This window comes from Gluconobacter sp. DsW_056 (assembly GCF_002153595.1).
Taxonomy (GTDB): Bacteria; Pseudomonadota; Alphaproteobacteria; order Acetobacterales; family Acetobacteraceae; genus Gluconobacter; species Gluconobacter albidus.
Map to the genome: position 1 here is coordinate 173,015 of NZ_JOPF01000010.1, position 56,174 is coordinate 229,188.

Annotated in this window: 57 protein-coding genes and 1 tRNA gene (2 of these 58 running past the window's edge); 25 read left to right on the top strand and 33 right to left on the bottom strand. The window is 62.6% G+C overall.

What is annotated here, in order from left to right:
- Both rapZ and HK22_RS10505 read right to left on the bottom strand, forming a co-directional pair.
- On the bottom strand, positions 1-627 hold the 5' portion of the coding sequence (rapZ, locus tag HK22_RS10500) for an RNase adapter RapZ (protein WP_062031228.1). 354 nt of this gene lie to the left of the window's left edge; 627 of the gene's 981 nt are visible here — the first part of the coding sequence; it begins with the start codon at positions 625-627; its stop codon lies beyond the left edge, outside the window.
- 47 nt (positions 628-674) lie between these two features.
- Positions 675-1,136: an HPr kinase/phosphorylase gene (locus HK22_RS10505; RefSeq protein ID WP_082780094.1), complete on the bottom strand. Its 462-nt coding sequence runs from the start codon at positions 1,134-1,136 to the stop codon at positions 675-677.
- Between the two features lie 92 nt (positions 1,137-1,228).
- On the opposite strand from HK22_RS10505, the gene HK22_RS10510 reads away from it, so the two are divergent.
- Positions 1,229-1,579 (top strand): hypothetical protein, encoded by a 351-nt coding sequence (locus HK22_RS10510; RefSeq protein WP_062031224.1) that lies wholly within the window; start codon positions 1,229-1,231, stop codon positions 1,577-1,579.
- Between the two features lie 169 nt (positions 1,580-1,748).
- On the top strand, positions 1,749-2,120 hold the full coding sequence (locus tag HK22_RS10515; RefSeq protein WP_086649211.1) for a UrcA family protein: 372 nt from the start codon (positions 1,749-1,751) through the stop codon (positions 2,118-2,120).
- Positions 2,121-2,254: 134 nt separating this feature from the next.
- Here HK22_RS10515 and HK22_RS10520 read toward each other — a convergent pair whose 3' ends face one another.
- Both HK22_RS10520 and HK22_RS10525 read right to left on the bottom strand, forming a co-directional pair.
- A complete protein-coding gene (locus tag HK22_RS10520) occupies positions 2,255-3,958 on the bottom strand; it encodes a stimulus-sensing domain-containing protein (protein WP_369827262.1) in 1,704 nt (567 codons plus the stop codon).
- Positions 3,959-4,111: 153 nt separating this feature from the next.
- On the bottom strand, positions 4,112-4,882 hold the full coding sequence (locus tag HK22_RS10525; protein ID WP_062031216.1) for a response regulator transcription factor: 771 nt from the start codon (positions 4,880-4,882) through the stop codon (positions 4,112-4,114).
- Between the two features lie 162 nt (positions 4,883-5,044).
- Here HK22_RS10525 and HK22_RS10530 point away from each other — a divergent pair, with 162 nt between their 5' ends.
- From HK22_RS10530 to infC, 5 genes are all read left to right on the top strand, one after another.
- Entirely contained in the window at positions 5,045-5,710 is a 666-nt protein-coding gene (locus tag HK22_RS10530) for a nucleotide exchange factor GrpE (RefSeq protein WP_198945533.1), read from the top strand.
- 80 nt (positions 5,711-5,790) lie between these two features.
- Positions 5,791-6,711 (top strand): glycosyltransferase family 9 protein, encoded by a 921-nt coding sequence (locus HK22_RS10535; RefSeq protein WP_086649212.1) that lies wholly within the window; start codon positions 5,791-5,793, stop codon positions 6,709-6,711.
- Entirely contained in the window at positions 6,708-7,763 is a 1,056-nt protein-coding gene (locus tag HK22_RS10540) for a glycosyltransferase family 2 protein (protein ID WP_086649213.1), read from the top strand. The genes HK22_RS10535 and HK22_RS10540 overlap by 4 nt, the downstream gene beginning before the upstream one ends.
- 113 nt (positions 7,764-7,876) lie before the next feature.
- A complete protein-coding gene (gene thrS, locus HK22_RS10545; RefSeq protein WP_086649214.1) occupies positions 7,877-9,814 on the top strand; it encodes a threonine--tRNA ligase in 1,938 nt (645 codons plus the stop codon).
- Between the two features lie 153 nt (positions 9,815-9,967).
- On the top strand, positions 9,968-10,489 hold the full coding sequence (gene infC, locus HK22_RS10550) for a translation initiation factor IF-3 (protein ID WP_011252394.1): 522 nt from the start codon (positions 9,968-9,970) through the stop codon (positions 10,487-10,489).
- Positions 10,490-10,567: 78 nt separating this feature from the next.
- On the opposite strand, the gene HK22_RS10555 is transcribed toward infC, so the two are convergent.
- From HK22_RS10555 to HK22_RS10615, 13 genes are all read right to left on the bottom strand, one after another.
- Positions 10,568-12,082, bottom strand: coding sequence for a tetratricopeptide repeat protein (locus HK22_RS10555; protein ID WP_086649215.1), 1,515 nt, complete (start codon positions 12,080-12,082; stop codon positions 10,568-10,570).
- A gap of 99 nt (positions 12,083-12,181) precedes the next feature.
- Positions 12,182-12,919, bottom strand: coding sequence for an SIMPL domain-containing protein (locus HK22_RS10560; RefSeq protein WP_086649216.1), 738 nt, complete (start codon positions 12,917-12,919; stop codon positions 12,182-12,184).
- A gap of 58 nt (positions 12,920-12,977) precedes the next feature.
- Positions 12,978-13,322: a hypothetical protein gene (locus HK22_RS10565; RefSeq protein WP_062031196.1), complete on the bottom strand. Its 345-nt coding sequence runs from the start codon at positions 13,320-13,322 to the stop codon at positions 12,978-12,980.
- A 58-nt stretch (positions 13,323-13,380) separates the two neighbouring features.
- Complete coding sequence (locus HK22_RS10570; RefSeq protein WP_062031192.1) at positions 13,381-14,799, bottom strand: ATP-binding protein; 1,419 nt, start codon at positions 14,797-14,799, stop codon at positions 13,381-13,383.
- Positions 14,800-14,805: 6 nt separating this feature from the next.
- A complete protein-coding gene (locus HK22_RS10575) occupies positions 14,806-15,486 on the bottom strand; it encodes a response regulator transcription factor (RefSeq protein ID WP_011252400.1) in 681 nt (226 codons plus the stop codon).
- Between the two features lie 101 nt (positions 15,487-15,587).
- Positions 15,588-15,797, bottom strand: coding sequence for a hypothetical protein (locus tag HK22_RS10580; protein WP_062031189.1), 210 nt, complete (start codon positions 15,795-15,797; stop codon positions 15,588-15,590).
- Positions 15,790-17,046: a S1C family serine protease gene (locus tag HK22_RS10585; protein WP_086649217.1), complete on the bottom strand. Its 1,257-nt coding sequence runs from the start codon at positions 17,044-17,046 to the stop codon at positions 15,790-15,792. The genes HK22_RS10580 and HK22_RS10585 overlap by 8 nt, the downstream gene beginning before the upstream one ends.
- A gap of 75 nt (positions 17,047-17,121) precedes the next feature.
- The gene (hrpB, locus tag HK22_RS10590; protein ID WP_198945545.1) at positions 17,122-19,620 is read right to left on the bottom strand and encodes an ATP-dependent helicase HrpB; all 2,499 of its coding nucleotides are present in this window, start codon (positions 19,618-19,620) and stop codon (positions 17,122-17,124) included.
- Positions 19,621-19,749: 129 nt separating this feature from the next.
- Positions 19,750-20,580 carry an NADPH-dependent oxidoreductase gene (locus HK22_RS10595; RefSeq protein ID WP_086649219.1) on the bottom strand — a complete coding sequence of 277 codons (831 nt, stop codon included), beginning with the start codon at positions 20,578-20,580 and terminating at the stop codon, positions 19,750-19,752.
- A gap of 23 nt (positions 20,581-20,603) precedes the next feature.
- Positions 20,604-21,143, bottom strand: coding sequence for an adenine phosphoribosyltransferase (locus HK22_RS10600; protein WP_086649220.1), 540 nt, complete (start codon positions 21,141-21,143; stop codon positions 20,604-20,606).
- Between the two features lie 89 nt (positions 21,144-21,232).
- Positions 21,233-21,583 carry a response regulator gene (locus tag HK22_RS10605; protein WP_062031175.1) on the bottom strand — a complete coding sequence of 117 codons (351 nt, stop codon included), beginning with the start codon at positions 21,581-21,583 and terminating at the stop codon, positions 21,233-21,235.
- Positions 21,584-21,596: 13 nt separating this feature from the next.
- The gene (locus tag HK22_RS10610; protein ID WP_062107549.1) at positions 21,597-22,865 is read right to left on the bottom strand and encodes a multidrug effflux MFS transporter; all 1,269 of its coding nucleotides are present in this window, start codon (positions 22,863-22,865) and stop codon (positions 21,597-21,599) included.
- A 51-nt stretch (positions 22,866-22,916) separates the two neighbouring features.
- On the bottom strand, positions 22,917-23,732 hold the full coding sequence (locus tag HK22_RS10615; RefSeq protein ID WP_231878048.1) for a TVP38/TMEM64 family protein: 816 nt from the start codon (positions 23,730-23,732) through the stop codon (positions 22,917-22,919).
- A gap of 85 nt (positions 23,733-23,817) precedes the next feature.
- Here HK22_RS10615 and HK22_RS10620 point away from each other — a divergent pair, with 85 nt between their 5' ends.
- The 3 genes from HK22_RS10620 (at position 23,818) to HK22_RS10630 (ending at position 25,430) form a co-directional block, all read left to right on the top strand.
- Complete coding sequence (locus tag HK22_RS10620) at positions 23,818-24,627, top strand: PadR family transcriptional regulator (RefSeq protein ID WP_198945534.1); 810 nt, start codon at positions 23,818-23,820, stop codon at positions 24,625-24,627.
- 51 nt (positions 24,628-24,678) lie between these two features.
- On the top strand, positions 24,679-25,056 hold the full coding sequence (locus HK22_RS10625; protein WP_086649221.1) for a hypothetical protein: 378 nt from the start codon (positions 24,679-24,681) through the stop codon (positions 25,054-25,056).
- Between the two features lie 80 nt (positions 25,057-25,136).
- Positions 25,137-25,430 (top strand): putative quinol monooxygenase, encoded by a 294-nt coding sequence (locus tag HK22_RS10630; protein WP_062031158.1) that lies wholly within the window; start codon positions 25,137-25,139, stop codon positions 25,428-25,430.
- Positions 25,431-25,433: 3 nt separating this feature from the next.
- Here HK22_RS10630 and HK22_RS10635 read toward each other — a convergent pair whose 3' ends face one another.
- Together HK22_RS10635 and HK22_RS10640 are read right to left on the bottom strand one after the other, a co-directional pair.
- Positions 25,434-25,946, bottom strand: coding sequence for a hypothetical protein (locus HK22_RS10635; protein ID WP_086649222.1), 513 nt, complete (start codon positions 25,944-25,946; stop codon positions 25,434-25,436).
- A gap of 78 nt (positions 25,947-26,024) precedes the next feature.
- Positions 26,025-26,615: an NUDIX hydrolase gene (locus HK22_RS10640; RefSeq protein ID WP_062031151.1), complete on the bottom strand. Its 591-nt coding sequence runs from the start codon at positions 26,613-26,615 to the stop codon at positions 26,025-26,027.
- A 50-nt stretch (positions 26,616-26,665) separates the two neighbouring features.
- Between HK22_RS10640 and dinB the strand changes: the two genes are divergently transcribed.
- From dinB to HK22_RS10655, 3 genes are all read left to right on the top strand, one after another.
- Positions 26,666-27,757, top strand: a complete 1,092-nt coding sequence (gene dinB, locus HK22_RS10645; protein WP_086649223.1) for a DNA polymerase IV — start codon at positions 26,666-26,668, stop codon at positions 27,755-27,757.
- Between the two features lie 116 nt (positions 27,758-27,873).
- Positions 27,874-29,067, top strand: a complete 1,194-nt coding sequence (locus tag HK22_RS10650) for an MFS transporter (RefSeq protein WP_086649224.1) — start codon at positions 27,874-27,876, stop codon at positions 29,065-29,067.
- 32 nt (positions 29,068-29,099) lie between these two features.
- On the top strand, positions 29,100-29,654 hold the full coding sequence (locus HK22_RS10655) for a TIGR00730 family Rossman fold protein (RefSeq protein ID WP_086649225.1): 555 nt from the start codon (positions 29,100-29,102) through the stop codon (positions 29,652-29,654).
- 25 nt (positions 29,655-29,679) lie between these two features.
- Here the strand turns inward: HK22_RS10655 and HK22_RS10660 are convergent, their stop codons facing one another.
- Positions 29,680-30,156 (bottom strand): GAF domain-containing protein, encoded by a 477-nt coding sequence (locus HK22_RS10660; protein ID WP_086649344.1) that lies wholly within the window; start codon positions 30,154-30,156, stop codon positions 29,680-29,682.
- A gap of 220 nt (positions 30,157-30,376) precedes the next feature.
- On the opposite strand from HK22_RS10660, the gene HK22_RS10665 reads away from it, so the two are divergent.
- Positions 30,377-31,852, top strand: coding sequence for a mannitol dehydrogenase family protein (locus HK22_RS10665; protein ID WP_086649226.1), 1,476 nt, complete (start codon positions 30,377-30,379; stop codon positions 31,850-31,852).
- Positions 31,853-31,937: 85 nt separating this feature from the next.
- Here the strand turns inward: HK22_RS10665 and murA are convergent, their stop codons facing one another.
- The 8 genes from murA to HK22_RS10705 form a co-directional block, all read right to left on the bottom strand.
- Positions 31,938-33,194 (bottom strand): UDP-N-acetylglucosamine 1-carboxyvinyltransferase, encoded by a 1,257-nt coding sequence (gene murA, locus HK22_RS10670; protein WP_086649227.1) that lies wholly within the window; start codon positions 33,192-33,194, stop codon positions 31,938-31,940.
- Between the two features lie 50 nt (positions 33,195-33,244).
- Entirely contained in the window at positions 33,245-33,796 is a 552-nt protein-coding gene (gene dcd, locus HK22_RS10675; RefSeq protein ID WP_086649228.1) for a dCTP deaminase, read from the bottom strand.
- 94 nt (positions 33,797-33,890) lie between these two features.
- Complete coding sequence (locus tag HK22_RS10680) at positions 33,891-34,799, bottom strand: DMT family transporter (protein WP_062031131.1); 909 nt, start codon at positions 34,797-34,799, stop codon at positions 33,891-33,893.
- 24 nt (positions 34,800-34,823) lie between these two features.
- On the bottom strand, positions 34,824-35,003 hold the full coding sequence (locus HK22_RS10685; RefSeq protein ID WP_062031128.1) for a hypothetical protein: 180 nt from the start codon (positions 35,001-35,003) through the stop codon (positions 34,824-34,826).
- Positions 34,993-36,177 carry a glycosyltransferase family 4 protein gene (locus tag HK22_RS10690; protein WP_086649229.1) on the bottom strand — a complete coding sequence of 395 codons (1,185 nt, stop codon included), beginning with the start codon at positions 36,175-36,177 and terminating at the stop codon, positions 34,993-34,995. The genes HK22_RS10685 and HK22_RS10690 overlap by 11 nt, the downstream gene beginning before the upstream one ends.
- 192 nt (positions 36,178-36,369) lie before the next feature.
- Positions 36,370-38,589, bottom strand: a complete 2,220-nt coding sequence (locus HK22_RS10695) for a pyrroloquinoline quinone-dependent dehydrogenase (protein WP_086649230.1) — start codon at positions 38,587-38,589, stop codon at positions 36,370-36,372.
- Complete coding sequence (locus HK22_RS10700) at positions 38,589-38,969, bottom strand: glycerol dehydrogenase (protein WP_086649231.1); 381 nt, start codon at positions 38,967-38,969, stop codon at positions 38,589-38,591. Before HK22_RS10700 ends, HK22_RS10695 begins: the two co-directional genes overlap by 1 nt.
- Before the next feature lie 151 nt (positions 38,970-39,120).
- Positions 39,121-40,275, bottom strand: coding sequence for a hypothetical protein (locus tag HK22_RS10705; protein WP_197460351.1), 1,155 nt, complete (start codon positions 40,273-40,275; stop codon positions 39,121-39,123).
- A gap of 270 nt (positions 40,276-40,545) precedes the next feature.
- On the opposite strand from HK22_RS10705, the gene dnaK reads away from it, so the two are divergent.
- Both dnaK and dnaJ read left to right on the top strand, forming a co-directional pair.
- On the top strand, positions 40,546-42,450 hold the full coding sequence (gene dnaK, locus HK22_RS10710; protein ID WP_062106664.1) for a molecular chaperone DnaK: 1,905 nt from the start codon (positions 40,546-40,548) through the stop codon (positions 42,448-42,450).
- A gap of 145 nt (positions 42,451-42,595) precedes the next feature.
- Positions 42,596-43,738, top strand: coding sequence for a molecular chaperone DnaJ (dnaJ, locus tag HK22_RS10715; RefSeq protein ID WP_062031118.1), 1,143 nt, complete (start codon positions 42,596-42,598; stop codon positions 43,736-43,738).
- A gap of 60 nt (positions 43,739-43,798) precedes the next feature.
- On the opposite strand, the gene aroE is transcribed toward dnaJ, so the two are convergent.
- Both aroE and HK22_RS10725 read right to left on the bottom strand, forming a co-directional pair.
- Positions 43,799-44,653, bottom strand: coding sequence for a shikimate dehydrogenase (gene aroE, locus HK22_RS10720; protein ID WP_086649232.1), 855 nt, complete (start codon positions 44,651-44,653; stop codon positions 43,799-43,801).
- 191 nt (positions 44,654-44,844) lie between these two features.
- On the bottom strand, positions 44,845-45,450 hold the full coding sequence (locus HK22_RS10725; protein ID WP_062031114.1) for an FMN-dependent NADH-azoreductase: 606 nt from the start codon (positions 45,448-45,450) through the stop codon (positions 44,845-44,847).
- A 91-nt stretch (positions 45,451-45,541) separates the two neighbouring features.
- On the opposite strand from HK22_RS10725, the gene HK22_RS10730 reads away from it, so the two are divergent.
- A complete protein-coding gene (locus HK22_RS10730; protein ID WP_233142573.1) occupies positions 45,542-45,979 on the top strand; it encodes a helix-turn-helix domain-containing protein in 438 nt (145 codons plus the stop codon).
- 24 nt (positions 45,980-46,003) lie between these two features.
- Positions 46,004-46,750 carry a 4-hydroxy-tetrahydrodipicolinate reductase gene (gene dapB, locus HK22_RS10735; protein ID WP_086649233.1) on the top strand — a complete coding sequence of 249 codons (747 nt, stop codon included), beginning with the start codon at positions 46,004-46,006 and terminating at the stop codon, positions 46,748-46,750.
- A gap of 77 nt (positions 46,751-46,827) precedes the next feature.
- Here dapB and HK22_RS10740 read toward each other — a convergent pair whose 3' ends face one another.
- Positions 46,828-47,616, bottom strand: coding sequence for an SDR family NAD(P)-dependent oxidoreductase (locus HK22_RS10740; protein ID WP_062031111.1), 789 nt, complete (start codon positions 47,614-47,616; stop codon positions 46,828-46,830).
- Between the two features lie 324 nt (positions 47,617-47,940).
- Here HK22_RS10740 and metK point away from each other — a divergent pair, with 324 nt between their 5' ends.
- The 7 genes from metK to HK22_RS10775 all read left to right on the top strand — a co-directional run bounded on the left by metK (position 47,941) and on the right by HK22_RS10775 (position 54,292).
- Positions 47,941-49,125, top strand: a complete 1,185-nt coding sequence (metK, locus tag HK22_RS10745; RefSeq protein WP_086649234.1) for a methionine adenosyltransferase — start codon at positions 47,941-47,943, stop codon at positions 49,123-49,125.
- Positions 49,126-49,140: 15 nt separating this feature from the next.
- Positions 49,141-49,836 carry a tRNA (guanosine(46)-N(7))-methyltransferase TrmB gene (locus HK22_RS10750; RefSeq protein ID WP_077803481.1) on the top strand — a complete coding sequence of 232 codons (696 nt, stop codon included), beginning with the start codon at positions 49,141-49,143 and terminating at the stop codon, positions 49,834-49,836.
- A 49-nt stretch (positions 49,837-49,885) separates the two neighbouring features.
- Positions 49,886-51,526 carry an electron transfer flavoprotein-ubiquinone oxidoreductase gene (locus tag HK22_RS10755; protein WP_086649235.1) on the top strand — a complete coding sequence of 547 codons (1,641 nt, stop codon included), beginning with the start codon at positions 49,886-49,888 and terminating at the stop codon, positions 51,524-51,526.
- A gap of 118 nt (positions 51,527-51,644) precedes the next feature.
- Positions 51,645-52,394: an electron transfer flavoprotein subunit beta/FixA family protein gene (locus HK22_RS10760; protein WP_062031103.1), complete on the top strand. Its 750-nt coding sequence runs from the start codon at positions 51,645-51,647 to the stop codon at positions 52,392-52,394.
- Entirely contained in the window at positions 52,394-53,299 is a 906-nt protein-coding gene (locus HK22_RS10765) for an FAD-binding protein (protein WP_086649236.1), read from the top strand. Before HK22_RS10760 ends, HK22_RS10765 begins: the two co-directional genes overlap by 1 nt.
- Positions 53,300-53,435: 136 nt before the next feature.
- A complete protein-coding gene (lepB, locus tag HK22_RS10770) occupies positions 53,436-54,155 on the top strand; it encodes a signal peptidase I (protein ID WP_086649237.1) in 720 nt (239 codons plus the stop codon).
- A 60-nt stretch (positions 54,156-54,215) separates the two neighbouring features.
- Positions 54,216-54,292 (top strand) — tRNA-Pro (locus HK22_RS10775).
- A gap of 127 nt (positions 54,293-54,419) precedes the next feature.
- On the opposite strand, the gene HK22_RS10780 is transcribed toward HK22_RS10775, so the two are convergent.
- Together HK22_RS10780 and hemH are read right to left on the bottom strand one after the other, a co-directional pair.
- Positions 54,420-55,730, bottom strand: a complete 1,311-nt coding sequence (locus HK22_RS10780) for a glycoside hydrolase family 68 protein (protein ID WP_062106689.1) — start codon at positions 55,728-55,730, stop codon at positions 54,420-54,422.
- A gap of 391 nt (positions 55,731-56,121) precedes the next feature.
- Positions 56,122-56,174, bottom strand: partial view of a ferrochelatase gene (gene hemH, locus HK22_RS10785; RefSeq protein ID WP_086649346.1) — the final stretch only. 979 nt of this gene lie beyond the right edge of the window; 53 of the gene's 1,032 nt are visible here — the last part of the coding sequence; its start codon lies beyond the right edge, outside the window; the stop codon is at positions 56,122-56,124.

The following is a 56,174-nucleotide window of genomic DNA, read 5'->3' on the forward strand; positions in this document are numbered from 1 at the left end:
ATCATAATGCGGATTACGCAGGAAACGTGCATCGAAAACCATGTCCGCCTCGCGCGGCAGACCCGACGGATAGGCAAAGGACATCAGTGCAACCGTAAGCCCGTCTCCGTGCGCGCTGCCAAAGCGCGTCTCGATCAGCTGGCGCAGTTCCGGCGAAGGCAGGTCGGACGTGTCGATGACCAGATCCGCATTGGCGCGCAGGGGGGCCAGAAGGGCGGTTTCCTGTTCGATTCCGGGAAGGATAGTGCCGCTGGTGACCAGCGGATGGCGGCGACGCGTGGCGGTAAAGCGGCGCAGGAGGATTTCAGGCTCGGCGGTGGCGTAGAGAAGCTGCACCACACAGTCGGGCAGGAGGCGAAGGCGCTCCAGTTCTTCGAGAACGCGGGAGGCTTCGAACCCGCGGCTGCGGACATCGATCCCGATGGCCAGATTCTGTCCGGCGCGTGAGGCGAGCGCCTGGATCAGGTTCAGGGGTGGGTTATCCACGACCTCGTGACCCAGATCTTCCAGAACCCGCAATATGGATGATTTTCCCGCCCCGGACAGACCCGTCACGATCAGGATCCGACGGGACCCGTGACCATAGCCGGATAAGGAGCCAGACTCGGGATGGTTCGCCGATGCCATGCCACACTCTAGCCTTTTTTCTTTCGGTACGGAACTATTTCACATCTTCACATTTCTTCAACATTTTCTCCCGCCCCTGCGACCCACTCGTAAGAGCCGCAACAGGCCTTGAGAGCCGCCCTGATCCGCGCCACCGTTCCCGGAAAACCGGGCTTTAGAGACAGCATCACCGCCCCCGTCCAGGGATCCCGACACGCCTCGGGAAGACGCGGCTGCCCCTGCCCCAGACACACCCGCAAACTCACCGGCGCCTTCGTGACAAAAGGTGTCCGGAGAATTCCCACGCCCCGGACTTCGATCAGTCCCGCAAGCCGTGCGGGGGCCGAGGCGACCGCGCCATCGAGCAGCACGCGATCATCCGCCACGAGGTCAAAACCCGCGTCCATCAGCCGCAGGGCCAGTTCCGATTTCCCCGAGCCAGATGGCCCTGAAATCAGGACACCCGCCCCGTTCCACGCCACACAACTTGCATGGACCGAACCTTCAGACAGGGATGGTGGGACGGACATGACGGATTGCGACCTCCTCGGGAGCAGACTAAGACCTTGAGCCGGACAGGGGCATGACGGACCTCTGACATGGATCAGGAGTCCGAACCACTATGGGCGCATCCTCCCCTTCCCCGACCGTCACCGTACATGGAGACGAGGTCACCTGCACCGATTTCAGCGGCTTCAGCCCGGAAGGGGATCGCCCCGGACGGCTGGCGGATGAATGTCAGGCGGCACTCTCGGCCATTTCTCTGGCGCTGGCCGATCATGGCCTCACGCTGAACCACACCCGGCATGTCGCGGCGATGATCCGCGAGGGGCAAACCTTCAGCCAGTGCCAGGCAGCCCTGAATGAGGCTCTGGGTGCGGCAAAACCCGCACTGACTCTGCGGATCGTACAGCGTTTTCCCCTTCCCGAACAACGCATCGCCCTCAGCCTGACTGCTACACCACACGAATAATGGGATAATACGCCACTCTATGGCGTATTTTGTAATTTTATCGAAATAATTCGTTTTCAATCCTTATGAAATCGAATTTTTCTAAGCGAAAATAAAAACTGGCACGCTTCCTGCATTGAAGATTTCCAGACGCAATCAGCGTCGGAACTGACTTCAGGAACGTCGTGCCATGATCCGTTTTTCCACTCTGCTGCTCTGCGCGCTCTCCACAGCCAGCCTTGCCCTGCCGTTTCAGGCCGCTGATGCCGCTCCCACCGGGATCGGTACGACCAGCACGGAAATCGACCTCTCGTCGCTGGACCTCACGGCCACGCGGGACTGGACAATCGCCAACCAGAAGATTGCCCGGGCCTCCCATGCCGTCTGCCAGAAGCTCATTCAGGACAACTGGCTGGTGGACAGCGATGGCGCCGACTGCGAGCAGGACGCGTTCTCCCGCGCCCACGAGGATCTCTATGCCCTCCGGGACCAGCAGCGCACCCTTCATCAAAGCGGCCATCAGAACGGCCATGTGCTCCTCGCCCTTTCCGCCGGGAAGTGAGACCCGTGTCCCGACCCGCCTTTGCGGCCCTGATTCTGGCGCTGCCTTTTGCGGCGGCCCTTGTTCCGGGCGCGATTGCGGGCCTGTCCCCGGAGCCAGCGATCAGCGTCCCGAGCGCTGCCCGGCTGGCAGCATCAGGACGCGCGGGGGAGCCGCACCACGAAACAGGCACCCCGGATCGCACCGGACGCATCCATCCGGTTCTCGGCGAACAGATTGCCGCGCAGGGCGTGAATGATCTGCCGGCTGATCGCGAGCCCGAGGCCGGAATGCTGGCCGAAGTTCTCGGTCTGGGGCCGCTCTGAATAGAAACGGTCGAAAATGCTGTCGAGCTTTCCGGGCGGAATGCCAGGGCCCTGATCGGTGATGGTGATTTCCACCACGCTGCCGGTCCCCGGCCCACTGCCTGCGATATCGCGCGCACTGGCATGCAAGGCGATGATGCCCTTCGGCGGTGAGAACGAGACCGCATTGCCAATCAGGTTCCGCAACACCTGAACCAGACGGTCCTCCACGGCCAGCGCCTTGAGCGGCGGGTCCTGATCGCGGACGTCCAGCCGAAGCACGGGGTCGTTTTCCCGGCGGGTGGTCTGGTGCATTTCCGCGAGGATGGACAGGAGCGCCACGACCGAAACGGGCTCGGGGCGCACGCGGGACAGCTCTGCATCAATCCGGCTGGCGTCGGAAATGTCGGTAATCAGGCGGTCAAGCCGTTTGACGTCACTGTTTATGATTCCCATCAGCCGTTCGCGACGCTCGGCGATCTGGATACGCGGCAACGTCTCGATAGCGGAGCGGATGGAGGACAGCGGGTTCTTGATTTCGTGACTCACATCAGCGGCGAAGCGTTCGATGTCGTCCATCCGCGCCCAGAGCGCCAGCGCACTGCCCCGGAGCGAGCGGGCCAGAACGCCAATCTCGTCCCGACGGATCAACAGCCGCTCGGGCACCAGGTCCTTGCGGCCATCCGTCTCGCGCATGTCGTTGGACGCCCGCGCCAGCGTCAGGAGCGGGCGGGCGATCGTGAGCGACAGATACCACGACAGCAGCACCGTCACGACAAGCGCCGCGAGAACCAGCGACAGGATCGAGGACCGGACAGCGAACAGCGTGCGGTCCACTTCTGGCGCATGGCGCGTCAGCTGGATTTCCCCGACCGTCACGCCATCACGCACGACCGGCTCCACCACCGTCACGACAAGCTGATGGTCTTTTGTCCGTCGGATAAAGGGCGGCAGCTCGGCCTGTGACTGGAGCGGCCGGGCATCATGCGGGCCGTCCATGGCGGTATCGTTGGTGTCGAGCGTGACTTCCTCGCTGGAAGTCAGCGGCAGGAGCGACAGCAGCCAGTCGTAGAAACTTTCCAGAATATTGTTGCGCGGCGGCTGCCACGGCGTGCCATCGACGGGGTCGGGGAGCGCATGGTCCTGTTTGCGGCGAGAGGCTGTACGGCTGTCCACGACAAGCTTGCCATCCGGATCGAACAGCAGGGCGTGAGCATTCGGACTTGGCTCGGTCAGGCTGGCCAGAAGCGGCCGGGCCTGCGCGACATCTAGCTCCAGATTACCCCCGGGCGCGGGATGGCCCGGCCCGTGCGCGTTCACCCGCACAGCGGACTGGCCAAGGGCACCTGCATAAATATGCGCCTGTTCACGCAGGGCGTTGACGTCGGTTTCCAGCAGACCGTTCTGGAACTGGTCCAGAAACAGCAGCGTGACGGCCAGAAGAGCGAGCGGCAGGGCGTTCAGCAGCAGGATCCGCACCAGAAGCGGGGACGCCAGACGCCGCCGCGACAGCGAGATTTCCGAAGCCCGCCGCGGACGCAGGCGCTTCAGGATCTTTGCGCCGACCTTCCGCAGGGACTCGCCCAGCCCCGCCCGCAGAGCAGCCCGGGCCGATTCGGCACGCCGCCGGTCCCGGCCCTGTTCCAGCCGGTCGGCATCGAGAATATGGCCTGTCGGAAAAGCCCCCGAATCATCATCCACGCGCGCTTACTCGTCCCGGTAGCGGTAACCGATGCCGTACAGCGTCTCGATCTGGTTGAACTCGTCGTCCACCTGACGGAACTTCTTGCGGACGCGCTTGATGTGGCTGTCGATCGTGCGGTCATCGACATAGATATTGTCGCCATACGCGGCATCAATGAGCTGATCGCGCGACTTCACCATCCCCGGCCGCAGGGCCAGAGCCTTGACCAGCAGGAACTCCGTGACCGTAAGCGCAATATCCTGCCCGTCCCACAGGCACTGATGGCGCGTCTCGTCCAGCGAGAGCTTGCCCCGCACGATGGCGGAGCCAACGGCTGCCACACCCGTGGCCTCGGCCCGGCTGGCATCCTGACGGCGCAGCAGGGCGCGGATGCGCTCGATCAGCAGACGCTGGGAGAAGGGCTTGGTGATGTAGTCGTCAGCCCCCAGACGCAGGCCCATGAGCTGATCCAGCTCCTCGTCCTTGGACGTCAGGAAAATGACCGGCAGGTTCGAGCGCGACCGCAGGCGCTGGAGCAGTTCCATGCCATCCATGCGCGGCATCTTCACATCCAGAACCGCAAGGCTGACGGGGCGCGAGGTGATGCCCTGCAACGCGCTTTCGCCGTCGGTATAGGTGTGGACGGTAAATCCTTCGGCTTCGAGCGTCATCTGGACGGACGCGAGAATGTTCCGGTCATCGTCCACCAGCGCGATGATTGGCGCGGCAGAAGCTCCGGGCGGCGTCTGCGAGGCAGGCGCGGGCGGCGCGTAGGGGGTTCGGGGCGTCTCCATGAGGGGTCCGTCTGCTGAGAACTGTTGCGGCTTTTTACCTATAACCCATGATCCATGATGGCGGAAAATAGGCTTTTCAATGACATGATGCGTCGTTATGCGACGGCGCAACCCTTGTCTTTAGGACAATCAGCGTTATCTCCTGAAGAAGAACGGGGCCGCATGATGGCCCGTCCCACCAAAGAAGGTCGTGACATGACAGACCACAACGCCTCGCCGGAAACGGCCCACGACGTGCCTGAACAGGGCGTCGAGACCTCCGGCCACGAAACGCCGGGCATGAACGAAACTGGCGGAGAAACGCTGGAAGAGACGACTCCCGAAGCCCGGATCGAGGCTCTTGAAGCCCAGGTTGCGGAACTCAAGGACCGCTGGGTCCGTTCCGAGGCCGAAAGCCAGAACATCCGCGCCCGCGCCAAGCGCGACATCGAGGATGCGCGCCAGTACGCCATCCAGAAATTCGCCCGCGACGTGGTGGAAGCCGCCGACAATCTCGAGCGCGGTCTGGCCTCCCTGCCCGCGAAGACGGAAGGTGAGGACATCCTCATCACGAAGCTGCGCGAGGGAATCGAGGGCACACAGCGTTCGTTCCTCGGCATTCTCGAACGCAACGGCATCACCTGCGAAGACCCTACCGGCAAGCCGTTCGACGCCAACCTGCATCAGGCGATGGCGGAACAGCCCTCCGACCAGCACCCGTCGGGCCATGTCATGCAGGCCTGGACGCCAGCATGGCTGCTCAAGGGACGCCTGCTGAAGCCCGCCATGGTCGTGGTCGCCAAGGGCGAACCGGCTGCAGCACCGCAGGGCGTCGACACCACGGCCTAATTGGCCACAGGGTCGATTTTCTTTGCGGAACGCCAGCCGGGAACGGTTGGCGTTCCGCAACACCCTGCTAAAGTCGGCTCATGAGTCGCATACTTGTCATAAAGCTCGGCGCGCTGGGCGATTTCGTTCAGGCTTTCAGCGCTTTCGCGTCCATCCGGGCTGCCTTCCCCCACGCCACGCTGAACCTTCTGACGACCGCGCCTTTCGTGGATCTGGCCCGCGCCGCGCCATGGTTCGACGAAATCCTCACGGATGACCGCCCGTCGATGGGCAATCTGCCGGGGCTGTGGCGCCTGTCGCGCAAGCTGCGCGGCTATGACCGGGTCTTCGATCTTCAGACTTCGGGACGGTCCAAAACCTATTTCCGCCTCGCAGGACAGCCCGCGAACTGGTCTGGCATTTCCGACGGCTGCTGCCATCCGCACGGCAATCCGTCGCGCAACGCCATGCATACGCTGGCCCGGCTCGACGACCAGCTGCATGATGCCGGGGTCACGCCCCTGCCGCGCAGTGTTCCGCGCTGGCTTCAGGGCTATGGGCCGGACATTGCTGCCCCCTATGCCGTTCTGGTACCGGGCGCAGCCCCTCACCGCCCCCAGAAAAGATGGCCCAGCGCCCGCTTTGCCGAAATTGCAAAATCCCTTGCCGCGAAGGGCATCCGTCCGGTCATCGCAGGAACCCGGACCGAAGCACATTTGGCCCAGGACATCCTGCGCGTCTGCCCAGCGGCCCTCGACCTGACGGGCCAGACCACGATGGTCGAACTCGCGGGCGTACTCGACCGCGCCTGCCTCGTGATCGGCAACGACACCGGCCCGATGCATCTGGCGGCCGCGATGGATACACCCTGCCTCACGCTTTTCGGCCCGGACAGCGATCCGCGCCTGACGGCACCCCTCACCCCTACGGCAGGCCGGACGGAGCTGATCGTGGTGCCCGATCTGGCGATGCTGCCCGTAGAACGGGTCGAGACCTGCATGGACGCCCTGCTGTCCCGATGACCCGAATCCGCTGCGTCATGATGCAGAAGAACGAGGCGACCCTGCTGGAGCCGTGGATTCTGTGGCACGCGGCGATTTTCGGTTTTCCCAGCCTGACCGTGATCGACAATGGTTCGACTGACCCCGCCGTTCTGGAGATCCAGAGCCGGTATGAGGAAAAGGGCGTGCGGATCATCCGCGATCACGCATCGCACAGCGATTTCCTGCACAAAGGCGAGGTCATCGCCAACATCATCCGTCAGTGGGATGCAGAAGAGTCCTACGATTTTGCCGTCCCGCTGGACTGCGACGAGTTTCTGACGGTTTTTCTGGACCAGCTTTCGCTCGACCCGGACGTTATTCGACGGCAGTTCGACTATCTGAAGCAGGAAAACGCGACCTTCATCACCGAACGCCTGCTGCTGAACGTGCCGGAAGCACCGGATTACTACCGGCCCCAGATTGTCCGGCGCGGTCTGTTCCGGGCGCATACGATCGTCAGTCTGGACCGCGGCTTTCACAACCCGCAGAGCGTTTATCCCAACCGTTATGTCCGCACGCCTTTCGTGTATCTGCATCTGCACAACCGGCCGGACTACGAAGACATCCGTCGTTTCGCCCGCCAGAAACTGACCGCCACGGACACCGGCGCACAGCCTGAACATCCCAAAGACGGTACGCATCTGCATTATTATTTCAACGCCAGCTATCAGGACTTTCTCGCCAGCTACAGCCTCACACCGGATCTGTATGCGCCCATGATCGCGCAGCGCTTTCGGGATCTGGGTGTCGATCCGGACATCCTGCTGGGCACGGGAGAGAGCGTTCCGCACCCTCCCCTCAGCATCCCGTCCGGCTTTGTGGCCCATCGGGCACGCGATGACGGGCAACAGCACGAGTATCGGGTTTTCGATCCGCTGTATTATACCCAAAGCAACCCGGATGTGACGCAGGACCCCTATTACGGGATCTGGCCCCTCATCCATTATGTCACGCTGGGATGGGACGAAGGGCGGCAGCCCGATCCCCATGATGGGCCTGCGCTCGTGCTGCGGATAGACAAAGCGACCTGAAAACGGTCCGACTGTCCGTCTGGGGGTTGCGGCGGGACGGGGATTGAGGCCATTTACCCGTTCATTTTTCGGCAGAGCGATCTGCCGTTCCCACTCGCACAGGAGCGATCTCCATGCCCGCCATCACACTCCCCGACGGAAGCGTCCGCACATTCGACGGGACGGTGACGGGCACGACGATCGCCGCTTCCATCGGACCGGGCCTCGCCAAAGCCGCCATGGCGATGGAAGTGGACGGCAAGCCCGTCGATATCAGCACCGAAATCAGCAGTGACGCGTCTGTAAAGTTCGTCACCCGCAAGGATGAAGACGCGCTGGAAATGATCCGCCATGACGCGGCGCATGTTCTGGCCGAAGCCGTGCAGTCCCTGTGGCCTGAAACGCAGGTCACGATCGGGCCGAGCATCAAGGACGGGTTCTATTACGATTTCTCCCGTGAGAAGCCGTTCACCCCGGAAGACTTCCCGGCCATCGAAGAAAAAATGCGCGAGATCGTTGCGGCCAATACGCCGTTCGTCCGCGAGGTCTGGGACCGTGACGAAGCCATCCGCTTCTTTGAAGAGAAGGGCGAGGACTTCAAGGCCCAGCTCATTCAGGACCTGCCGGAAGACGAGCAGATCTCGATCTATCGTCAGGGCGAATGGCTCGACCTGTGCCGTGGCCCGCATCTGCGCACCACCGGCGATGTCGGCACGGCGTTCAAGCTGATGCGCGTGGCCGGGGCCTACTGGCGCGGCGATCATCGCAACCCCATGCTGACCCGCATCTACGGCACCGCCTGGCGCGACAAGAAGGAGCTGGACGCCCATCTCCTGCGCCTTGAGGAAGCCGAGAAGCGCGATCATCGCCGCATCGGGCGCGAAATGGACCTCTTCCACATTCAGGAAGAAGCCGTCGGACAGATCTTCTGGCACCGCAAGGGCTGGCGCCTCTACACGGTCCTTCAGGACTACATGCGCCGTGCGCAGGAGCGGAACAACTACGAGGAAGTCCGCACCCCGCAGCTCGTGGACCGCGCTCTGTGGGAGGCTTCGGGCCACTGGGACAAGTATCGCGAGAACATGTTCATCGCGACCGTCGAGGACGAAGACAAGACCCTCGCACTCAAGCCCATGAACTGCCCGTGCCATGTGCAGATCTTCCGTCACGGCCTGCGCTCCTATCGTGAGCTGCCGCTGCGGATGGCGGAATTCGGCGCCTGTCACCGTTACGAGCCATCGGGCGCACTGCACGGCATCATGCGCGTGCGCGGCTTCACGCAGGACGACGCCCATATCTTCTGCACGGACGATCAGATCGCGGATGAGACCGCGAAGTTCGTGAAGATGCTGGCGGAAGTCTACTCCGACCTCGGATTCGAGAGCTTCCGCGTGAAATTCTCGGACCGTCCGGAAACGCGTGCGGGTTCGGACGAGGTCTGGGATCGTGCGGAAGGCTCGCTCAAGAAAGCCTGCGAAATCGCGGGCGTTGAATACGAGTACAATCCGGGCGAAGGCGCGTTCTACGGTCCGAAGCTCGAATTCGTGCTGACGGATGCCATCGGTCGTGACTGGCAGTGCGGCACGCTTCAGGTGGATTACGTTCTGCCGGAGCGTCTGGACGCCTCTTACATCGGCGAGGACAGCAACCGTCATCGTCCGGTCATGCTGCATCGCGCGATTCTCGGCAGTTTTGAGCGCTTCATCGGTATCCTGATCGAGCAGTATGCCGGCAAGTTCCCGCTCTGGCTGGCACCCACGCAGGTTGTTGTGGCGTCAATCGTCTCCGACGCTGGCGATTATGCCAACGAAGTCGCCGCGACCCTCAAGGCCGCGGGACTCCAGGTCGAGACCGACATCCGCAGCGACAAGATCAACGCCAAGATCCGCGAACACAGCCTGGCGCGCGTTCCGGTCATCCTTGTGGTGGGTCGTCGCGAAGCCGAGGAACGCAAGGTCGCCATGCGGCGTCTGGGCGGCGCGACGCAGGAAATTCTCTCGCTCGACGAGGCCGTTGCAGCTCTTGCGAAAGAGGCTCAGGCCCCCGACATCGCACGCGCGACAAAGGATTGAACGTAATCCCCTTGCACCGGGCGTAAGGCAGGACTATGTGCAGAAGGAACGGGATCGGAACTGGCCGTATCCCGCCTTTCTTCGTGAAGGCGGATGCAGGCTACCGGACCCGAACGAAACTGATGACAGGAGCTGACCATAGCTAGACCGCCGATGCAGGCCGCGCCAACCCGTGAAGGACCGCGCGTCAACGAGGAAATCCGTGTTCCGCAGGTTCGTCTGATTGACGAAGAAGGCGAAATGCAGGGCGTCATGACGACCCGGGATGCCCTGATGCGCGCTTTTTCGGTGGGTCTCGACCTTCTGGAAATCAGCCCGACCGCTGTTCCTCCTGTCGTGAAGATTCTCGACTACGGCAAGTTCAAGTATGAGCAGCAGAAGAAGAAGAACGAAGCCCGCAAAAAGCAGAAGGTCATTGAGATCAAGGAAGTGAAGGTTCGTCCCGGTACGGGCGAGCATGACTTCCAGACCAAGCTCAAGGCCATTCACAGCTTTCTTGACGAAGGCGACAAGGTCAAGATTTCCCTGCGCTTCAAGGGCCGTGAAATGGCCCATCAGGAGCTCGGCATCAAGATGCTTGAGCGTATCCGGCAGGAAGTCGAAGAAAAGGCGAAGGTGGAGCAGATGCCCCGCCTTGAAAACCGCCAGATGCTGATGGTGATTGCGCCCCGCTAAAGGGGGCTTTCATCCTGCGAATGGAAAACCGGCCGCCTCCTTTTCGGGAAGCGGCCGGTTTTTTTTATGACCTGTGCCTCAGGCCGCCTCGGCCGCAAGGTTCGTGCGGTACAGTGCAACGAACTGCCGCAGCATGCCCGCAATCTCGACCGCCGGCGTCTCCCAGTCTCCCGAACGCGGCTGACGGAAAATCCGCATGCTGGGATACCACGGCGTTGTCGAACCGGTTTCGCCCCAGCGCCAGCAGGCATCGCTGCGTGAAATCATCCAGACCGGCAGGCCGAGTCCGCCGGCCAGATGCACCATGGATGTATCAACGCTGATCAGCAGGTCCACGCCATAAAGCCGGGCTGCCGTGTCCGCGAAATCCACAATCCCGTCCGTGACGTCGATCACGGGCAGGCCGGTTTCGACAATCTGGTTTTTCGCGGCACCAAGCTGAAAACTGACGAACCGGATTCCCTCCACATCCATCAGGGGAGCGAGTTTCTCCAGCGGGACACTCCGGCGCCGGTCCACCTGCGTGGCGACGAAATCATGAGGCCGGGGGTCACCGTTCCAGACCAGCCCGACAATCAGTTCGGGCTGCCGGGGGGGCTGCACCACGCTCTGCCGCAAAGCACCGCCCACACGCTCCTGCTCCTCGACGGGCACGGACAGATACGGACATTCCGGCGCCGTGTCCGGTGTCAGACCCAGGCGCAGCGGCAGGCCGACAAGCGGGCAGTGCAGATCCAGAGGCAATGACGGATCAAGCGTCGAAATGACCCTGTCAATGCCGTCCATCCGCTCCAGAAGTCTGACGAGCGGGGGCGGAACCTGCACCACGGTCGTCGCCCCAAGCACCTTGAGCAGGGGCACAAAACGGATGAACTGGAGCGTATCGCCATAGCCCTGTTCGTGATGGATCAGAATGGTCCGGCCCGTCAGGTCCTCCCCGTCCCATAGCGGGACGGAAAGATCCGTGCGCGGCGTCTGGCAGCACCGCCAGCGCCATTCATATTCCCGCCATCCGGCCTCGAAATTTCCGATCTTCAGAAGACTGACGGCACGCCCGAAACGACAGACGCCGTTTTCCGGCGCAAGAGCAATGGCCCGGTCATAATGGGGAAGCGATTCTTCGCTCCGCCCAAGGCACTGAAGCGCATGGGCAATATTATTGATGGCCGGAACATGGTCCGGACAGAGGGAATCGCCGGTTATGGCATTCTCAAGGGCTGCATCGAACGCGCCCTTGCGGGCCTGAACCAGGCTCAGATCGACGTAATACGGCGCCTCGGACGGTTTTTGCTGGATCGCAACCTTGAGCGCCCGCTCCGCTCCGTCCAGATCGCCTGCTTCCAGACAGACAATTCCCAGACGATGCCAGATCCTCGGGGCGTTGACGTCCAGATGCAGGCTCTGAAGGTAAAAGCGCCGTGCCTGTTGCCAGTCCCTGAGGCGCTCATACAGACATCCCGCCAGAAATGCGGAATGCGGTTCTTCAGGAAGCGTCTGGACACCTTCGTTCAGCTTTTCGAATGCAGCGGATACGTCGCCCGCATCTGCCAGAGCGATAATGTCCTGTGCCAGCAAACGGAAAGAATTGGGCATGAGGGCTCCTTTTTTTCCGTGGTAGCGAAAGCCCCCTAAGAAACCCTTAAAATCCTTCTTTTTTACACCCTGGCAGAGGACGCTCCCGCGGCAGAAACATTACTGCGACAGTTCCGCCTGTACGAAGACATTCACGCGAAGGGTCTGTTCATCCGGACTGCGCTGCGGTGGGGCGGAATCGGCCATACGGGCGGCCATGAGCATGACGGGACGCGGGCCCGGCTCCTGAGATGAAATGCGAACCTCCTTCAGGCGCACGAGGCGCAGACCCAGCGTCTGTGCGCTCTGCTCCGCCTGCTGGCGGACCTGTTTGAGGGCCGTCGTCCGGGCATCTTTCAGAAGCTGTTCACGCGTGGCGTCATCCAGAGACCAGTCCATCCCTTCCAGCATCAGGGACTGCGACTGGAGTTTCCCGGCCAGCGCGAGAAGCTGCACGGAGTCCTTGCCGCTGAGCTCAAGCTCCTGCCGGGCCGTCCAGCTTTTGGGCGCGTGCTCAGGCGTGTTCTCGTAAATGGAGTATCCCCCCGCCTTCGCTTCGATTCCCGCCTGACCTCCCGCCAGTTTCAGGGCAGCGGCCATGCGGGTGTTTACGTCCTTCTGGGCCGTCGCGGCGGACGGACTGTCAGAGCGGACGGACAGGCGGACCGTCAGTTCCGTTGGCGCGGCATGGGCATTGCCGGTCACACTGAAATCAAGCTGGGTCGTTGTCTGTAGCGTTGTCTGGGGCATGTCAGCGGCCTGTGCTGTGGAGAACGTCCCGGAAAGGGCGAGCGGAGACACGGCCAGAGCAGCCACCAGAAACGGGGCTGGCCGGATCAGGGAGGAAAGACGGATCATCGGATCTCCTGAAAGCAGGTATCGTATGGAACGCCCCGAAAACTATCAGCAAAGCGCGTCAGCGCGGCTCCGGGGCGTGTTTCAGCAGGACCAACGCCCGACGCAGGCGTTCGATCCCCGCTCGGACATGCCCCTGTGCACAAAGAAGGCTTCCCTGCGCGCGCAGATGACGCGCATCTTCCATCATCCCCAGCGCAATGGCGGCGGGAGGAGCGGCCAGTTCGCCATCCACGCTTTTGCGAAGCCGCGCACAGTATTCCGCCGTCTCGGACGTGACCGAAATCGCATCATCTGACCGCCCGGACGGCTGGTGCTGCACCGGATGCAGGACCGGCGACGCGGCCAGACAGCCGAGCAGACAGAAGGCCGGGAGCAGCACCGGCGAAGGGAGGAAAAAGCGCATTACGGACTGTCTAGCCCATTCCAGCTAAGCGCAGGGTGGGGCTGGCATGAAACTTCCGTCATGCAGCCTTTGCGACGGGTGGCACGACCGGCAGGAGCAGGGTCGCGGACAGGCCCTGATCCCCGTTTTTCAGTTCAAGCGCACCCCCATGCAGACTCATGACAGCCTGTACGAGCGACAGACCCAGCCCGGCACCCGGCGTGTTGCGAGCCGTTTCGGCCCGGAAGAACCGCTCGGAAGCTCGCCCCAGATCGTCCTCGCTCATCCCCGGCCCCTGATCCGCAACAGTAATGGCCAGACGATCGCCACGCATGTCCACCGACAGGGTAATGGCCGTGTCGGGCGGTGCGAACTTGATGGCATTGTCCAGCAGATTGGCCACGGCCTGTTGCAGCAGATGCGGATCGCCATTCACAGGCGGCACGGTCCCGGCCCTGAAGACCAGTCGCAGCCCGGCGTCCTCAACAGACGCCTCATAGAGTTCGCTCAGTCCATCGAGCAGGGAGCGGACATCCAGAAGCGTGAAAGCCGCCCGCCTCGCGCCCGCCTCAAGCTGCGCAATCCGCAGCAGGGCCTCGAAAATCGACGTCACCCGGTCGAGATCCGTAACCGCACGGTCGATCGCGGCATGAAGTTCCCCGGCGGAGGTCGCGGTACGATTGGCGTCCTCGAGCCGGGCGCGGGCACGGGCAATCGGTGTGCGCAGGTCGTGTGCAATGGCGTTGGAGACCTGTTTGACGCCATCCATCAGGCGGTTGATCCGCTCGAGCATGGTGTTGACGGTCTGCGCCACCAGATCGGTTTCATTGCCCGTGAGGGGGATACGCTGACTCAGATCGCCCTGCGCCACCGCCGCCGTCGTGCGCGCGATGGAGCGGACGACCTGCCGGAAAATCCTGCGGATCGCCAGCGCCCCGCCTGCCGCCAGCAGAGAGACCATGACCCAGGCCCAGATCAGCGTATCGGTCAGAACGTGCCGGACGAGCTGACGCCCGCGGACATCGCGCCCCACGATCATCCGAAACCCCTGCGTCAGGGCATAGGCATGCATCTTGGCATTGGTGCGAAAGCCGTCGCGCTTGATGGCCAGCTCATAAAACTGGTCCATCTGGCTGATGACGACCGGCCAGCCCGGCAGGTTTCCAGCAAATTTGCGACCGTCGGGGCCGACCAAGAGATACAGCTCGTCATCATCGACATTCTGGTCCAGCCGGTCCTGAATGGCGAGGCTGAGCGCGGGCGGGCCGCCCTGCGCCCAGCGATGGGAGAGATCGGCGGCATCGACCTGCACCGCAAGCTCCACCTGACGGTCGAGCTGTCCGGTCGTGTTCCACCAGATGAAGGACAGGAATGCCCCGGCCGAAATCACGAACACCAGCCCGTAGGCCAGCGCAAAGTTCAGCCCGGCCGAACGGACCGGCCAGCGCAGGCGCCGTTTCAGGAGCAGCCAGAAACAGCGGACCTTGCGCAGCAGCATTCCCAATCAGTCCGCCCGCAGGATATAGCCCGCATTGCGGATCGTGTGGATCATGGGCTTGTCGAACGGCTTGTCCACCTTCTGCCGCAGGCGCGAGACATGCACGTCGATCACGTTGGTCTGCGGGTCGAAATGGTAGTCCCACACGCGCTCGAGCAGCATGGTGCGGGTCACGACCTGCCCGGCATGCCGGATCAGGAATTCCAGAAGGCGAAACTCACGGGGCTGAAGGTCGATCTTCTCGCCGCCACGTTTGACGGTGCGGGACAGCAGATCCATTTCCAGATCACCCACCACAAGCCGCGTCTGTGGCGCGCTTTCCGGACGGCCACGACGGCCCAGCGCCTCGACACGCGCCAGAAGTTCGGAGAAGGCGAAGGGCTTGGTCATGTAGTCATCGCCGCCGGCCTTGAGACCCGCAACGCGCTCGTCCACATCCGCCAGCGCCGACAGCAGCAGGACCGGCGTTGCGTTCTTCTGTCCGCGCAGGGTTTCCAGAATCCGCAACCCGTCGATGCCGCCCGGCAGCATCCGGTCCAGGATCACGACGTCATAGTTCTCGCTGACGGCCAGAAAGAGGCCGTCCTTGCCGTTATCCGCTTCATCAACGACATGCCCGGCTTCCCGAAGCCCCTTGAGCACGAAAGCACGGACAGTCGGATCGTCCTCGACCAGCAGGATACGCATCGTTGTCTCTCTTCCTTCCGAACGCAGTCTTGCCGTTCCCTTTAGGAAAGAATACCGGCTTGAAGGGCGCCGTCAAACGCCGTTGTTACAGAACGGGCTGCCTAGCGGGGAATTGCGTTGTCAAACGCATCCTGCTGCGCGTCGCGCAGGGACGAGGCACTGATCGGCCCCCATGAGAACGGGGAGGCCTCGGAAAGCCCGTCGCGATAACCGCTCTGCCCCCGTGACGGCGGCACGGGACTGCATCCGGCAAGCCCGGCCAGCAGGACCAGACCGCACAGGCAGACTGACCTGCGAAGTGGCTCAGTCATCCGCATCCTGCGGACGCGGACCGATATGGATGGGCAGCATCAGAGACTGTTTGCCGCGCTGGATTCGGAAACTCAGAACCACGCCCGGACGCGCCGCCGCGATACTCCGCAGAAGCATCCGCGCGCTGGTGACGGGCACACCGTCCACCTGTGTCACGATATCGCCTCGCCGCAGACCGCCCTTCTGGGCCGGACCGCCATTATCGACACCCGCAATGCCGATCGCCGTATCGCCATCATCGAGCGTAATGCCGAGCCAGCCATGTTCGGCATGGCCCGTCGCCTCGATTTCCGCGACGATCGGCGCCACGATTTCGGACGGAATCCCGAACCCGATCCCCACAGACCCGCCCGCAGGCGTCACGATGGCAGCATTCACGGCCACGACCTGTCCGCGCATGTTGAAGGCCGGCCCGCCCGAATTTCCCGGATTGATCGGGGCATCAAGCTGGATGAAGTCGTCAAGCGACCCGATCCCCAGATCGCGCCCGACCGCCGAGACAATGCCCGCCGTGACGGACGACCCGAAGCCGAACGGATTGCCCGCGACGAGAATCCAGTCCCCGATATCGGTCTGCCGGCTGTCGCCCCAGGTGACGTGCGGAAGCGGCTCGGGACTATCGACCTTGATGACGGCAATATCCGTCAGCGGATCGGCCCCCAGCAGACGCGCCGGCATTTCATGCCCGTTGGACAGCGAGACCACAACCTTGTCCGCCCCGCCCACGACATGGCGGTTGGTCACGATGATCCCGGACGGATCGACTATGAAGCCCGATCCCGCGCCGACCATTTCTTCCTGCTGGCGTTTCATCCGGTCCCGGTAGCGCTTTTCCAGTGGCGTGCCGCGGATCTGGGGGGGGATATGGTCGTGGCCGTCGGGGCTGTTCTGGGTGATGGCGATGTTGACGACGGCCGGGATCACCTGCCGCACCAGCGGGGCGAAACTCAGCGGGCCGTATTTGACCAGAAGCGGCGGCAAAGCGGGGGCCGGAGCCGGGACGACGGCGGGCTGTGTAGGGATGCCATGCGCGTCCGTGTTTTCGCCCGCGACGGTACGGTCGGGAATGATGGTCGGAAGCAGTTTTGGCGCGGGGGCCGGCATGGCCGCCGGTTTCTGCGGCTGTTCCATGGGATGTGCAACGCTCTGCGGGCTGTTGCCATGACCGCGCAGGGCCAGCATCAGCCCCACCGTCACCACAGTGGCCGTTCCGGCACCGATTGCAGCAGCCTGCAGAGTGCGGTTCATGGGAAACAGGACAGGAACATCGTCATATCAAAGCTGCTAACACAGAATTGTTCCACATCCCAAGATCCTGACGATTCAGCGCCCCTGCTGAGATTTCGAACGCGGTTTCGGCGGCTCTGCCGTTGCGGGGTCCTCAGGCCAGTCATGGCGGGGATAACGGCCGCGCATGTCCCGGCGCATATCGGCCCAGCTCCCTTTCCAGAAGCCTTCCAGATCCGCCGTGATCGCCTGCGGACGTCCGGCGGGGGACAGCAGCGCGCATTGCAGAGCAAGCTGTCCATCCGCAAGTTCCGGCGTCCGGGCCGTCCCGTAAAAGGCCTGCGCACGGGCGGAAACCGTAGGAACCGCGCCGGTATAGTCGATATCGTGCGTGCTGGCTTTCAGTATCAGACGCGGCGGGAGCTTGCGGTCCAGCGCGGACAGATCGGCATAGTCCAGCCGCGCTCGCAAGATGGACAGCAGGTCCAGCGCCCTGACCTGCGCGAGCCGGTCACATCCCGCAAGATACGGCTCCAGCCATTCCAGAGACGCCGCCAGCCCCTCATCGGACAGGTCCGGCAGATGCGGCGCATAGGTCGCGCGGGCATGGGCCACGCGAGCCTGAAACTGACGGCCCCCCTCCGTCCAGGTCAGGGCCTGCGCCGGAGTCGCGGCGATCTGCTGCATCAGCAGGGTCTGCGCTTCCTCGGGGCTGATCTCGCCATTGCGGTCCCGCAGGACCAACGCCCCCAGACGGAGCCTGCGACGGGCGATGATGCGGCCGGATGTCCCGTCCAGCGTCGTCTCGACCTGCTCGCGGGTCCGGTCCAGAAGGGTCCGGGGCAGGTTTTCGGCATCCAGCGGGGCGGCGAGCGTGATTTCCGTTGAAGTGCGCGTATGGAACGCCGCCCCGGCCAGCAGTTTCTCGCGCGCCAGCGGATCATTGGCCGAGACGCGGGCACTGCCCCCGCCCGCCAGACGAAAACGCCCGAGCTCACCCGCCGCCTGCGCCACACGATCCGGAAAACCGGCGGCCAGCAGCGCGCCCGCATGATCCGGCAGCGGGATGAGCGGCACGTCCCGCTCTCCCATCCGGCGCAGGAAGCGCTTTGCGGACTGACGCATATGGAACAGGCTGGCCCGGTCCGCGCGCGGGTCATCGCGCTCGAACAGGGCGAAGCGTACGCGGATATCGGCTCCTGGCGCGGGGCCGGAAGGGCGGTTCGGGCGTGGACGGAGCGGATCGCGTTCTTCCAGCAACGCCGCCAGACAGGCGGCCGTCACGCGCTCGGGCAGGGTCCGGGCCGCGCACAGCATCGCGGCCAGACGCGGATGCGTGCCGAGGGATGCCATGCGTTTGCCAAGCGCCGTAATGCGGTTGGCATCATCCAGCGCACCGAGTTCACGCAACAGTTCGCGCCCGCCGGCCAGAACGCCGGAAGGGGGCGTGTCCAGCAGCGGCAGGCTGTCGGGAGCCGTTCCCATGACCTCCTGCCAGGCGGCGGTGACGAGCGCGAAATCCGTCAGATCGGCCACGAGAATTTCCGGCGCGTCCTGCGGGCGCAGACTGCGCTGTGTCATCTCCGACCACAGGCGGATGGCAACGCCCGGAGACTGCCGCCCCGCACGGCCTGCGCGCTGGGTGGCGGTGGCGCGGGAAATCTTCAGCGTTTCCAGCCGCGACAGGCCGGTATTCGGGTCAAGGCGCGGGGCGCGACGCAGACCGCCATCCACGACGATCCGCACGCCCGAGACGGTAACGGAGGTTTCAGCGATGGACGTCGCCAGCACGACGCGGCGCGTGTCGGACGGGGCGATGGCGCGGTCCTGATCCTCGGTGGTCTGTTCGCCGTGCAGCGGAAAAACCGGGACCGTGCCGTCCAGCAGCGCCTGTGTGCGCCGGATTTCGCCGACGCCAGGCAGGAACGCGAGAATATCGCCGTCTTCTTCCACTAGCGCCTGACGGATCGCGCGGGCGCAGGCTTCCGGCAGGTCCCGCATGTGGGGAATATCCCGGGTGTGGCGGATGTCGATGGGGAACTGGCGGCCTTCGCTCTCGATCAGCGGGGCGTTCATCAGCGTCGTGAACGCCCGGCCATCGGGCGTGGCCGACATGGCCAGAATCCGCAGATCCGGCCTCATTTCGCGCTGCATGTCCAGACAGAACGCCAGCGCCGCATCCAGATCGAGCGAGCGTTCATGCACTTCATCGAACAGCACCGCGCCCACACCATCCAGCAGCGGATCGGTCAGCAGGCGGCGCAGAAGCAGCCCCTCGGTCACGACTTCGATGCGCGTTCTGGCGGACATTGCGGAATCGGTGCGCGTGCGGAACCCCACGATGCCACCCGGCTTTTCACCCAGCGACGACGCCATGCGCGAGGCCGCCCCACGCACCGCCACGCGACGCGGCTCCACGAGAATCAGACGCTGCGCTCCCAGCCACGGCGCGTCCAGAAGCGCAAGCGGCGTCAGCGTCGTCTTGCCCGCACCCGGAGGCGCGACGAGAACGGCGTTAGGCTGTGTCTGCAACGTCGCCAGAAGCTCCGGCAGGATCGCCGTGACGGGAAGTTCGGGAGGAAGAATGAAGGTCAGAAAACAGCCCCCGCACTGACAACGATAGCCAGCAATTTGAAAGTTTTGGGTGAAGCTTTTTTCAAAAAGCTTCGACGCTCTCCGCCTTTTTGAAAAAAGGCGGAACCCAAAAACTTCTCTCTGTAGTTTTTACCGCAACGGAAAACCGAGTTTATGCAGCACCGTGCGCATGACGTGACGGCCGCTCAGGCCCTTGAAGCTGTCCACACGTTTGGCCACCGTTTCCGACCAGGCACGCGACGACAGGCCCTGTTCCTTCTGGTAGTCGTCCGCCACCCGGTCATAGACCGCGATGCCTTCAGCCTCGGTCTCCGTGCTGTAGCGCTCGCGGTGCAGAACCACGTCCTGCCCCAGACGTGGTTTGTGGCCGTTCTGGGCTGCGGGATCGGGCTGGCCCACACAGAGCCCCACCACCGCCACCGAACGCGGCGGCAGGGACAGGAGGCGTGCCACCTCTTCGGGATGGTTGCGCAGGCCGCCGATATAGACCGTGCCCAGCCCGAGGGACTCGAAGGCCGTGACGGCGTTCTGAGCCGCAATGCCGGTATCGAGCGTCGCCATGAGGAAGATTTCCTCATAGTCGAGCGCCTCGTGCCCCGTCCCTGCCCGATTGGCGATCCTCTCCAGCCGGGACAGATCCACGATCCATGCGAGGAACAGCGGGGCGACTTCGATATGCTTCTGGCCGCCGCACAGTTCGGCGAGTCTGGCCCGCGTCTCCGGGTTCTCGACGGCCACGACGGACCAGACCTGAAGATTGCTGGAGGTCGCAGCCGAGGACGCCGCCGCAATCCCGGCCTCCAGCGTGCCTTCGGGCAGGGCGTCAGGCAGATAGGCCCGGACCGAATGGTGCGACAGCAGCAGGTCGAGCACCGCATTATCCGGCAGGGTTTCCGGCGCCGGCGTGCGGTACCGTGTCTGCCACAATGCGGAAATCCTTTCGGAAGAGGTGCCCGACATATCGTGTTCCCTTACTCGTCGCCTTACTCGTCGTACGTCATCAGAGCGTTCAGCGGAACGTCCAGTTTGTCACGGCCCTTCAGATCCGCAAGCTCGATCAGCACGGACGCACCTACGACCTCGGCGCCCACCTTGCGCAGAAGATCAACGGATGCCGCCAGCGTGCCACCCGTCGCCAGAAGATCGTCCAGCACCACGACGCGCTGGCCCGGCCTGATGGCGTCTGCCTGGATGTGCAGCTCGTCCTCGCCATATTCGAGGCCGTATTTCAGGGAAATGGTCTTGCCCGGCAGCTTGCCCGGCTTGCGCAGCATCGTAAAACCACAGCCCAGACGCAGCGCGAGCGGAGCGGCGGTCAGGAAGCCGCGGCTCTCGATTCCGGCCAGCATATCGGGCTGCCAGGCGGCGATCGCACGGGCCAGACGCGCGGTGGCGACCTGCCAGGCGTCCGGAGAGCGGATCAGGGTCGAGATATCGTAGAACAGGATGCCCGGCTTCGGAAAATCCGGAATTTCGCGGATGTAACTCTTGAGATCGAGCGGCTGGGGATCCTGAAACGACATGGTGGCACGGCTTTCATCTGGTCATGGCAAACAGCGCGGCATGTAGGGGAGTCTCCCCCCCAACTCAACCCCCGGGTTCAGGTCCGGCCTCAGGTGCGGATTGCGTCCGTCGCCTGTGCGATGGCTGCCAGAAGCCCGGCCCTGCGGAACGGTTTGGGCAGCACGGCCATGCCGTGCGGGGCCGTGTCGCGGTCTTCATAATCGCCGGACATGAGTACGACGGCCATCTGCGGGCTGCGCTCCCGCAGCAGATGCGCGATTTCCAACCCGTTTCTGGCGCCAGGCAGGTTGAGGTCCGTCACCAGAAGATCCGGCGCCCCGTCCCCTTCCAGAGCCGCAAGACCGTCCAGAACATGCCGGACCGTCCAGCCTTCCCGCTGGAGAACCGTCTCGACCACCAGCGCGATGGCGGCGTCATCTTCGACAAGCAGAGCTTTCATGACGGGTGTTTCCTCAGGAATGGCGCGGAGGTTCCGCAATGACCGGCAGGCGGGGCCGCAGCAGGGCAAATCCCATGGCGGCAACGAAGGCAAACGTCATGAAGATCGCCATCGGAACGGCCGTCCCGGACGGCATCAGTCCGAACAGTGCGCTCGCCACGGCGCCGAAAAGATACTGCATCGTGCCAGCCAGCGCCGAGGCCGAACCGGCACGGTCGGACTGTTCGGACAGCGCGCCGACCATGGCATTCGGCCCGATGACGCCCGTGGGCGCCATGGTGATGACGAGGGCTACGATGAGCGGCCACAGGAACATTGCCTTGATATGCCCCTGCGGATCGAGATCGTAGTTCGAGACCAGCGCCAGCAGAAGCAGAACCGCACACCCGGCCAGACTGATCCCCAGCGCGGAAAACAGCATCCTGCCCGTACTGACACGCCCCACAAGCTGCCCGTTGATGGCGGACGCCCCGATCATGCAGATCGCGAATAACCCGAACAGCATGCCGTAATGGAACGGCGACATTCCGAACACGTCCTCGAACAGCATGGGCGCCGCCGTGAGGTAGGTAAAGGTCACGAATCCCAGAAAGCTCCAGACCAGACCATTCGTGATGAAGCTGCGGGTCCGAAGGATATAGGTGTAGCGTTCGATGATGGAAATCGGACGCAGATCCCGGCGGTCCTGCGGGTCCAGCGTTTCGGGAAAGACCGTCATCAGCAGGAGGGTGCAGAGCCCGCCATAGACGGCCGTGGCCCAGAAGATCATGCGCCAGTCCACGAATTTCAGCGCAAAACCGCCCAGCATGGGGGCAAGGATCGGCACGGTGCCCTGAATGACGATCAGCCGGGACATCATTTTTGACGATTCGTCCCCTTCCGTCAGATCCCGGATGCACGCATTCGGCACCACAAGTCCGGCGGAAGCCATGATGGCGGAAAAGACACGGCACAGGCACAGGAACGTCATGCTGGGCGCCATCGCACAGCCGATTTCGCCGAGCGTATAACCCAGCATGCCGATCAGCAGCGGCCAGCGACGGCCGAAGCGGTCCGAGATCGGGCCGATGCTGATCTGCCCGATGGCCAGCCCGATCACCCAGGCCGCCATGGTCGCACTGCCCGAACCCGCCGCCGTATGAAGCTGACGCTCCATTTCGGGGAGAGCCGGAAGATAGACATCCGTCGAGACCGGCCCGACAGCCGTAAAAATTCCCAGCAGAACCGGAAGCCATGCGGGCAGGGAATCTCCCCGTCTGAATCTCATGGTCTGGTCTGTCATGCGCGTCTGCCTGTTCACTTCAGGTTGCGGATTGATGGTCTGATGGTGTGGTCAGGGTGCGTCCTGTTCCCGTGCATCCTGTTCCCGGCCATGCTGACGCAGCAGAACAGCGCCCAGCACACCCGACACGACGAACAGGATTCCCGCAAGCCCCAACTGAAGGACATGCCCGATCCGCGTCCCGGACCCGACCAGAACGAAAATCAGCGTCTGCGGCAGTCCGCCCAGAAAGGTCGCGACCGAGAACGGCAGCAACGGCAGTTCAAACAGCCCCGCCGCCGTCGAAACCAGCAGGGCGGACCCCACAGGCATCAGCCGCAGCGTCAGCACCGCCCGGAAAGGCTTTGCGTGGAGCGTACGGGCCAGAGCGGCATAATCCGCTTCCAGCCTGTCATGCAGCCGCGCCCGGAACGCCGCCGGCGCCAGAAGTCGCGCCCAGCCATACGCCAGAACCGCCCCCAGCATATAGGCCAGCGAACACAGGACAAGCCCGCCCCATAATCCAAAGGCCAGCCCCGCCGCCACGCACAGTGCCTGACGCGGCAGGCCGCACGCGCTGTAGGGCACGGCCAGCAGCAGGAACCACAGCGGCGCGCCCGGCGTCTCACGCCAGTGCGGAGCATTTTCCAGAAGATGATGGATGAACGGCAGCCGCTGGAGTGCTGCCACCAGCACCAGCATCGCGCCGATCGTCAGCGCGGCACGCCACGGAACGATCTGCCGCAATGTGCGGCGCAGGTCCGGATCGGGGGGGAGAGACATCGGGCTACCCATTCCTGCCCGATACCAGCCGCAGGCCGCCGCGGCTATGGCCCGGACCGTAAACACGCGTTCATGCCTGCGCGGTTGCTGCCGAAGGAGCGGCATCCGGAAAAATCATCCGGCTGCATTTTCCTCTTGCAGATATATCTTAAGATACTATATCGTTCGATATATCGAATAGGAGAACATAATGTTCAGACGTAAGACAGATTTTTTCAGCACAGACCGTCATGGCGGCAATCATCGTGGAGGCTTCTTCGGCAGGGGGCGACCCGTCGCGGAAGGCGACGACCGGAAAGACCGCGGCGAACGGCCCAATGAGAAACGGGGTGGTCGTCACCGGGGCATGGACCGCGGCGAAGGCGGCTTCGGACACCGGCATGGCGGACGTGGTGGCGGCATGGGAGGCGGACGTTTTGGCGGGCGCTTCGGAAGAGGCTTTGGCGGCGATCTCGGCGGCGAAGACTTCACACGCGGCCGCAAGCTGACGGCGGATGAGCTTCAGCTCGTCATCCTCGCTTTGCTCGCGGAAGCCCCTGCCCACGGCTATGAGCTGATCCGGCGCCTCGAAGAGCGTTCGGGCGGATTCTACAAGCCCAGCCCCGGCGTGATCTACCCCTCCCTCACCTATCTTGAGGAAACCGGCCTTGCCGCCGTCGCGCAGGACGGCAACCGCAAGCTCTACAGCCTGACGGACGAGGGAAAAGCCCACCACGAGGCGCGCAGTGAGGAAGCAGCCCGCATCCTTGACGTCCTGAGCCGCATCGGCGCCCGTATGGCGGATGTCCGCGAGGCTTTCACCGGCGTCAACGACCTCGACCCCACCTTGGGGCAGGCCTTTCATGATGCGCGTTTTGCCCTGAAATCCGCTCTGAAGTCCCGCCGTGGCGCAGATGCGGACGAACTGCGGCGGATCGTGGCGATCCTCAACCGTGCGGCAGCGGAGATCGCAAACCCTGCCTCCGACAAGGCTTCAGGCAACGAGGCCTCGAGCGAATAAGGCGCGGCGCACCTCTCCCAACGCCTGCACCGATGCCGTAAAGGATGGTCCATGATCGTTCAGGACCATCCCAATTTCTGCAACATGCCCGAGGACATGCGTTATTACCGGCCGGAGAAGTTCGAAGCGGGATTCATCGAAAAGTCGATGGTGTTCCTTCTGCCGGAACGGCTGAGGAAATTCCGTCGCAATCTGTGGCATGTCCGGCGCAATCCCGGCGATGATGCGGTCTATATGCCGCTGTTCCGGGTCAATTGCATCCTGCCGTCGGAGCCTGCTCCTGCCGGACTTCAGGGGCCGTTCGACGTCTATCCCTTCTATACCCGCACCACGAAAACCCGCAGCCGCGAGCTGGATTATTACGTCCTGTTCGTCTTCCGGGACCGCATGTCGTGGATGCGGTGCAAGACGCTGCTGGAAAAGCCCTGATCCTCACGCAGCTTTGCCTTTGCGGACCGGGCTCCGGGGGGCAAGGTGCGACATCATCAACCACCACAAGGCTCTCCGCCATGCCCAAGACCCTCTACGCCACGCTCAAGGCCCTTCCCGGACAGCGCGAAACCCTGCGCGGCCTGCTGACGGCGCTGGCAAAAGACGTCCGCGCCGAACCCGGCTGCGAGCGTTTCAAGGTCTATACGCTCGCCTCAGACCCAGACCTGTTCCATGTGGAAGAAACCTACCGGGACGATGCGGCCTTTGCCGCCCATATGGCCACCGAGCACGGCAAGGTCTTCAACCAGACAATCACCCCGCTGGTCGAAGGCGGCGGATCGGAGGTCGTTTTTCTGGACGAAGTCGTCTGACCGCTATTTCAGATACAGATAGAACGGGATGAACCCGAAAATCGCCCAAGCGATCATGAAAATGAACGGGGCCTGATGGGCGAACAGGGCCCCGCGCTGGGCGCGACGCATCATGTCGCGGGTTTCGTCCTCGTTCGGGGCCAGGGTAAAATCGGTCAGGTCCGGGCTCCGGGTGTGCAGATGGCGCTGTTTGCCCTCCCATTTCCCGATCGCGGCATAAGCCGCACGGATGCCCGGCAGCGCCATCAGCGCCAGCACGAAACCCAGCAGTGAAAACAGGGGCGGCAGCAGAAGCACCATGCTGTCGCCCCACCGTTTCGTGGAGCCGGTCATGGCCGTCGCATAGGCAATGACCAGAAAGGCCTGCGACCCCAGAAGGGCCTGAAGACGACCGTTCACGACTTCGGTCTCGAACCGGATCTCCGAACGGTAAAACGCCAGAAGCTCGTTATCGCTCGGATGACCGCGTGCGACGATCTGGCTGGTATCGGGGGACGGCGATGCGGTGTCGACCATCGGGACCTTCATGATGTTCTCGGTCTTCGATAGCGCCCCAGAGAGGCCTCAGGTTCCGCAATTTCCGGGACAATCGCCTCAGATCAGGCCTTTTGCCCGGATCAGGGCGAACGCGGCCAGCGAGACCATGCATTTCAGTTCACCATCGCGGATCATGCTCTCGAATGCCTCCAGCGTCATGTCGTGACAGGTGATGTCCTCTTCTGTCGCCTCAAGCTCCGTCTCGCCACGCGTCAAATTGCGGGCAAGAAAGACGTGCCCCTTCTGATTCGAGTATCCGGCACCCTGATACATGGTGCCGACATGAATCATCTCGCCGGCGCGCAGTCCGGTTTCCTCGCGCAGCTCGCCCAAGGCGAGTTCGACCGGATCGACGTTCTCTTTCGTCTCCCACATGCCCATCGGAAGCTCCAGCAGCCGTTCCCCCACCGGGTAGCGGAACTGCTGGATCAGCGTGACTTTCCCGTCGGAATGCAGCGGCAGGATCACGACGAACTCGCCCCGCTCCACGATGCCATAAAGGCCCTGCTTTCCGTTGGGATGGACGATGATGTCCTCACGCAGCGCGGTCCAGGGATTGCTGTAGGCCAGCCGGGTCGAAAGCGTCTGGAAACCGGCGTCCCTGCGGGCCTCTTCGAGAGTTTTCCCGGGGCTGTTATCGGAGCTCATGGACGGATCCTGATCTTGTTTCGTTCTTCCGAATCGGCGACACTCGCATCATGGAGCAACGCCGGATCGTGCATATCGACATGGACGCATTTTACGCGTCTGTCGAACAGCGGGACGACCCCTCCCTGCGTGGCCGTCCGCTCGCAGTCGGGCGGGGCGAGGCGCGGGGCGTGGTGGCCGCCGCAAGCTACGAGGCCCGGCGGTTCGGAGTCCGCTCGGCCATGCCGTCAGTCACGGCCAAACGTCTGTGCCCGGAGCTTGTGTTCGTCCCCGGACGCTTTGACGTCTATCGGGCTGTTTCGGCCCAGATTCATGACATTTTCTCCCGCTACACACCGCTGATCCAGCCGTTGTCGCTCGATGAGGCCTATCTGGACCTGACGGACCATCTGGGCGCCTATGGCTCCGCCACGCTGGTCGCGGACCGCATCCGCGCGGATATCCACGCCGAAACCGGCCTGACCGCCTCGGCTGGCGTGTCCTACAACCGCTTTCTGGCCAAGTTGGCTTCGGATTACCGCAAGCCCGACGGGCTGTTCGTCATCACGCCCGCCATGGGGCCGGATTTCGTCGCAGCGCTGCCCGTGGACGCCTTTCACGGCATCGGCCCCGCCACCGCCCGAAAAATGCGCGCGCTCGGGATCGAGACGGGCGCGGATCTGCGGACACACGACATCGAGACCCTGACCCGGCATTTCGGCAAGGCGGCGGCCTTCTATTACGGCATCTCACGCGGCATTGATCATCGTCCCGTCGTTGTGAACCGGGAGCGCAAATCCCTCGGAACCGAACAGACCTATCTTCAGGATCTGACCTCCGAAACCGACGCACACATGGCCCTGACGCAGATCGCCGCCAAGCTGTGGGGCAGTCTGCAACGCCGCGACCTTCAGGCCCGGACCGTAACGCTTAAGGTTAAATACGCCGATTTCCGCCAGATCACCCGCGCCCGCACGCTGCCCGCGCCGGTCCCGTCCGAAGAGATCCTGCTACAAACGGGGCAGACTCTCATGGCGCCGCTGTTTCCTTTTGTGCCGGGCGTCCGTCTGCTGGGCCTGACGCTTTCGGGTTTTCATGCACCCGCAACCACGCCGTGCAACCAGATGGAACTCCTGTTCCGCGACACGCCCGACCCTTCATAAGAGCCCTCCACGCGGAATTTATGACGCAAAGACAGGGGCGCCCTCGTGACGGCACCCGTCATCTAGCCTATGCCATGGGGGATCTTTTCACAGACAAGCCTCAGGAGAGCAGAGCCATGACCGCGCAGGAAACGTCGGTGGCCTCACCGACGAAACGCGTTCTTGCCGTCGTCCTGTTCAATCTGCTGGTCTATATCGTGATCGGCCTGCCCAATGCCGTCCTGACGATTTTCGTCCATCAGGCCCTGGGTTACAGCACCACCGTGGCGGGCCTCACCTTCTCGCTTCAGTATTTCGCGACCTTCGCAGCGCGCCCCTCCGCCGGACGACTGGTGGACCGGATCGGCCCCAAACCCGTCGTCATCGGCGGACTCGTAACCTGCGTTCTGTCGGGGCTGCTGCTGGCGGGGTCCGGGCTTCTGGCCGCAACGCCGCTGCTGTCCCTGGGGGTTCTGCTGTCCAGTCGCCTGCTGCTGGGCTGGGCGGAAAGCTGGGCCGCGACCGGGGTAATCGTCTGGAACATCCGTCGCGCCGGGGCAGAAAACACGGCCATCGCCATTTCGTGGAACGGCATCTGCTCCTATGGCGGAATCGCGCTGGGCGCGCCGGTCGGGGCAAAACTTTCCCTGTTGGCCGCACCTTATGGCGGGCTCGTCTCGGTCGGCATCCTTTCGGTCGTCCTGCCCCTGTTCGGCCTTGCGATCATCGGATTTTATCCTGCCGTCCAACCCCTCCCGGCGACCAGCAAACCCATTGCCTTCGCACGCGCCCTCAGACTCGTCCTGCCGCATGGATCGGCACTGGCGGCAGGGTCCATTGGATTTGGCGCCATCTCGTCGTTCCTGGCTCTGTACTATTCCGTCCTGCACTGGGAGGGCGCCGCCACCGCGCTGGCAGTTTTCGGATTCATTTTCGTCGTCATCCGCTTTTTCTTCGCTTCGCAGATCGCCCTGCGTGGAGGCGTGTTCGTAGCGATCGTCTCGCTGCTGGTGGAGGCTTTGGGACTCGCCACGCTCGGCCTGTTCCAGACGCCGTTCGCAGCCCTCGTCGGGGCCGCACTGACGGGAGCAGGCTTCTCTCTGCTCTTTCCCGCACTCGGCGTTCTGGCCGTTAACAGCGCGGGTCCGGAGAACCGTGGAGCCGCTCTGGGCGCCTATTCCATCTTCATTGATCTTGCCATCGCCTTCTCGGGGCTGTTTCTTGGACAGGTCATCGAGTTCGCGGGCTACAGAACAATGTTCGCCACCACCGCAGTCTGCTGTCTGGGCGGTGTGCTGATCAGCCGTTCGCTGGGCCGCCGGATTTCGTGACAGATCTTCGTTTCAACATACACGGACCCGACATGACCATTCGTTCCTGCGCCGTCTTCTGTGGCTCCCGCTTCGGCAACTCCCCCGTTTACGCCGAAGGGGCAAAAGAAATCGGAACGGCTCTGGCGCGACACGGAATCACACTAGTCTATGGCGGCGGACATGTCGGGCTGATGGGCACGGTCGCCGATGCGGCCCTTCAGGCCGGCGGCCGGGTCATCGGCGTCATTCCCGAATTCCTCCACGCCCGCGAAGTCATGCACAAGGGCGTCACGCAGCTTGAAGTCACACCTGACATGCACACCCGCAAGGCCCGCATGTTCGAACTCTCCGACGCCTACGCCATCATTCCCGGTGGCCTCGGCACGTTCGACGAACTGATGGAAATCATGACCTGGAAGCAGCTCGGCCTGCATCAGGAACCGATCTATATCGTTAATATCGGCGGCTGGGCCACATCACTGGTCGACACGCTGAATGCGGCAGTCGATCAGGGTTTTGCGGACCCGTCTGCCCGCCGTCTGTTCACGGTTGTGCAGGACGTGCCGGAGCTGATGGAACACCTCTCCGTCAACGTCCTGGCCTGAGTTCCGGAGCGGGGCCCGTCCCCGCTCACCCCTCCAGCGTCGCCACCAGCAGACTGACAATCTCTTCCAGCCGCACACGGTCCGCGTCCGCAAACCGGTCCTTCACCGGGCTGTCGATGTCCAGCACGCCTACGAGGGCGCCACCCGCCACGACCGGCAGCACGATTTCCGACTCCGATGCCGCATCACAGGCGATATGGCCCGGAAACGCATGGACGTCCGGCACCACGAGTGTCTCGCGGCTCTGCGCGACCGCCCCGCACACCCCCCGGCCCAGCGGAATGCGCGTGCACGCCAGCCGCCCCTGAAACGGCCCCAGCACAAGCTGCTTTTCAGCCTCTTTCCAGAGATAGAACCCGGCCCAGTTGATCTGCGGCAGGGCCTCGAACAGCAGGGCCGCGATATTGGCCATGTTGGCGATCATGTCCGTCTCGGTCGACACGACGGACCGCACCATCGGAACAAGCTCGTCAACGCTCAGGCGATGGATGGGAGCACTCATGAAAAGACAGTCCTGCAAAAACGAAAGATTAGGGCTGCAGTTATAGGTCAGATCAGAAAAAACGCGAAAGGACGCCATTTTTAATGGAAAGTGTTCATTTCCCGTAATGCTCTCGGGTCCGGGAGAATTATTAGAAATAATTCACACAATACAAAAACAGTTTCCTCCAATGAAGAGACTTCTAAAAGAAGCCGGTCCTTTCGTCTGAAAGATCCTCTCCATGATCCTGACATCCCAGACCCTCCCGACTCTGCCGGACTCCATCCTGACCTCGCCCTACGATCGGGAGGCGGTGACACCTGGCATTGTCCATCTCAGTGTCGGCAACTTCCACCGCGCCCATCAGGCCGTCTATACGGACCGCGCGCTGGCCCTTCCGGGGCAGTCCGACTGGGGCATCGTGGGCATGGGCCTGATGGACCTTCCCGGCGAAGTGGCAAAGGCCGAGGCCCTGCACGCACAGGACGGCCTCTACACCCTGCGCGCCTGCCCGCCGAACCGTCCCGATACGGTCCGCGTCGTCAAGTCTCTGGTCGAATACATCCATGCCCCCGCCGACCGCGAAGCCGCTCTGAAGCGCCTGACGGACCCCGCCATCCGCATCGTCAGCCTGACCATCACCGAAGGCGGCTACTACATGGACGAGGCGGGCCGGTTCATGACCGAGCACCCCACCATCGCCGAAGACCTGCACCGCCCGGTCCCGCAGACGGCCTTCGGTATGATGACCGAAGCCCTGCGCCAGCGCCGTGACGCCGGGATCGCGCCCTTCACCATTCTGTCCTGCGACAACGTGCCCGCGAATGGCGATGTTGCCCGCAATGCCGTGCTGTCCTTCGCCCGTCTGCGGGATGCGGAACTGGCAGCGTGGATCGAAGCCGAAGTGGCCTTCCCGTCCTGCATGGTCGATCGCATCACCCCGGCTGTTCATCCTGCCGACGTGGCGCGGCTGAACGCCCAGAGCGGCATTGAAGACCGTGTTCCGGTTTTCTGCGAAGACTTCATCCAGTGGGTCGTGGAAGACAATTTCCCCGCCGGACGCCCAGCCTGGGAGCAGGTCGGCGTCCTGTTCACGGACGATGTCGAGCCTTACGAACAGGTCAAGCTGCGGATGCTGAACGCATCCCATTCCATGCTGGCCCTGCCCGGCGTGCTGATGGGATACCGGCTGGTCGATGAAGCGATGGGCGACGAACATCTCGCGGCCCTGCTGGAGCAGTTCCTGCGCCACGACGTCTCACCACAACTGACGGCCCCTCCGGGCATCAGCCTGTCGGACTATGCCGCCCTGCTTCTGGAGCGGTTCCGCAACCATGCCGTCAGCGACCAGCTTCTTCGCATCACGTCGGACAGCACATCCAAGCTGCCGGTCTTCCTGCGCGCCACGGCGGAAGACGTTCTGAAAAACGCTCAGGACCCGCGCCGGATCGCCTTCGTTCTCGCCTGTTACTGTGCCTATCTGGTGGGCCGCGACGACGTGCAGGCCAGTTTCGCCGTCACCGAACCCCGCCTGAGCGCCGAAGACCGCGCACTTGCGCTGGATCCGAACCCGGCCAGAGCGCTGGACATGACCGTATTCGCCGGATGGGGCCTTGAAGACTCCGCCGAGTTCCTCACGCGCTTCATCCAGACACGCGAAGACCTGAAAACACACGGCACCGCAGCCGTCCTGAAGGATCTGGTCGCAAACGGATAAAAGTTTTTGGTGAAGCTTTTTTCAAAAAGCTTCAAAGACCTCCGCCTTTTTTCAAAAAGGCGGAACCCAAAAACTTTCAGACCTGTCAGTCCGAGACGCGGGCGATATCGGCACCGCAGGCTGCAAGCTTGCGGTCCACGCCTTCATAACCCCGGTCCAGATGATAGATGCGGCTGAGCTGCGTCTCGCCTTCTGCTGCCAGACCCGCGAGGATCAGCGAGAAGGACGCCCGCAGATCGGTCGCCATGACGGGCGCACCCGACAGCTTCGACACGCCACGGATAATGGCCGAGCGGCCATGCACGTTCACGCGCGCGCCCATCCGGTTGAGTTCCGGAACATGCATGAAGCGGTTCTCGAAAATCGTCTCGGTGATCATGGACGCTCCTTCCGCCACGGACAGCATCGCCATGAACTGCGCCTGCATATCCGTCGGAAAGCCGGGATACGGCTCGGTCATGATGTCCACGCCCTGAAGCGTCCCGCTGCGACGGACCCGCAGACCGCGCGCCTCTTCCACAACCTCGACGCCCGTTTCCTCAAGCGTGCGGATCACCGCGCCCAGATCATCGGCCCGTCCGCCCACGAGCAGCAGATCACCGCCCGTGATACCAGCCGCGCAGGCATAGGTGCCGCATTCGATGCGGTCCGGCATGACGGCGTAATGCGCGCCGTGCAGCTTCTCCACACCGTCAATGACCAGCGTGCCCGAGCCTTCGCCCGTGATCTGCGCGCCCATCGCGTTGAGGCAATGCACCAGATCGCTGATTTCCGGCTCGCGCGCGGCGTTGACGATATGAGTGCGCCCCTTCGCCAGCGTCGCGGCCATCAGCAGGTTCTCGGTCGCGCCCACGCTGGCGAACGGCAGGATGATCCGGTCACCCTTCAGCCCGTCCGGAGCAGTCGCATTGATATAGCCGTTTTCCAGCCGGATCACGGCGCCGAGCGTCTCAAGCCCCTTGAGATGCATGTCGACCGGGCGCGTGCCAATGGCGCAGCCACCGGGCAGCGAGACCTTCGCCTCACGCGCCCGCGCCAGAAGCGGCCCGAGAACCAGAATGGAGGCGCGCATCTTGGAGACGATGTCATACGGCGCCTCGACGGAGCCGATTTCGCCGCCGATGGACAGCGTCCGCGGACCGACGTCTTCAACCGCAATGCCCAGCCCCAGCAGCAGGTCGCGCATCGTCTTGATGTCGGCAATACCCGGCACATTGGACAGCACCAGCCGCTCGGACGTCAGAAGCCCGGCGACCATGAGCTTGAGGCCGGAGTTCTTGGCCCCCCCGATCTCGATTTCGCCTGTCAGGCGGCGGCCACCGCGAATGATGAAACGGTCCATGGTGCGATCCTTGAGAAACAGGCCTTGAGAAGCGGGTCTCGAATGGGGCGTTAGAGGCGGGGCGTGGTGACGCCGGACTGGCGCATGTATTTTCCGGCACGGTCGGCGTAGCTGACCTCACAGGGGCTGGCGCCCTGAAAGAACAGGAACTGGCAGATGCCTTCGTTCGCGTAGATTCGCGCGGGTAGCGGCGTGGTGTTGCTGATCTCGATCGTGACCTGCCCTTCCCATTCTGGCTCCAGCGGCGTGACATTCACGATGATGCCGCAGCGCGCATAGGTGGACTTGCCGAGGCACACCACCAGCGTGTCACGCGGGATGCGGAAATACTCGACCGTATGCGCCAGTGCGAAGCTATTGGGCGGGATGGTGATGTCACCCGTGCGGGTCACGAAACTGTTGGACGCGAAATTCTTCGGATCGACGATGGCGCTGTCCACATCCGTGAAAATCTTGAATTCCTCGGCCACGCGCGCGTCATAGCCATAGGACGACAGGCCGAAGGAAATGACGCCCTCGCGCTTCTGGGCCTCCACGAACGGCTCGATCATGCCTTTTTCACGGGCCATCTGGCGGATCCATGTGTCGGGCATGATGGGCATGAAGGCACTCCTGGGCGGGGGCGACAGAAATCGCCGTGCGTCTAACCCACCTGCTCTAGCGAGCGACGCCCGATCACGCAATGTGTCAGATCGGTCATTTTTCGTGAGCGTCTGTTTTGGTGAGTGCTTGTGACGAGCGGCCCAGCAGCGCTTCCAGCCATTGCGGGCGCAGTTCGCTGGTCAGCACGCCCCCCACGATCAGAACGGCCCCCAGCAGCGTTGCGGGAGGCAGACTGTCTCCCGCCAGCCAGCCGACCAGCCCACCCCAGACCGGCTCTCCGGCATAGATCACCGCCGCCTTGGTCGGGGAGACGGATTTCTGCGCCCAGTTCATCACAACCTGCACCAGCGCACTCAGCCCTCCCAGAGCCAGCGCGCAGGCGATCCAGACCCATGAAAAGGCCGGAAGCGCTTCCCCCGAGACCGGAACCATCAGCCCCGCGAACAGACTGCCCGCAAAAAGCTGCATGACCGTTACGCGCAGACTGTCCACACCCCGCGCATAAAGGCTGATGAGGACGATCTCGACCGCAATGGCGATGGCCGCAAACAGCGTCAGCAGATCTCCGTGCCCGAAAGACAGCGATAGCGCCGCCGGACCCGCCAGACAGACCAGCCCCGCAAAAGCCAGCCCGATTCCAAGCCAGCTCATCAGATGCGGCGCCTTGCGCAGAAACGCCCACTGAAAGATCGGCACCAGCGGCACATACAGCGCCGTAATAAAGGCGGAGCGGCTGCTGGTGATGTCGTGCAGGCCCGCGCTCTGCAACATGTAACCGGTCGCCAGGGCAATTCCGATCAAGGCCCCGGCCCGGATCTCCCGCCGGTTGAAATCCAGCAGCTTCCGCCCGGCCAGAAGCCCGACGAACACCGCCGCCATCATGAAACGGACGAAAACGAAAAAGCGCGGTCCGCAATGCTGCATGGCGATATGCAGCACGAGGAACGTCCCGCCCCACAGCACCGTCACACCCGTCAGCGCCAGTTCCTGCGGGGACGGCATGGGAAAACTGCGTTTCACCGGCGCTCAGCGATCATCAGAAGCGGATGAGGCAGACTCGTCCTGAGGCCGCGCGCGCTGCTGCTGTTTGCGACGCATCAGATTGGCCCGGAGCGCTTTGGCCTCGCGGCTTTCGCGTTCTTCCTTTGCGGCGGCAGCCCGATCGCGGATGATCTGCTCCGCGGGTTTTGCGTCCTTACCGGTCATGGTTCTGTTCCTCAAATACCGTCCGCAGACGGGTGCCCAGAAGTTCGTCATAAACACCCAGCGTCCGGGCCTGCATCAGCGCCGTCGTATAGTTGGCAATGGCATGGGCACGGGCCTTTTCCGCCAGCCAGTCCAGCGCGTCTTCGCCTGTTTCCAGCACGCTTTTCAAGGCGTCGGCCAGAGCGTCCGCATCATCGGGTGGCACCACCAGACCCGTCTCGCCGGGCAGGATTGTCTCCATCATCGCGCCCTGTGCCGTGCCGATCACCGGGCAGCCCATCATCTGCGCTTCCACCAGAGTGCGTCCGAACGGCTCGGGCCGGAGCGATGGCGCCACGACAACGCTTGCCAGCTCGCAGGCCGCGGGCATGTCGGTGCAGGTTCCGGCGAACCGGACATGGTCTTCAAGCCCGAGTTCCCGCACCTGCTGTTGCAGCCTGCGGGAGAACTTCCGGTCGTTCTCCGGGCCTGCCAGAACGCAGATCCATCCCGTGCCCATCTTCGAGCGCAGCAGGCCCAGCGCCTCAAGCAGAACGCCCTGACCTTTCCATGCCGTCAGCCGCGCGGGCATGAGAATGATTTTTGCCTCCGCAGGCACGCGCCAGACATCAGCCAGTTTCTGCACGCGCTCGCCGGAGATTGCGCCGGGTGTAAACTCCCGCAGATCCGCACCGCGCGGAATGACGCGCAGGCGGCTCTCCGGCACGGCATATTCGCTGCGCAGACGGCGGGCGATGAACTCGGAAATGGCAATGACCCGCGCGCCGCGCGCCAGCACGGAATTATAGAGCTTTTTGCCCAGCCATTTCGCCTCATGCACGCCGTGCCATGTCGTCACGAGCGGGATGTTTTCGCGACGGCAGGCAATCCATGCTGCCCAGGCTGGAATCCGGGAGCGCGCATGGACCAGATCCACACCTTCGCTGCGGATGAGCACCTGAAGATCCCGCGCCCGGCGCAGCACGGCGACAGGCGATTTTTTCTTCAGGTCCAGCTCGATATGCCGACCGCCCGCATGACGCAGTTGCACCAGAAGCCGACCGGGACGCGAGGCTATGAGTGCCGTGCCGCCGCCTTGCGTGATTGCCGCCGCGATCTCGACAGCCCCGCGCTCCAGACCGCCGGTGCCCAACGCCGGAAGAACCTGAAGGATGACGGGGGAGCGGTCGGTCATGACGGTTCTGCGGGGCCTGTTCCGGGAAGAGTATTTTCAGACGAAAACAGCCTGTAGCCGGGTCTGCATCCCCTTCCCACCCGAAAAATGGAAAAACCGCCCCTCGAAACGACAAAGGGGTGGCTCCCGTGCCATTTCCGGCACGAAAACCACCCCTGCGTCTTGCATCGGGAGCCTCAGCCCACGGTTTTGTCAGCCCTTGTGATCGGGCAGGGCGTAAACGACCAGCTGATCGCTGACCGGCGTCATCATGAAGTGGTGACCACCTGCCATAATGGCGACGTACTGGTGACCATTGGCTTCATAGGTCATCGGGTTGGCCTGTCCGCCGCCCGGCAGAACCGCGCTCCAGACCACCTTGCCCGTGTGTTCGTCGATGGCGCGGATCTGGTTATCCGTAGCCGCCGCGATGAACACCAGACCACCAGCCGTCACAACCGAACCACCATTGTTCGGTGTGCCGATTTCCCAGGGCAGACCTGTCGGCAGACCCCACGGACCATTGGCACGGGCCGTTCCCAGCGGATGCTGCCACAGCACCTTCTGACCGTGCTTCATGTCGATGGCCGTGATCATGCCATAGGGCGGACGGTTGCACATCATGCCCGTATACTGGTTCCAGAACGGGGTCACGACAATGCCATAAGGCGTGCCGTCCATGGCGCCGTTACCTTCGGCTCCACCGCCACCCGGCTTGTAGTTCGGGTCGTCGATCGGCATCAGGCCAAGCTGGTCGGCCTTCTTGCGGGTTACGAGCTGGTCATACATCGGGGTGATGTTCCAGTTCGCAATCAGGATGCCGCTCTGCGGATCATAGGACATGGAGCCCCAGTCGCTGCCGCCGTTATAGCCAGGATATTCGATCCACGGCTTGTCGACGCTCGGCACGGTGAACTCACCCGTATAGTTCGCGCGGCGGAACTTGATACGGCAGAAGAGCTGGTCAAGCGGAGACATGCCCCACATGTCCGTCTCTTTCAGGTCCGGCACGCGCAGGGCCGGCATTCCCGTAGACCAGGGCTGCGTCGGCGAACGCGGATCACCCGGGATCACGCCCGGCGACGGAGCAGGACGCTCCTCGACCGGCAGAATGGGCTTGCCATCACGACGATCCAGCACGAAGGTCTGGCCGCGCTTGGTCGGCATGATCAGCGCAGGAACGGTCTGACCGTCGGCACCGGGCATGTCCATCAGCGTCGCCTGCGAGCCGATGTCATAGTCCCAGACGTCTTTGTGAGCCGTCTGGAAGACCCAGCGCGGCGCGCCCGTCTTTACGTCGATGGCGACAACTGCGGAAGACACCTTGTTTTCTTCAGGGCTACGCAGCGCACTGTAATAGTCCGAAGCCGAGTTTCCGGTCGGAACGTAAACGAGGCCGAGCGCATTGTCGCCCGTCATCGCAGCCCAGGAGTTCGGCGTACCACGGCTGTAATGGTTGTTGCCGGTCGGCTGGCTGTGATCGTTGGGATTGTTCACATCCCAGGCCCACAGGAACTTGCCGCTTTCGGCGTCATAACCACGGATCACGCCCGACGGCGCCCAGCGGCGCTGGCCGTCGAGGACTTCGTGGTTGACCACGACCACACCGTTCACGATCGGCGGCGGCGTCGTCATGGACACGAAACCGGGGACAGACTCGCCCATGCCCTGCATCAGGTTGACCTGACCGCCATGCCCGAAGCCCTCGCACAGATTGCCGGTCGCAGCATCAACCGCGATCAGACGCATATCAAGCGTGCCTTCAAGAATACGGTTGTGGCAGGGCTGGCCTTCCGGCACCTGCGACGACGTGAAATACGTCACGCCCTTACACGCGGCGGTGTAGGGAATGGCTTCGTATTTCTCGTTGATGTTGTGGCGCCAGATCTCTTTGCCCGTCGCCGGGTCGAGCTTCATGATGTCGTTCTGTGCCGAACACATATAGAGCCCGTCACCCACCTTGATCGGCGTGGTTTCGGCAGCCCATTTGTTCGTCTGTCCCGGACGCGGATAGCTGCCGGTGTGATAGACGAAAGCCACCTTGAGCTGGTCGGCATTCTGCGGCGTGATTTCCGACAGCGGCGAATAACGCGTCTGACTGTCATCGCGACCATAGGCGGACCAGTCCCCCTGCGCGGGAGCAGCACTCTGCTGCGGCGCCATCTGCGGAACGTCGTTCGGATCCATGGACCCGATATCCGGCAGGTTGGCGGCATTCACGCCCGGAGCCTGAGGTGCGTAGGGAGACGGGCCGGAGAAACGGCTCGTACTGGCAGGAGTCGTTGCCGTCGGTTCGTCGGCATTGCCGGGGCCAGGAACGGCATCCGTCGGCGAACCACCACTTCCGGCAGGAGCGAACTGGGCATTGGCGGCCAGCGGAGCACAGGCCAGCGTCACGCAGGCTGCGGTGGCGAGAAGATGGGATCTGCGCATCAGACGGCTCCCCTCAGGGTGCGGCGGGTTTCCAGTCGGCGAAGAACAGGAATGGTGAGAACGACAAGGATACCCAGCAGCGTGGGGCCGAAATCGCGCGGCAGAAGATCAACCGGGCTGAAGCCCACTTCCCACAGCGACCAGACCCAGGTGTAGGCAAGAGCGCCCAGATAGAGGAATGCGCCGAGCGTGCGCCCCAGAACCATAAACACGCCGCTGGCAACCAGCAGAACGCCGCAGATCAGATAATAGACGGAGCCGCCCAGCATCGCGAGTTGAGCCCCGCCGATAACAAAGAACAGCCCCACCAGAACGATAACAACCCCGAGCACGAGCGTGAGCCACTCGGTCAGGGTCCTGTTGCCATAAGTATTTGGCATCGGTGAAAGCCTCCTGCACTGATACCCCGGACGGTAATTGCAGACTTTCAGGAAAGCTACGGCTCTTTTTCAATATTCCCGTATTCCACTCTAACAAAACCGTGTTCGAATACAGTTCCATTTCGGTGAATTCAAATAAACGTTATTCCTATTACCCAGCCGGAATCGTGACAACCGCTCCGCCCGTATGGTTGGTCGCCGCAAGAGCCGCCAGAACCTGCACCATCGTAAAGGCCAGTTTGCTCTGGAAATCCCGGTCGCTGATCCAGAACCATGCATTGTGATAACTGACGGCAGCATAGGAACCGTCAGGCTCTTCCTTGCCCGAATGGATCACGACTTCCGGCCGGTTCTCGATTCCAACCTGACCGATCGTCGGCGGTGTGCGACCAGCCTTGATGTCGTCTTCCGGAACCTCGACCTCATAGGCGAGCTGCGTCAGCATCGCGAGCATCGAGCGCGTCAGGATCGCAATCTGGCCTGGATGTTTGGGATAAGGCCCATAAACGATCTCGGCTTCTTCCGCCGTCGGATCGAGATGCAGCAGACGGCGCACTTCCGCCTGAATGGCGAGCAGATTGCTTTCAGAGGTAGACGTCAGGACAAGATAGGAGCGTTCGGAACCGGGCCCACCGCCATTGCCTCCGCCATTACCGTCGGATTTTCCACCGGTCTTCTTGCTGTCCGGCGGTGTCGGAGGATCGGTCGTGATCCGGATGGTCATGGCCCCCGCGACCTGAAGCTGCCTCAGGTCATGCAGCAGCAGATAGAACCGTACGGACCCGCCACCAAACGGCCCCGCACCAAGGCCGCGCACATTGGAGAGGCCGTCAATGGACTGCGCCGTCAGACGCAGCAGCGTGTCGATCGGCAGACCGCCAAGGCTGAGAGGCATGATGACGGTTGGCGAGATCGGCCGGACCACGTTCTCGGCGTATTGCTGGCCCGTCACGGGCTGATAGGTGAAAGTCGGGCTTTCCCCCATCGACATCGTCCCTGTCCCGAACAGGTAGTTTCCCACGGCCGTCGCCGGATAGGCATAGAAACCGCCGCTGACGCTCTTGGAAACGCTGTAACCCGCAATCACCTGTGTCGTATCGAGGAAGGTCGGCGGATCGGCATACCGCAGCCGCACGATGTTGAGCAGCATCTCGTGCTTCTGGGTATCCCCCAGCGCACGGGAATATTCGAGCTGGTCATTGCGCAGCTTTCCCGGCCCCATCGGGCCACAGGCAGACAGCCCGGTTGCGGAAAAACAGGTCAGGACAGCCAGCAGCGTGGCACGAAAGTAGGAATGATTCGGCATGGCTGTGTGAAGACTGTCCCATTGGCAGGCAAAGCGGAAGGCCCGACCTTACTAAAGGGCGATGCGCATATCTGAAACCGCCATCTTTCCTTTCAGGACCCGGCGGGACAAGATTCTCGACGAAATGTGTCGTCGAAGTGCTTGAAACACCTTCCAGCCTTGCCTAGATCAGTAGTCGAAACACAGGCCCGTGAGGGTCTGGGGACGTCAATAGGGTTCGATCCGGTGCCTCACAGGGCCGGGACGGACCGCTGAGAGGACTGATTTTACATGAGCAAAGTCATTGGCATTGACCTTGGTACCACCAACTCCTGCGTTGCCGTACGCGAGGGTGATGAAACCAAGGTGATCGAAAACAGCGAAGGCGCCCGCACGACGCCGTCCATGGTCGCTTTCACCGACAAGGGTGAGCGTCTCGTCGGACAGGCCGCGAAACGTCAGGCTGTGACCAACCCCGCCAACACCCTCTACGCCGTCAAGCGCCTGATCGGCCGTCGTTACGACGACCCGACCGTCCAGAAGGACAAGGAAATGGTGCCGTACGGCATCGTCCGTGGCGATAACGGCGACGCATGGGTCGAAGCCCGCGGCGAGAAGTATGCTCCGTCGCAGATCGCAGCCTATGTTCTGGGCAAGATGAAGGAAACCGCCGAAAGCTATCTCGGCGAGACCGTCTCCCAGGCCGTCATCACGGTTCCGGCCTACTTCAACGACGCCCAGCGTCAGGCCACGCGTGACGCTGGCAAGATCGCCGGCCTCGAAGTTCTGCGCATCATCAACGAGCCGACCGCAGCAGCCCTCGCCTATGGCCTTGGCAAGCGCGATTCCGGTACGGTGGCCGTGTATGACCTTGGTGGCGGCACGTTCGACGTCTCCATCCTCGAGATCTCCGACGGCGTGATCGAAGTGAAGTCCACGAACGGCGACACGTTCCTGGGCGGTGAAGATTTCGACAACCGCATCATCGGCTTCCTGGCTGACGAGTTCAAGAAAGAGCAGGGCATCGACCTGCGTGGCGACAAACTCGCCCTGCAGCGCCTCAAGGAAGCCGCCGAAAAGGCCAAGATCGAGCTGTCCTCCTCCAAGGAGACCGAGATCAACCTGCCGTTCATCACGGCTGATGCCTCCGGCCCGAAGCACCTCGTCGTCAAGCTGTCCCGCGCCAAGCTGGAAAGCCTCGTCGATGATCTGGTGCAGCGTACGCTCGGCCCGTGCCGTGCAGCCATCAAGGATGCGTCCGTCTCCCCTAGCGAGATCGACGAAGTCATTCTCGTTGGCGGCATGACGCGTATGCCGAAGGTCATCGAAACGGTTAAGGAATTCTTCGGCAAGGAACCGGCCCGCAACGTCAATCCGGACGAAGTGGTCGCCATCGGTGCTGCCGTTCAGGGCGCTGTCCTGAAGGGTGACGTCAAGGACGTCCTGCTCCTCGACGTGACACCGCTGTCGCTGGGTATCGAAACGCTGGGTGGCGTGTTCACCCGTCTGATCGACCGCAACACGACGATCCCGACCAAGAAGAGCCAGACCTTCTCCACGGCCGAAGACAACCAGAACGCCGTGACCATCAAGGTCTATCAGGGCGAGCGTGAGATGGCGGCTGACAACAAGCTGCTGGGCAACTTCGACCTTCAGGGCATTGCTCCGGCGCCGCGCGGCATGCCGCAGATCGAAGTCACCTTCGACATCGACGCCAACGGCATCGTGAACGTGTCCGCCAAGGACAAGGCCACGAACAAGGAACAACAGATCAAGATCCAGGCCTCTGGCGGTCTGTCTGACTCCGACATCGACCGCATGGTCAAGGACGCGGAAGCCAATGCGACCGCCGACAAGGCCAAGCGTGAGCTGGTCGAGCTGCGCAACAGCACGGAAAGCCTCATCCACCAGACCGAGAAGTCCATCACCGAAGGTGGCGACAAGGTTCCGGCGGCTGACAAGTCCGAAGCGGAAGCCGCTATTGCCGAAGCCCGCGAAGCTCTGGGTGGCGACAACCTCGAGGCCCTGAAGGCTGCCAGCGACAAGCTGACGCAGGCTGCCATGAAGGTTGGTCAGGCTGTCTATCAGGCCGGTCAGGGTGCTGAAGGCGCTGCTGCTCCGGAAGCCGAAAAGAAGGACGACAACGTCGTCGATGCCGACTTCGAAGACCTCGAAGACGATCACAAGAAGAACTGATCGGGTGACTTTCCCGGATGGAGCCGAACGCTCCGTCCGGCCCTGTTTTCCGAGGGCGCCCGTTCCCGCAAGGGGGTGGGCGCCATTCTTGTTTTTCCGGCCCATAACAGGGACCGCCTTCCGGAACGCCCCCTAAGGACCGAACATGGCCACCAGAATCGACTATTACGAATCCCTCGAAGTCTCCCGCACGGCCTCGCCGGACGAGCTGAAAAAAGCCTTCCGCAAGCAGGCCATGCGCTTTCACCCCGACCGCAATCCGGGGGATGACGCCGCCGAGCAGAAGTTCAAGGAAATCAACGAAGCCTATGATGTCCTGAAGGACGCGCAGAAGCGCGCCGCCTATGACCAGTACGGCCATGATGCCTTCGAAGGTGGCATGGGCGGAATGGGTGGCGGCTTCGGCGGTGGTTTTGCCGGTGCAGGCGGTCTGGGCGACATCTTCGACCAGATGTTCGGAGACATGATGGGCGGCCGTCGGGGTGGTGGACGCCGGACCGGGGCGGATGTCCAGGTTCAGGTCGAAATCACACTGATGGAAGCCTTCACGGGCGTGAAGAAGGATGTCGAGGTCCGCACCCGCGTGGCCTGCGAATCCTGCCACGGTTCGGGTTCGGCCGATCCCAAGGCGGGCAGCACCACATGTCCGACCTGTCACGGCGCGGGGAAGGTCCGGGCGCAGCAGGGCTTTTTCCTAGTCGAGCGCCCCTGCCCGACCTGTCATGGTTCGGGACGGACCGTCGCCAATCCGTGCAAGGTCTGTCACGGCACGGGAACGCAGGCGAAGACCGAGACCATCAGCATCGACATCCCCGCCGGCGTCGAGGATGGCACCCGCATCCGCATGGCGGGCAAGGGCGAAGCTGGAGGTGAAGGCGTGCAGCCGGGCGATCTGTATGTCCACATCTCTGTTCTGTCGCATGACATTTTCCAGCGCGACGGCGCGAACATTTACTGCCGCGTTCCGCTGCGCATGACTCAGGCCGCTCTGGGCACGGAAGTGGAAGTACCGGTTGTGGATGGCGGCCGCAGCAAGGTCCGCATCCCTGCCGGAACCCAGACGGGCGAGACGTTCCGTCTTCGCGGCAAGGGTTTCTCGGTCCTGCGCTCCTCGGCCCGTGGGGACATGTATATTCAGGTCTCGGTCGAAACGCCGAGCCATCTGACGAAGCGCCAGCGCGAGCTTCTTGAAGAATTCGAGAAGGAAGCCGGGGACGACCACGCCAAAGGCAGCCCCGAGAGCAGCGGCTTCTTCGCCAAGGTCCGCGACTTCTTCGACGGCCGCTGATCTTTATCAGGCTCACGAAAAACCCCGGTGCCCTCCCTGAAGGCACCGGGGTTTTTTATGTCAGGCCGCGCCGAAAATATCCTTCAGGGTCTTTTCCATCACCCCGGCATCCAGCGTCTTGCCCAGCCAGTGCTCCACGCCGATCACGCCCTGATTGACCAGCATCCCGAGCCCATCCAGCACGGTGCAGCCCTTGCCTTCCGCTTCGCGCAGCAGGCGCGTTCTGGGCGGGTTCGGGATCACATCAGCGACGATCAGCCCCTTGCGCAGGGTCTCGACCTTCAGCGGGGGCATGGTTTCGGAATCCCCCAGACCGATGGACGTCGCGTTGATCAAGATGTCCACGTCCTCCGGCACACTGGCGTCACCCTCCCAAGCCTGAACGTCCGCCTTGGCCGACGTGTTGTCCCGAACGAGGGCAGCGATGGTTTCGGCTTTCTTCGGGTCGCGGTTCATGACGGTGATATGGGCGGCGGAGGCCAGACCCAGTTCCACGGCGATGGCGCGCGCGGCACCACCTGCCCCCAGAAGCAGGACTTTCTTGCCGGATGGGTCCGTGACCTTTTTGAGAGAGGCCAGAAAGCCCTTGCCGTCCGTATTGTCGCCGATCAGACGGCCATCGCGGATGGAGACACAGTTCACGGCCCCGATGATCCGGGCGGATTCGGCAACTTCGTCCAGATGCTCGATCACCGCGACCTTGTGCGGCAGGGAACAGTTGAACCCGACCCATTCCATGGCCCGCGCGCCCGCCACGGCGTCCTTCAGACCCTCGGCCTTGACGTCGCAGTTAATGTAGCGGGCATCAATATCGTGGTGCCGGTAGGCCGCCTCGATCATGGCAACGGTGGGGTTGTCATCGCAGGGTGTCGAGAACGATCCCGTCAGGATGCTGCGGAAATTCTGCTGGCTCATGAAAGGCTCCTCGGATCTGTGCAGTCTTGCGTTCACACGACATGACGCACGGACGCGCAAAAGGTCCATTCACTTTCCGGAAATCTTGATTTTCCGGACGCCTCCGGGCCGTGCCCGATACTGAAACTCCGGCCCTAAATTCCGGCCGATCGCCTTGTAAAAAAAACGACCGGCCGGAGAGCCAGAAGACCTTAGAGCGCGCTGGCTTTTTGTTCCGCGTCCGACAGAATGCGGGCACGGTCGGCACCGCCATTCGTGGCGAGACCCTCGGCTTCAATCACGGTGATGTCCGTAATGCCGATCATGGTGAAGACAGATTTCAGATAGCTGAGCTGATGCTCGAAGGACGCTGCGGGCGAGCCTTCGCCATACAGGCCGCCACGCGCCACGGCGAGCACGACTGCCTTGCCCTTGGCCAGACCCTCGATCCCACCCGCGCCATAGCGGAAGGTCTGACCCGCCACCATAATGCGGTCGATCCAGGATTTGAGCTGGCTGGGAATCGACAGGTTGTACATCGGCACGCCGATGACGACGACATCCGCCGCCTTGAAATCATTCAGAGCCTTTGCGCTGGCGACCAGTTCGGGACGGGCCGACACATCCGGCGTCAGCTCTTTGCCCAGCCAGGACAGCGCTTCGACATCCAGATGCGGCAGCGGATCGCTGGCGAGATCGAGGGAAATGACCTCGACGGACGGGTCTTTCTTGCGGAACTGGGCGACAGCGGCGGCGCTGACCTGACGGCTGGCAGAGCTGTCACCGAGAATGCTGGAATCGATGTGAAGAAGTTTCATTTTGATCTTTCCGGTTCCTGATCGTAACCAGCACCAGATAAGGAACCTTTGAACCCCGCCGCAAGAAGGCACATTCCGGAGCCATAGGCACATGGATGTTCGCGTCAGTGATACCGTTTCTCCCCCCAAGCCATCCGCAGGGCCGAATACGGCCACTCTGGACTGCTCGCAGAACGAGGATGCCTGCGCCGTCATCCGCTCCATTCTTGCCCGCACGACGGACAAGTGGAGCATCCTGATCGTCAAATCGCTCGGACGCGGGCCGCACCGTTTCAGCGAACTGCGCCGTGCGATCGACGGGATTTCGCAGCGGATGCTGACGCTCACCCTGCGCAATCTGGAGCGCGACGGCCTCGTCCTGCGGACCGTCACCCCGACGACTCCGCCGCGCGTGGATTATGAACTCACGACGCTCGGGGAATCGCTGTGGACGCTGACGGAGGCCTTCGGTCAGTGGGCGCTGTCCAACCGGCCCGAAATCGAGGCCGCCCGCAGCCGTTTTGACGCCCGGCTAGACGCCAACATCTGATTTTTCCGTTCTGATGGACCGACCATGACCCTGATTTCCGCTCCCCGCATTGGTATCGCCGGCATTACGGGCCGGCTTGGAACGCTCTGCGCCGAAGAAGCAGGCAACGCCCTCATCGGCGGCCTCTCCCGCACCGCAGACGCCCAACGCAACATCACAACCGACCCTGCCACGCTCGCGAAGAACTGCGATGTGGTGATTGATGTCAGCCACGCCACGACGGTCCCGGCCCATGCGGCGGCCTTCGCGCAGGCCGGATGTGCATGGGTTCTGGGAACCACCGGGCTCGACCAGGGCGCGCAGGACGCCGTGAACGCAGCGGCGCAGCATATTCCCGTCCTTCAGGCCGCCAATTTCTCACCCGCACTGACGCTGTTTCTGGAACTGGCCCGGCAGCTTGGCGCAGGACTGCCGGATTATGATGCGGAAATTCTGGAGGTTCATCACCGCCAGAAACTGGACGCGCCATCCGGCACGGCACTGGCGATCGGAAAGGCCGTAGCGGAAGGGCGTGGAGTCGCGCTCGAAGACGTGGCCCGGACCGACCAGAACGGTCTGCGCCCGGACGGAGCGATCGGATTCGCCTCCCTGCGGGGCGGGCAGATCGTGGGCGAACATGACCTGGTCCTGATGGCGGCGGACGAACAGATCACCCTGTCCCATCGCGCACTGGACCGCAGGGTCTTCGCCAGAGGCGCCCTGCTCGCCGCAAAATGGCTCGCCGGACGCCCTGCAGGCCTCTACACAATGGCAGACGCCTTAAAACCCTGAACCTAAAACAGGGTGCAGGGATCAAGATCCCTGCCGGGTCCGGGCAAAGCCCGGACTCCCCGATCAACCACCAGTAATCAACCTCCGGCAATCGGCAGGTTCACACCCGTCATGAAGCTGGAATCGTCCCCCAGCAGAAACGCCACCACGCCCGGGATTTCGTTGATGTCGCCATAACGGCGCATCGGGACGCTGCCGATCATCTGCTCGGACACCACCTTGGGATCGGTGGAGAAATACTGGCTTCCGACCTTGGCCTGAAGTTCGACCTGACGCTCCCACATGAAACCGGGGCCCATGTAACCGGGGCTGATGGCGTTCACGCGGATGTTGTATGGCGCGAGATCCAGCGCGGCGGTTTCGGTCAGGGCGATGATGGCACCCTTGGAGGCACCGTAGGCGGCCATGTTTGGCGGCCCCTTCACACCGGCCATGCTGGCCGTGTTGACAACACGACCATAGTTCTGGGCGATCATCTGGCGCGTAACGGCCTTGAGGACATGGAAGGCGCCGGTGACGTTGATCGTCAGCACGCGCGCGAAATCCTCGGACGGATAATCCTGAACAGGGGCGAACGCGCCCTGATACCCGGCATTGTTGAACAGGAAGTCGATCTTCCCGAAATCCCGGACCACAGCGTCCACAGTCTCGGTCACGGCCTCTTCGGACGTCACGTTACAGACATAGGAGCGGGCTTCGACGCCCTTTTCACGGACGGCGGCTTCCGCCTTTTCCAGAGCTTCCCGGTTCATGTCCAGCAGGGCGATGGCCGTTCCTTCCCCGGCCAAACGAAGGGCGGTCGCAAGACCGATATTGCCACCTGCGCCGGTGACGAGACAAACTTTACCGCTAAACTGATTCGACATTCCAAACGCCTCAAATTCCCTGTTTGCCCACAACCGTACCCCTGACAGGCAATGCCGGTTACGGGGCTGTAAACGCAGCATGAACGGTGTCGTTGAAAAATGAAACGGGGGCCTGCGCTCTCTTTTTCGTAATTTCTGTCCGGTTTTTTTGTAATTTCAGGCTGATTTTCGGGACTTTCCCGCAGAAAACCGCGTTCAGACCTCACACGGCCCCTTGACCCTTGCGCCCAATTCCGCCAAGCCGTCCCCTCCCTGAATGCCACAGTCCGCCTGCCAAGGCACGCTGTGGCCCTTCTCACCACTCATTCCCTGCGAGGTCCCTGAGTGCGCAATCACGGCGATTTCCTTTTCACGTCCGAGTCCGTTTCCGAGGGCCATCCCGACAAGGTGGCGGACCGCATTTCCGATACCGTTCTGGACGCCTATCTGCAGGCCGATCCGGAAGCGCGTGTTGCCTGTGAGACGCTGGTCACCACCAACCGCGTCATCCTGGCCGGTGAAGTCCGCGGCCCCAAAGAGGTCGAAGACACGCTGATCGACCGCGCCCGTGAAGCCATCAAGGACATCGGCTACGACCAGGAAGGTTTCTCTTGGAAGAAGGCCGACATCACCTCCTACCTGCACGCACAGTCCGCCGACATCGCCCAGGGCGTTGACAGCGGCAGCGACAAGGACGAGGGCGCTGGTGACCAGGGCATCATGTTCGGCTACGCCACGCGCGAAACCGAACACCTGATGCCTGCGCCGCTGTTCTATGCGCAGACGATCCTCGAGCGCATCCGCGACTACCGCAAGAACGGTGATGCCCGTGGCGTCGGCCTTCTGCCGGATGCCAAGAGCCAGGTCACGCTGCGTTATGTCGACGGCAAGCCCGTTGGCGTCACGTCCGTCGTGATTTCCACGCAGCATGTCGAAGGCATGAGCCAGCACACGATCCGCGAGACCCTGCGCGACGTGGTCAACGGCATCCTGCCGGAAGGCTGGACCTGCCCGGAAGACGAGTTCTACGTGAACCCGACCGGAAACTTCGTCATCGGTGGACCGGACGGCGACGCAGGCCTCACGGGCCGCAAGATCATCGTTGACACCTATGGTGGCGCAGCCCCGCATGGTGGTGGCGCATTCTCCGGCAAGGACCCCACGAAGGTGGACCGTTCGGCAGCCTATGCCGCACGTTACCTCGCCAAGAACGTCGTGGCTGCCGGCCTTGCCGACCGCTGCACGATCCAGCTCAGCTACGCCATCGGCGTGTCCAAGCCGCTCTCGGTCTATGTTGACCTCGACGGCACGGGCAAGGACGTGGACGAAGCCCGTCTGGGGGCGATCCTCAACGAGGTTGTGGACCTGTCCCCGCGCGGCATCCGCAAGCATCTGCGTCTGAACCGTCCGATCTATGTTCCGACCTCCGCTTACGGCCATTTCGGTCGTGCGCCGGATCCGGTTCTGGACAACTTCACCTGGGAACAGACCGATCTGGTCACCACGCTGCGTGGCGCCCTGAACCGGTAATCTGGCAGAAAACCCCTGGTCGAGTCTCTCAAACCCCAGCCGGAGCGGCTTTATGGCCGTCAACGCGGCCATCCGCTCCGGGCCCGGCAGCAGCACCTTCTTGAGAAGGCGCTGCCCCGGCTTTCCTTCACTTCACCGGAGAATCCCGCTGCGGGGTTCTCCGATGCGGTCTCGCGCGTCTTTCTCGAAATCGGTTTTGGTGGCGGCGAACATGCCGTCGGTCAGGCCGAACTGAACCCGGATGTCGGCTATATCGCCTCCGAGGTCTTCGAGAACGGGCTGTGCTCCCTGCTTTCGCGCCTCGTGCCCGAAGGTGAGGAAGACACAGCCACGCCGCCTCCCCATTTCCGCATCTGGGCCGAAGATGCCCGCCTGCTGCTCAAGGACATGCCCGATGCGTGTCTGGACCGGGCGTATCTGATGTTCCCGGACCCGTGGCCCAAGGCCCGGCATGCCAAGCGCCGCTTCGTGCATCCGGAAAACATCAAGCAGATGCACCGCGTCCTGAAACCCGGCGCCATCTGGCGCGTCGCCAGTGACCATCCCGTCTATCAGGAATGGGTCACGGAGGTGATGGGCAAGCAGGATCTGTTCGATGCGCCGCCCCCGGCCAAGGAACGTCCCGAAGGCTGGTCGCCCACACGCTATGAAGCCAAGGCCTTCCGCGAAGGGCGCGTGCCGTTCTACTGGACTTTCACGCGCCGTCCCTGAAACCCACGCCAAACCCTTATCCCAGTTATTCAGCGAGTTTCCTGACATCATGACCCAGATCGAACGCGAAGAAATGGAATTCGATGTCGTGGTGGTCGGTGGCGGTCCCGCCGGTCTGTCCGCCGCGATCCGCCTGAAACAGCTGATGCCGGATGCAGGCGTCTGCCTGATCGAAAAAGGCAGCGAGATCGGCGCCCATATCGTGTCGGGCGCCGTTATCGAGCCCCGCACGCTCGATGAACTTCTGCCGAACTGGCGCGATCTGGACGCCCCCCTGCGGACGCAGGTGACGGAAGAGCGGATGCTGTTCCTCACCGAAACGCGCTCCTTCGCCGTTCCGTATCTGGACCGCGTGATGCCGCAGATGGCCAATCACGGAAACTATGTTGTCTCGCTTGGCGAAGTCTGCCGCTGGCTCGGCGAGCAGGCCGAGGCTCTGGGCGTGGAAATCTATCCGGGCTTCTCGGGCGCGGAACTGTTTATCGAAAATGACCACGTCGCTGGCGTCATCACGGGCGACATGGGTATCGAACGCAACGGCGAATACGGGCCGAACTTCACGCCCGGCATGATCCTGCGCGCAAAGCAGACCATCCTGACCGAAGGCGCCCGCGGCTCCCTCACCGGCCACGCCATGAAGCGTTTCGGCCTGCGCAAGGGCGTGGAGCCGCAGACCTATGGCCTCGGCGTCAAGGAAGTCTGGGAAATCCCGGCGGAAAAACATCGTCCGGGCCTCGTGCAGCACAGTTTCGGCTGGCCGCTCGACGATCACACCTATGGCGGCGCCTGGCTTTATCATTTCGGGGAAAATCTGGTCAGCTTTGGCTTCGTGACCGGCCTCGATTACGCCAACACCTATCTGTCCCCGTTCGAAGAAATGCAGCGGACCAAGCTGCACCCGGCCTTCCGGGAGCATTTCGAAGGCGGCAAGCGCCTGATCTACGGCGCACGAGCCCTGTCGGAAGGCGGCTTCCAGTCCATTCCGCGCCTGACCTTCCCCGGCGGCGTTCTGGCTGGTGACTCGGCGGGCTTCCTGAACGTGCCCAAGATCAAGGGCACACATACGGCCATGAAATCCGGCATGATCGCGGCTGAGGCCGTGGCCGAGGCTCTGGAAAAGGACAGGAAGGAAGCCGCCAGCATGACGGCGCGCGTCCAGCAGTCCTGGCTATGGTCCGAACTGCGCGACGTCCGCAACATCCGCCCGGCCTTCGCAAAATGGGGCATGAAGCTCGGCGCGATTTATGCGGGCATCGACAGCATGATCCTGCGCGGCCGTGCCCCCTGGACGCTGCATCACCCACATGCCGATAACGAAACGCTGCGTCCGGCTTCGCTGTGCACGAAAATCGACTATCCTAAGCCCGACGGGAAGATCACCTTCGATCGCGTCAGTTCGGTCTTCCTGAGCAGCACGAATCACGAGGAGAACCAGCCGGTTCACCTCAAACTCCGCAACGAGTCCGTCTGGCAGACCGTCAATCACGACGTGTTCGATTCGCCCGAAAGCCGTTATTGCCCGGCCGGTGTGTATGAACAGGAACAGACGGGCGAAAATGCCTGGCAGCTCCGGATCAACGCCCAGAACTGCGTGCACTGCAAGACCTGCGACATCAAGGACCCGACGCAGAACATCGACTGGTGCACGCCCGAAGGCGGCGGCGGTCCGAATTATCCGGTTGGGATGTAATTTTCTTCCCGAAAGAGGGCCCGCAAAACGGCATGACCAGAGCGGAATGTGACTTTTCCGGTCAGTCCCGCTACGGTGGCGCCCGTTTTTGTGGCGGCGACAGCAGCGAAAGATGACGATGAAAGTTCTGGTCCCAGTCAAACGGGTGGTCGATTACAACGTCAAGGTACGTGTAGCGGCCGATGGCAGCGGTGTCGAAACGCAGGGCGTGAAAATGTCCATGAATCCGTTCGACGAAATCGCAGTCGAAGAAGCAGTGCGCCTTCGTGAAAAAGGCGCGGCCAAGGAAGTCGTGGTCGTGACCGTCGGCGCACAGGCCGCTCAGGACGTGCTGCGTACGGCCATGGCGATGGGTGCAGACCGCGCCATCCTCGTCCGCACCGACGACACGCTTGAGCCGCGCGCCGTGGCCAACGTGCTCAAGGCGATCGCCACGCGCGAAGAGGCTGGCCTGATCTGCATGGGCAAGCAGGCGATCGACGACGACATGAACGCTACGGGCCAGATCCTGGCCGCAAAGCTCGGCTGGCCGCAGGGCACGTTCGCCAGCGCTGTGACGGTTGCCGATGGCCGTATCGAAGTTGCCCGCGAGATTGATGGCGGCACGGAAGTCGTGTCCCTCACGCTCCCGGCCGTGGTGACGGCGGATCTGCGCCTCAACGAGCCGCGCTATGCGTCCCTTCCGAACATCATGAAGGCCCGCAAGAAGCCGCTTGAGACGGTCGAAATCGACAGCCTCGGCGTTGATACGGCGTCGCGCCTGACGGTGGTCTCGGTGGCCGAACCCGCCGAGCGCAAGGAAGGCGTGAAAGTGAACAGCGCGGCCGAACTGGTCGAGAAGCTCAAGACAGAAGCGAAGGTGATCTGATGACCGCTCTTGTTCTGGTTGAAGTCGAAAACGGCGCGGTCCGTCAGGCTTCCCGTTCGGCTGTTGCCGCGGCCTCCCGCTTCGGTGCCGTCGATGCCATCGTGTTCGGAGACGGCGCACAGGCCGCTGCCGCCCTGCCGGGTGTGACGCGCGTCCTCAGCGTTCCGGGTCTGGTCAACGATCTGGCCGAGCCCGCCGCCGATCTGCTGGCTGCCCGCGCGAAAGACTACAGCCATATCCTGGCCGCAGCCTCCGCCACCGGCAAAAACATCCTGCCGCGTCTGGCAGGCCTGCTGGACGTGCAGCCCATCCCCGATGTGGTCGAGATCAAGGACGCCGACACCTTCGTGCGCCCGATCTATGCCGGCAACGCACTGGCGACGGTCCGCTCTTCCGACAGCATCAAGGTGCTGACGATCCGTGGCTCCAATTTCGATCCGGTTGCTGCCGAAGGTGGGTCCGCCACGGTTGAGACAATCGAAGCTCCGGCCAGCGAGAAGTCCGTTTTCGTGAAGGTCGAGCTTTCGGCATCCGATCGCCCGGAACTGGAATCTGCCCGCGTGGTGATTTCCGGCGGCAAGGGCCTGAAAGACGCTGCGAACTTCAAGCTGCTCGAACCCATCGCCGACAAGCTGAACGCCGCCATCGGCGCGTCCCGTGCGGCCGTGGATTCCGGTTTTGCCCCCAACGAAATGCAGGTCGGCCAGACCGGCAAGATCGTGGCGCCGGAACTCTACATCGCCGTCGGTCTGTCGGGTGCGATCCAGCATCTGGCCGGCATGAAAGACAGCCGCGTCATCGTGGCCATCAACACCGATTCGGAAGCGCCGATTTTCAAGGTCGCCGATTACGGCATCGTGGGTGATCTGTTCGAGGTCCTCCCGACGCTCGAAAAAGCGCTGTAAGGCACCGTTCGCCTGAAACGACAAAAAAGGGGCGCCCCATGACGGAACGCCCCTTTTTTCATGACAGGATCTGACGCAGGTTTAACTGGCACTCCGGCCTCCATGAGGCACTCTGTCGGGCACGGAGACCCTCATCATGACCCGCATCCCAACCCTGCGCCAGCTTGCCCGCGACATCCTGTCCTGCCTGCCCGTCCTTCTGGGCTGCCTGACCATTCACAGCGCTCTTGCCGCCGCTTACATCGTGCCTTCGGCCTCCATGGAGCCGACACTGCGGATCGGCGACCAGATCGGCGTCATCGTCCCGTCCTACGGCCTCAGCACGGCCAATCTGCCGTTCGGAACGTTTCTGAAGCCCTCTTCCGAAACGGACAGCCGCCTGTTCGGACGCCTGCCCCATCGCGGCGACGTGGTCGTGTTCCGCGCACCTGCCAACCTGCATCAGACCTGGGTCAAACGCGTCATCGGACTTCCGGGCGACACGGTGGCCCTGATGCATGGCCGGGTCATCCTGAACGGAACGGTGCTTCCATGGAAAGACATGGGACCAACCCGCGAGGAAAGCCGAAAGAACGTCTGGCGTGCGGCAGAACGCTATGAAGAAACCCTGCCGGGAAACATCCGCCACAACATTCTCAAAATGTCGCAGGATGGAGACCTGGACAACATTGCCCCCTTCAGCATTCCGGCCAACCATCTGTTCGTTATGGGCGACAACCGTGACAACTCCGCCGACTCGCGCATCAACGTAGCGGACGGGGGCGTCGGGCTCCTTCCCGTCTGGAACCTTCAGGGGCAGGCCCGCGCCGTCCTGTGGTCATGGCGGGATATCGGCAGAACGGCGCTCGTTCTCTGATTTTTCGCCCTAACCCTCTTGCAGGAAAGCGTTAACCCCTGTAGGAGAAGCGCCGTCGGCCGGAGTGTAGCTCAGCCTGGTAGAGCACTGTGTTCGGGACGCAGGGGCCGGAGGTTCGAATCCTCTCACTCCGACCAGCCGATAGTTTTCCAGAAATCGCCAAAACTGTTTCAGGCCCACAGGCCAGCGCATTTCTGCGTCTGAAATTCAGAACCTGAAACGCAAAAAAATGCCCTCCCCCTTTCGGGAGAGGGCAAAACGGCTTCAGGAACGCTTGTCAAAGGCCGAAGAGGTCGGCCAGACGCCCTGGGCATAAACCTGCCCGTAAGCGTGGACTTCCGTCAGATAGGTCCGCTCACCTTCGAGGACGATCTTCACGGTCGGTGCGAGCGTACCACCGATGCGATAGGTCGCCGGGTCCTGCGGGTCAGCCGAACCGGGCTGCGGCAGGGTATCAATGAAGGACTGCACGTAACCGGCAGGATCGACGAAGTGCGAGTAGGTCTCGTACGGAGCAGCAGACGGGTTACCCAGTACAAGGCCCGAACCGTTCAGCGGTGCATATGGACCGAAAATACCGTTCCGGGACACGAAACCATACACACCATCCGGACCCGTGCTGTTGCCGGTGAAGGTGGAGTGATGGGAGATCGTGAACAGATAGGTCAGACCGTCCTGGAAGACGACATGCGGGCGCTCCGTCTGGTCATTGACGCCAAGCGCCGTGACGAGGGCCGGCAGCATTTCCCATTTGGAGAAATCACCCCGCGTGGAGTCGGATGTCAGGCGGGCAATGCCGATGGCAGCAGCGCCATACTGCGCACCAGCCGGAACGGTCGTGGCAGGCGGAACCGGACCCATCTCGTCGGAACCGATGGTGAAGTTCCCGCGCATACCCGGAACATTGCCTTCAAACAGGGCATAGATCTGGTTGTCGTCAGGATTGCGGAAGATATGCGGATCGCGGAAATCCCAGTAGGCGTCTTCGACGATGTTGGCGTAGTTCACGCCGTCTGCCTGGAACATGTCCGTGCAGACATCGAAGCCCTCGAACCAGACGCCGGTGGCATCTGCCAGAATGCGGCCCGTCGTGTAGGACGGAACAGACTCGGACGGCGTATCGTTGACCGAGGTATAGAACAGATCGACCGTATTGGCGCTGTTCTCGCGCATAACGGCACAACCGGACCATTCCCAGCTGCGGGAGTTGGCGCCTTCCTTGATGACACGGCCACCGAACTTCCAGTCCGCGCCATTGCCGGTGCGGCTGTAGTAGTAGCCGATATAGGAATAGTTGTTGCGGCTGTGCCAGCCCTCGGTCGTATCGCCCGTGGCGGCACGATCGGCAACGAGGGCGAACATGACGTACCAGCCCTTGAAGGTCACGGTCTTGCCGTGAATGTCGCGCAGCAGCCAGGTGTCCCACTGCCACACATCGGAATCGATGACGGGAAATGCGTAGTCGATGACCGGCATGGTCGTCGTCGGATCATCGGCACGGATCTTCATCGCATCAGCGATCGTCCAGCGCGAACCCGACTGGACTGCGCTTTGCGTGCTGGAAACAGCGTTCATGAGTTTTCCTGTAGCTGAAAAAGAATAGAACCAGACGCACGCCAGCATCCGAAACCCTGTTTCAGGTCCGGATGCTGGAGAGCCGTATAAAAAGAAGAATTAAACTCTGCACTGAGCCAAAATTTCTACGCAGAAAAACATATCTTGTTTCTGAAATGCGCAACAAAAAAGGCTGCTTCTTGCGAAAGCAGCCTTTTCAAAATTCTTTAACCTGAAATTGAGTTTTTAACGAGCAATCAATTACGTTTCATGGCTCAGTGCCACAGTTATAGGAAAAAGCTGCGCGCAATGCAAGCAGAAAATTTCCATCTGCCTTTGCAGGCTCCGATTCATAAAAAAACCCACCTGCTATCAGGTGGGTTTTTTTAAAGGAACCTGAAGGCCGCAGAACTCAGCCGCGCTGAAAACCGGCCAGCGCGGATCGCGAAAGCTCTTCCAGAAGAT

Coding starts and splice junctions, on each gene's coding strand:
- HK22_RS10505 (WP_082780094.1), bottom strand. CDS start 1,136: ATGTCCGTCCCACCATCCCTGTCTGAAGGTTCGGTCCATGCAAGTTGT.
- HK22_RS10510 (WP_062031224.1), top strand. CDS start 1,229: ATGGGCGCATCCTCCCCTTCCCCGACCGTCACCGTACATGGAGACGAG.
- HK22_RS10515 (WP_086649211.1), top strand. CDS start 1,749: ATGATCCGTTTTTCCACTCTGCTGCTCTGCGCGCTCTCCACAGCCAGC.
- HK22_RS10525 (WP_062031216.1), bottom strand. CDS start 4,882: ATGGAGACGCCCCGAACCCCCTACGCGCCGCCCGCGCCTGCCTCGCAG.
- HK22_RS10530 (WP_198945533.1), top strand. CDS start 5,045: ATGATGGCCCGTCCCACCAAAGAAGGTCGTGACATGACAGACCACAAC.
- HK22_RS10535 (WP_086649212.1), top strand. CDS start 5,791: ATGAGTCGCATACTTGTCATAAAGCTCGGCGCGCTGGGCGATTTCGTT.
- HK22_RS10540 (WP_086649213.1), top strand. CDS start 6,708: ATGACCCGAATCCGCTGCGTCATGATGCAGAAGAACGAGGCGACCCTG.
- thrS (WP_086649214.1), top strand. CDS start 7,877: ATGCCCGCCATCACACTCCCCGACGGAAGCGTCCGCACATTCGACGGG.
- infC (WP_011252394.1), top strand. CDS start 9,968: ATGCAGGCCGCGCCAACCCGTGAAGGACCGCGCGTCAACGAGGAAATC.
- HK22_RS10555 (WP_086649215.1), bottom strand. CDS start 12,082: ATGCCCAATTCTTTCCGTTTGCTGGCACAGGACATTATCGCTCTGGCA.
- HK22_RS10560 (WP_086649216.1), bottom strand. CDS start 12,919: ATGATCCGTCTTTCCTCCCTGATCCGGCCAGCCCCGTTTCTGGTGGCT.
- HK22_RS10565 (WP_062031196.1), bottom strand. CDS start 13,322: ATGCGCTTTTTCCTCCCTTCGCCGGTGCTGCTCCCGGCCTTCTGTCTG.
- HK22_RS10570 (WP_062031192.1), bottom strand. CDS start 14,799: ATGCTGCTGCGCAAGGTCCGCTGTTTCTGGCTGCTCCTGAAACGGCGC.
- HK22_RS10575 (WP_011252400.1), bottom strand. CDS start 15,486: ATGCGTATCCTGCTGGTCGAGGACGATCCGACTGTCCGTGCTTTCGTG.
- HK22_RS10580 (WP_062031189.1), bottom strand. CDS start 15,797: ATGACTGAGCCACTTCGCAGGTCAGTCTGCCTGTGCGGTCTGGTCCTG.
- HK22_RS10585 (WP_086649217.1), bottom strand. CDS start 17,046: ATGAACCGCACTCTGCAGGCTGCTGCAATCGGTGCCGGAACGGCCACT.
- HK22_RS10595 (WP_086649219.1), bottom strand. CDS start 20,580: ATGTCGGGCACCTCTTCCGAAAGGATTTCCGCATTGTGGCAGACACGG.
- HK22_RS10600 (WP_086649220.1), bottom strand. CDS start 21,143: ATGTCGTTTCAGGATCCCCAGCCGCTCGATCTCAAGAGTTACATCCGC.
- HK22_RS10605 (WP_062031175.1), bottom strand. CDS start 21,583: ATGAAAGCTCTGCTTGTCGAAGATGACGCCGCCATCGCGCTGGTGGTC.
- HK22_RS10610 (WP_062107549.1), bottom strand. CDS start 22,865: ATGACAGACCAGACCATGAGATTCAGACGGGGAGATTCCCTGCCCGCA.
- HK22_RS10615 (WP_231878048.1), bottom strand. CDS start 23,732: ATGCCGCTCCTTCGGCAGCAACCGCGCAGGCATGAACGCGTGTTTACG.
- HK22_RS10620 (WP_198945534.1), top strand. CDS start 23,818: ATGTTCAGACGTAAGACAGATTTTTTCAGCACAGACCGTCATGGCGGC.
- HK22_RS10625 (WP_086649221.1), top strand. CDS start 24,679: ATGATCGTTCAGGACCATCCCAATTTCTGCAACATGCCCGAGGACATG.
- HK22_RS10630 (WP_062031158.1), top strand. CDS start 25,137: ATGCCCAAGACCCTCTACGCCACGCTCAAGGCCCTTCCCGGACAGCGC.
- HK22_RS10635 (WP_086649222.1), bottom strand. CDS start 25,946: ATGGTCGACACCGCATCGCCGTCCCCCGATACCAGCCAGATCGTCGCA.
- HK22_RS10640 (WP_062031151.1), bottom strand. CDS start 26,615: ATGAGCTCCGATAACAGCCCCGGGAAAACTCTCGAAGAGGCCCGCAGG.
- dinB (WP_086649223.1), top strand. CDS start 26,666: ATGGAGCAACGCCGGATCGTGCATATCGACATGGACGCATTTTACGCG.
- HK22_RS10650 (WP_086649224.1), top strand. CDS start 27,874: ATGACCGCGCAGGAAACGTCGGTGGCCTCACCGACGAAACGCGTTCTT.
- HK22_RS10655 (WP_086649225.1), top strand. CDS start 29,100: ATGACCATTCGTTCCTGCGCCGTCTTCTGTGGCTCCCGCTTCGGCAAC.
- HK22_RS10660 (WP_086649344.1), bottom strand. CDS start 30,156: ATGAGTGCTCCCATCCATCGCCTGAGCGTTGACGAGCTTGTTCCGATG.
- HK22_RS10665 (WP_086649226.1), top strand. CDS start 30,377: ATGATCCTGACATCCCAGACCCTCCCGACTCTGCCGGACTCCATCCTG.
- murA (WP_086649227.1), bottom strand. CDS start 33,194: ATGGACCGTTTCATCATTCGCGGTGGCCGCCGCCTGACAGGCGAAATC.
- dcd (WP_086649228.1), bottom strand. CDS start 33,796: ATGCCCATCATGCCCGACACATGGATCCGCCAGATGGCCCGTGAAAAA.
- HK22_RS10680 (WP_062031131.1), bottom strand. CDS start 34,799: ATGCCGTCCCCGCAGGAACTGGCGCTGACGGGTGTGACGGTGCTGTGG.
- HK22_RS10685 (WP_062031128.1), bottom strand. CDS start 35,003: ATGACCGGTAAGGACGCAAAACCCGCGGAGCAGATCATCCGCGATCGG.
- HK22_RS10690 (WP_086649229.1), bottom strand. CDS start 36,177: ATGACCGACCGCTCCCCCGTCATCCTTCAGGTTCTTCCGGCGTTGGGC.
- HK22_RS10695 (WP_086649230.1), bottom strand. CDS start 38,589: ATGCGCAGATCCCATCTTCTCGCCACCGCAGCCTGCGTGACGCTGGCC.
- HK22_RS10700 (WP_086649231.1), bottom strand. CDS start 38,969: ATGCCAAATACTTATGGCAACAGGACCCTGACCGAGTGGCTCACGCTC.
- HK22_RS10705 (WP_197460351.1), bottom strand. CDS start 40,275: ATGCCGAATCATTCCTACTTTCGTGCCACGCTGCTGGCTGTCCTGACC.
- dnaK (WP_062106664.1), top strand. CDS start 40,546: ATGAGCAAAGTCATTGGCATTGACCTTGGTACCACCAACTCCTGCGTT.
- dnaJ (WP_062031118.1), top strand. CDS start 42,596: ATGGCCACCAGAATCGACTATTACGAATCCCTCGAAGTCTCCCGCACG.
- aroE (WP_086649232.1), bottom strand. CDS start 44,653: ATGAGCCAGCAGAATTTCCGCAGCATCCTGACGGGATCGTTCTCGACA.
- HK22_RS10725 (WP_062031114.1), bottom strand. CDS start 45,450: ATGAAACTTCTTCACATCGATTCCAGCATTCTCGGTGACAGCTCTGCC.
- HK22_RS10730 (WP_233142573.1), top strand. CDS start 45,542: ATGGATGTTCGCGTCAGTGATACCGTTTCTCCCCCCAAGCCATCCGCA.
- dapB (WP_086649233.1), top strand. CDS start 46,004: ATGACCCTGATTTCCGCTCCCCGCATTGGTATCGCCGGCATTACGGGC.
- HK22_RS10740 (WP_062031111.1), bottom strand. CDS start 47,616: ATGTCGAATCAGTTTAGCGGTAAAGTTTGTCTCGTCACCGGCGCAGGT.
- HK22_RS10755 (WP_086649235.1), top strand. CDS start 49,886: ATGACCCAGATCGAACGCGAAGAAATGGAATTCGATGTCGTGGTGGTC.
- HK22_RS10760 (WP_062031103.1), top strand. CDS start 51,645: ATGAAAGTTCTGGTCCCAGTCAAACGGGTGGTCGATTACAACGTCAAG.
- HK22_RS10765 (WP_086649236.1), top strand. CDS start 52,394: ATGACCGCTCTTGTTCTGGTTGAAGTCGAAAACGGCGCGGTCCGTCAG.
- lepB (WP_086649237.1), top strand. CDS start 53,436: ATGACCCGCATCCCAACCCTGCGCCAGCTTGCCCGCGACATCCTGTCC.
- HK22_RS10780 (WP_062106689.1), bottom strand. CDS start 55,730: ATGAACGCTGTTTCCAGCACGCAAAGCGCAGTCCAGTCGGGTTCGCGC.